General features: G+C 65.7%; 50 protein-coding genes (1 of these 50 cut by a window edge). 27 read left to right on the forward strand and 23 right to left on the reverse strand.

Annotated elements, in window-relative coordinates; all coding sequences use genetic code 11:
- Positions 1 to 5: the final stretch of an NAD(P)-dependent oxidoreductase gene (locus tag QX048_RS16055; protein WP_315715783.1), read on the forward strand. It extends 907 nt beyond the left edge of the window; the window shows 5 of its 912 coding nt (coding positions 908-912); its start codon lies beyond the left edge, outside the window; its stop codon occupies positions 3 to 5.
- Between the two features lie 324 nt (positions 6 to 329).
- Here QX048_RS16055 and QX048_RS16060 read toward each other — a convergent pair whose 3' ends face one another.
- On the reverse strand, positions 330 to 1403 hold the full coding sequence (locus tag QX048_RS16060) for a tartrate dehydrogenase (RefSeq protein WP_315826377.1): 1074 nt from the start codon (positions 1401 to 1403) through the stop codon (positions 330 to 332).
- 157 nt (positions 1404 to 1560) lie between these two features.
- On the opposite strand from QX048_RS16060, the gene QX048_RS16065 reads away from it, so the two are divergent.
- From QX048_RS16065 to QX048_RS16090, 6 genes are all read left to right on the forward strand, one after another.
- Positions 1561 to 2337: an SDR family oxidoreductase gene (locus QX048_RS16065; protein ID WP_315826378.1), complete on the forward strand. Its 777-nt coding sequence runs from the start codon at positions 1561 to 1563 to the stop codon at positions 2335 to 2337.
- A 79-nt stretch (positions 2338 to 2416) separates the two neighbouring features.
- On the forward strand, positions 2417 to 3841 hold the full coding sequence (locus tag QX048_RS16070; RefSeq protein WP_315826379.1) for an amidase: 1425 nt from the start codon (positions 2417 to 2419) through the stop codon (positions 3839 to 3841).
- A 225-nt stretch (positions 3842 to 4066) separates the two neighbouring features.
- Entirely contained in the window at positions 4067 to 5389 is a 1323-nt protein-coding gene (locus tag QX048_RS16075; RefSeq protein ID WP_315826380.1) for an MFS transporter, read from the forward strand.
- A gap of 41 nt (positions 5390 to 5430) precedes the next feature.
- On the forward strand, positions 5431 to 6093 hold the full coding sequence (locus tag QX048_RS16080) for a sulfite oxidase-like oxidoreductase (protein ID WP_315826381.1): 663 nt from the start codon (positions 5431 to 5433) through the stop codon (positions 6091 to 6093).
- Positions 6094 to 6280: 187 nt separating this feature from the next.
- Entirely contained in the window at positions 6281 to 6646 is a 366-nt protein-coding gene (locus tag QX048_RS16085) for a hypothetical protein (protein ID WP_315826382.1), read from the forward strand.
- 235 nt (positions 6647 to 6881) lie between these two features.
- The gene (locus tag QX048_RS16090) at positions 6882 to 8099 is read left to right on the forward strand and encodes a bifunctional alpha/beta hydrolase/OsmC family protein (protein ID WP_315826383.1); all 1218 of its coding nucleotides are present in this window, start codon (positions 6882 to 6884) and stop codon (positions 8097 to 8099) included.
- 191 nt (positions 8100 to 8290) lie between these two features.
- Here QX048_RS16090 and QX048_RS16095 read toward each other — a convergent pair whose 3' ends face one another.
- Complete coding sequence (locus tag QX048_RS16095; RefSeq protein WP_315715828.1) at positions 8291 to 9337, reverse strand: YeeE/YedE family protein; 1047 nt, start codon at positions 9335 to 9337, stop codon at positions 8291 to 8293.
- Positions 9338 to 9551: 214 nt separating this feature from the next.
- Here QX048_RS16095 and paaI point away from each other — a divergent pair, with 214 nt between their 5' ends.
- A complete protein-coding gene (gene paaI / locus QX048_RS16100) occupies positions 9552 to 10019 on the forward strand; it encodes a hydroxyphenylacetyl-CoA thioesterase PaaI (protein WP_409999232.1) in 468 nt (155 codons plus the stop codon).
- A 43-nt stretch (positions 10020 to 10062) separates the two neighbouring features.
- Complete coding sequence (gene paaK, locus QX048_RS16105) at positions 10063 to 11391, forward strand: phenylacetate--CoA ligase PaaK (RefSeq protein WP_315826385.1); 1329 nt, start codon at positions 10063 to 10065, stop codon at positions 11389 to 11391.
- 138 nt (positions 11392 to 11529) lie between these two features.
- Here paaK and paaE read toward each other — a convergent pair whose 3' ends face one another.
- From paaE to QX048_RS16145, 8 genes are all read right to left on the reverse strand, one after another.
- Entirely contained in the window at positions 11530 to 12609 is a 1080-nt protein-coding gene (paaE, locus tag QX048_RS16110; protein WP_315826386.1) for a 1,2-phenylacetyl-CoA epoxidase subunit PaaE, read from the reverse strand.
- 138 nt (positions 12610 to 12747) lie between these two features.
- On the reverse strand, positions 12748 to 13251 hold the full coding sequence (paaD, locus tag QX048_RS16115) for a 1,2-phenylacetyl-CoA epoxidase subunit PaaD (protein ID WP_315754688.1): 504 nt from the start codon (positions 13249 to 13251) through the stop codon (positions 12748 to 12750).
- The gene (gene paaC, locus QX048_RS16120; protein ID WP_315826387.1) at positions 13245 to 14021 is read right to left on the reverse strand and encodes a 1,2-phenylacetyl-CoA epoxidase subunit PaaC; all 777 of its coding nucleotides are present in this window, start codon (positions 14019 to 14021) and stop codon (positions 13245 to 13247) included. The genes paaD and paaC overlap by 7 nt, the downstream gene beginning before the upstream one ends.
- A 129-nt stretch (positions 14022 to 14150) precedes the next feature.
- A complete protein-coding gene (gene paaB / locus QX048_RS16125; RefSeq protein ID WP_009025702.1) occupies positions 14151 to 14438 on the reverse strand; it encodes a 1,2-phenylacetyl-CoA epoxidase subunit PaaB in 288 nt (95 codons plus the stop codon).
- 15 nt (positions 14439 to 14453) lie between these two features.
- The gene (gene paaA / locus QX048_RS16130; RefSeq protein WP_315715768.1) at positions 14454 to 15443 is read right to left on the reverse strand and encodes a 1,2-phenylacetyl-CoA epoxidase subunit PaaA; all 990 of its coding nucleotides are present in this window, start codon (positions 15441 to 15443) and stop codon (positions 14454 to 14456) included.
- Positions 15444 to 15521: 78 nt separating this feature from the next.
- Positions 15522 to 16403 carry a phenylacetic acid degradation operon negative regulatory protein PaaX gene (paaX, locus tag QX048_RS16135; RefSeq protein WP_315826388.1) on the reverse strand — a complete coding sequence of 294 codons (882 nt, stop codon included), beginning with the start codon at positions 16401 to 16403 and terminating at the stop codon, positions 15522 to 15524.
- A gap of 90 nt (positions 16404 to 16493) precedes the next feature.
- The gene (locus QX048_RS16140; RefSeq protein WP_315715766.1) at positions 16494 to 16970 is read right to left on the reverse strand and encodes a phasin; all 477 of its coding nucleotides are present in this window, start codon (positions 16968 to 16970) and stop codon (positions 16494 to 16496) included.
- 187 nt (positions 16971 to 17157) lie between these two features.
- Positions 17158 to 17931, reverse strand: coding sequence for a hypothetical protein (locus QX048_RS16145; protein WP_315826485.1), 774 nt, complete (start codon positions 17929 to 17931; stop codon positions 17158 to 17160).
- 146 nt (positions 17932 to 18077) lie between these two features.
- Here QX048_RS16145 and QX048_RS16150 point away from each other — a divergent pair, with 146 nt between their 5' ends.
- Positions 18078 to 18998 (forward strand): alpha/beta hydrolase, encoded by a 921-nt coding sequence (locus QX048_RS16150; protein WP_315826389.1) that lies wholly within the window; start codon positions 18078 to 18080, stop codon positions 18996 to 18998.
- A gap of 99 nt (positions 18999 to 19097) precedes the next feature.
- On the opposite strand, the gene QX048_RS16155 is transcribed toward QX048_RS16150, so the two are convergent.
- Entirely contained in the window at positions 19098 to 20102 is a 1005-nt protein-coding gene (locus tag QX048_RS16155) for an alpha/beta hydrolase (protein ID WP_315715764.1), read from the reverse strand.
- A 138-nt stretch (positions 20103 to 20240) separates the two neighbouring features.
- Positions 20241 to 20501, reverse strand: coding sequence for a DUF6489 family protein (locus tag QX048_RS16160; RefSeq protein WP_315715763.1), 261 nt, complete (start codon positions 20499 to 20501; stop codon positions 20241 to 20243).
- 525 nt (positions 20502 to 21026) lie between these two features.
- Here QX048_RS16160 and QX048_RS16165 point away from each other — a divergent pair.
- The 11 genes from QX048_RS16165 to QX048_RS16215 all read left to right on the forward strand — a co-directional run bounded on the left by QX048_RS16165 (position 21027) and on the right by QX048_RS16215 (position 33151).
- Positions 21027 to 22622 (forward strand): ABC transporter substrate-binding protein, encoded by a 1596-nt coding sequence (locus QX048_RS16165; protein ID WP_315754699.1) that lies wholly within the window; start codon positions 21027 to 21029, stop codon positions 22620 to 22622.
- 108 nt (positions 22623 to 22730) lie between these two features.
- Positions 22731 to 23711, forward strand: coding sequence for an ABC transporter permease (locus QX048_RS16170; protein ID WP_315715761.1), 981 nt, complete (start codon positions 22731 to 22733; stop codon positions 23709 to 23711).
- Positions 23712 to 23713: 2 nt separating this feature from the next.
- Positions 23714 to 24679, forward strand: coding sequence for an ABC transporter permease (locus QX048_RS16175; RefSeq protein WP_315715760.1), 966 nt, complete (start codon positions 23714 to 23716; stop codon positions 24677 to 24679).
- Positions 24680 to 24713: 34 nt separating this feature from the next.
- Entirely contained in the window at positions 24714 to 25697 is a 984-nt protein-coding gene (locus tag QX048_RS16180; protein WP_315826390.1) for an ABC transporter ATP-binding protein, read from the forward strand.
- Positions 25694 to 26689: an oligopeptide/dipeptide ABC transporter ATP-binding protein gene (locus QX048_RS16185; protein WP_315715758.1), complete on the forward strand. Its 996-nt coding sequence runs from the start codon at positions 25694 to 25696 to the stop codon at positions 26687 to 26689. Before QX048_RS16180 ends, QX048_RS16185 begins: the two co-directional genes overlap by 4 nt.
- Positions 26690 to 26737: 48 nt before the next feature.
- Complete coding sequence (locus QX048_RS16190; protein ID WP_315826391.1) at positions 26738 to 28540, forward strand: gamma-glutamyltransferase family protein; 1803 nt, start codon at positions 26738 to 26740, stop codon at positions 28538 to 28540.
- Positions 28541 to 28555: 15 nt separating this feature from the next.
- The gene (locus QX048_RS16195) at positions 28556 to 29266 is read left to right on the forward strand and encodes a DUF1028 domain-containing protein (protein ID WP_315715756.1); all 711 of its coding nucleotides are present in this window, start codon (positions 28556 to 28558) and stop codon (positions 29264 to 29266) included.
- An 84-nt stretch (positions 29267 to 29350) separates the two neighbouring features.
- Positions 29351 to 30862 carry an ABC transporter substrate-binding protein gene (locus tag QX048_RS16200; RefSeq protein ID WP_315715826.1) on the forward strand — a complete coding sequence of 504 codons (1512 nt, stop codon included), beginning with the start codon at positions 29351 to 29353 and terminating at the stop codon, positions 30860 to 30862.
- 145 nt (positions 30863 to 31007) lie between these two features.
- Positions 31008 to 31949: an ABC transporter permease gene (locus QX048_RS16205; RefSeq protein ID WP_315826392.1), complete on the forward strand. Its 942-nt coding sequence runs from the start codon at positions 31008 to 31010 to the stop codon at positions 31947 to 31949.
- A 64-nt stretch (positions 31950 to 32013) separates the two neighbouring features.
- Positions 32014 to 32844 carry an ABC transporter permease gene (locus QX048_RS16210; RefSeq protein ID WP_315826486.1) on the forward strand — a complete coding sequence of 277 codons (831 nt, stop codon included), beginning with the start codon at positions 32014 to 32016 and terminating at the stop codon, positions 32842 to 32844.
- 25 nt (positions 32845 to 32869) lie between these two features.
- Complete coding sequence (locus QX048_RS16215; RefSeq protein WP_315826393.1) at positions 32870 to 33151, forward strand: hypothetical protein; 282 nt, start codon at positions 32870 to 32872, stop codon at positions 33149 to 33151.
- A gap of 117 nt (positions 33152 to 33268) precedes the next feature.
- On the opposite strand, the gene QX048_RS16220 is transcribed toward QX048_RS16215, so the two are convergent.
- From QX048_RS16220 to QX048_RS16230, 3 genes are all read right to left on the reverse strand, one after another.
- Positions 33269 to 36367 carry a MexW/MexI family multidrug efflux RND transporter permease subunit gene (locus tag QX048_RS16220; protein ID WP_315826394.1) on the reverse strand — a complete coding sequence of 1033 codons (3099 nt, stop codon included), beginning with the start codon at positions 36365 to 36367 and terminating at the stop codon, positions 33269 to 33271.
- An 80-nt stretch (positions 36368 to 36447) separates the two neighbouring features.
- The gene (locus QX048_RS16225; RefSeq protein WP_315715752.1) at positions 36448 to 37638 is read right to left on the reverse strand and encodes an efflux RND transporter periplasmic adaptor subunit; all 1191 of its coding nucleotides are present in this window, start codon (positions 37636 to 37638) and stop codon (positions 36448 to 36450) included.
- Position 37639: 1 nt separating this feature from the next.
- Positions 37640 to 38326, reverse strand: a complete 687-nt coding sequence (locus QX048_RS16230; protein ID WP_315715751.1) for a helix-turn-helix domain-containing protein — start codon at positions 38324 to 38326, stop codon at positions 37640 to 37642.
- Between the two features lie 280 nt (positions 38327 to 38606).
- On the opposite strand from QX048_RS16230, the gene QX048_RS16235 reads away from it, so the two are divergent.
- The gene (locus tag QX048_RS16235) at positions 38607 to 39824 is read left to right on the forward strand and encodes a cytochrome P450 (protein WP_315826395.1); all 1218 of its coding nucleotides are present in this window, start codon (positions 38607 to 38609) and stop codon (positions 39822 to 39824) included.
- Positions 39825 to 40571: 747 nt separating this feature from the next.
- Here the strand turns inward: QX048_RS16235 and QX048_RS16240 are convergent.
- The 3 genes from QX048_RS16240 to QX048_RS16250 form a co-directional block, all read right to left on the reverse strand.
- Positions 40572 to 41570: an NAD(P)H-binding protein gene (locus QX048_RS16240; RefSeq protein ID WP_315826396.1), complete on the reverse strand. Its 999-nt coding sequence runs from the start codon at positions 41568 to 41570 to the stop codon at positions 40572 to 40574.
- Between the two features lie 81 nt (positions 41571 to 41651).
- Positions 41652 to 42500: a VOC family protein gene (locus tag QX048_RS16245; protein ID WP_316200519.1), complete on the reverse strand. Its 849-nt coding sequence runs from the start codon at positions 42498 to 42500 to the stop codon at positions 41652 to 41654.
- Complete coding sequence (locus QX048_RS16250) at positions 42497 to 43756, reverse strand: Glu/Leu/Phe/Val dehydrogenase (protein ID WP_315754716.1); 1260 nt, start codon at positions 43754 to 43756, stop codon at positions 42497 to 42499. Before QX048_RS16250 ends, QX048_RS16245 begins: the two co-directional genes overlap by 4 nt.
- Before the next feature lie 205 nt (positions 43757 to 43961).
- On the opposite strand from QX048_RS16250, the gene QX048_RS16255 reads away from it, so the two are divergent.
- Both QX048_RS16255 and rbsK read left to right on the forward strand, forming a co-directional pair.
- Positions 43962 to 44855: a sugar kinase gene (locus QX048_RS16255; RefSeq protein ID WP_315715822.1), complete on the forward strand. Its 894-nt coding sequence runs from the start codon at positions 43962 to 43964 to the stop codon at positions 44853 to 44855.
- A 20-nt stretch (positions 44856 to 44875) separates the two neighbouring features.
- Positions 44876 to 45784: a ribokinase gene (gene rbsK, locus QX048_RS16260; RefSeq protein WP_316200518.1), complete on the forward strand. Its 909-nt coding sequence runs from the start codon at positions 44876 to 44878 to the stop codon at positions 45782 to 45784.
- On the opposite strand, the gene QX048_RS16265 is transcribed toward rbsK, so the two are convergent.
- The gene (locus QX048_RS16265) at positions 45781 to 47016 is read right to left on the reverse strand and encodes an NAD(P)/FAD-dependent oxidoreductase (RefSeq protein WP_316200517.1); all 1236 of its coding nucleotides are present in this window, start codon (positions 47014 to 47016) and stop codon (positions 45781 to 45783) included. The two genes, rbsK and QX048_RS16265, sit on opposite strands and share 4 nt — an antisense overlap.
- A gap of 114 nt (positions 47017 to 47130) precedes the next feature.
- Between QX048_RS16265 and QX048_RS16270 the strand changes: the two genes are divergently transcribed.
- Positions 47131 to 47916: an enoyl-CoA hydratase/isomerase family protein gene (locus QX048_RS16270; protein ID WP_315826400.1), complete on the forward strand. Its 786-nt coding sequence runs from the start codon at positions 47131 to 47133 to the stop codon at positions 47914 to 47916.
- Positions 47917 to 47924: 8 nt separating this feature from the next.
- Here the strand turns inward: QX048_RS16270 and QX048_RS16275 are convergent, their stop codons facing one another.
- On the reverse strand, positions 47925 to 49631 hold the full coding sequence (locus tag QX048_RS16275) for an IlvD/Edd family dehydratase (protein WP_315826401.1): 1707 nt from the start codon (positions 49629 to 49631) through the stop codon (positions 47925 to 47927).
- Positions 49632 to 49769: 138 nt separating this feature from the next.
- A complete protein-coding gene (locus QX048_RS16280) occupies positions 49770 to 50588 on the reverse strand; it encodes an NAD(P)-dependent oxidoreductase (RefSeq protein ID WP_315826402.1) in 819 nt (272 codons plus the stop codon).
- Between the two features lie 89 nt (positions 50589 to 50677).
- Here QX048_RS16280 and QX048_RS16285 point away from each other — a divergent pair, with 89 nt between their 5' ends.
- A complete protein-coding gene (locus tag QX048_RS16285) occupies positions 50678 to 51646 on the forward strand; it encodes an SMP-30/gluconolactonase/LRE family protein (RefSeq protein WP_315715742.1) in 969 nt (322 codons plus the stop codon).
- Between the two features lie 95 nt (positions 51647 to 51741).
- On the opposite strand, the gene QX048_RS16290 is transcribed toward QX048_RS16285, so the two are convergent.
- Together QX048_RS16290 and QX048_RS16295 are read right to left on the reverse strand one after the other, a co-directional pair.
- Complete coding sequence (locus tag QX048_RS16290) at positions 51742 to 53172, reverse strand: aldehyde dehydrogenase family protein (protein ID WP_315754729.1); 1431 nt, start codon at positions 53170 to 53172, stop codon at positions 51742 to 51744.
- A 490-nt stretch (positions 53173 to 53662) separates the two neighbouring features.
- Positions 53663 to 56032 (reverse strand): transketolase, encoded by a 2370-nt coding sequence (locus QX048_RS16295; RefSeq protein ID WP_315754731.1) that lies wholly within the window; start codon positions 56030 to 56032, stop codon positions 53663 to 53665.
- Between the two features lie 141 nt (positions 56033 to 56173).
- Here QX048_RS16295 and QX048_RS16300 point away from each other — a divergent pair, with 141 nt between their 5' ends.
- Positions 56174 to 56635 (forward strand): Lrp/AsnC family transcriptional regulator, encoded by a 462-nt coding sequence (locus tag QX048_RS16300; RefSeq protein ID WP_315715739.1) that lies wholly within the window; start codon positions 56174 to 56176, stop codon positions 56633 to 56635.
- Positions 56636 to 57010 lie beyond the last annotated feature (375 nt).

Here is a 57010-nt window from a genome sequence, read left to right on the forward strand (position 1 = left end):
AGTAAACGCTCTCTCCTCCGTCATTGCGAGCGCAGCGAAGCAACCCAGAGTCCCGCGGCGCCCCTGGATTGCTTCGTCGCTGCGCTCCTCGCAATGACGTTGTTGGTCGAGCTGTCGCCTAAACTACCACTGTCGTTCCGGCGAATGCCGGGATCATACCGCGTGATTGATCGAGAGCGGACGGTGGCAATCGCGTAGGGCGGATTAGCGGAGCGTAATCCGCCGTCGTCCAGCAACGATGAGTAAGGCAGGTTACGCTCCGCTAATCCGCCTTACGAACCGTGGCTATGCAACCCGGCGTTCGCCGGGGGCGACAACAAACAGCGTTCCTAGTCCACCATCTCCGCGACCGCCTTGCCGCACGCCACCGTGTCGGCATTGCCGCCGAGATCGCGCGTGCGCAAGGTGCGCTCGGCGAGCGTACGCTCGATCGCGCCGACGATCGACTGCGCCGCGGTCTTCTCGCCGAGATGCTCCAGCATCATCGCGCCCGACCACATCATGCCGATCGGATTGGCGATCCCCTGCCCCGCGATATCGGGCGCCGAGCCGTGCACCGGCTCGAACACCGACGGGAAATGGCGCTCCGGGTTGATGTTGCCCGACGGCGCGATGCCGATGGTGCCGGTGCAGGCCGGGCCGAGATCGGACAGGATGTCGCCGAACAGGTTGGAGCCGACGACGACGTCGAACCAGTCCGGGTGCAGCACGAAGTTCGCGGTGAGGATGTCGATGTGGTACTTGTCCCACTTCACGCCCGGATAGTTCTTCGCCATCGCCTCGACGCGCTCGTCCCAATACGGCATCGTGATCGAGATGCCGTTGGACTTGGTCGCCGAGGTCAGATGCTTCTTCGGCCTGGACTGTGCCAGCTCGAAGGCGAACTTCAGGATGCGGTCGACGCCGGTGCGGGTCATCACCGTCTGCTGCGTCACGAACTCGCGGTCGGTGTCCGGAAACATGCGGCCGCCGACCGAGGAATACTCGCCCTCGGTGTTCTCGCGCACCACCCAGAAATCGATATCGCCGGGCTTGCGGCCCGCCAGCGGCGACGGCACGCCGGGCATCAGCCGCACGGGCCTGAGATTCACGTACTGATCGAACTCGCGGCGGAACTTGATCAGCGAGCCCCACAGCGAGACGTGGTCCGCGATCTTGGCCGGCCAGCCGACGGCGCCGAAATAGATCGCGTCATGACCGCCGATCTGCGCCTTCCAATCGTCCGGCATCATCTGGCCGTGCTTCTCGTAGTAGTCGTAGCTCGAGAAGTCGAAATGGTCGAACTGCACGGCGACGCCATGCTTCTTGGCGGCGGCCTCGATCACGCGGATGCCCTCGGGCATGACCTCCTTGCCGATGCCGTCGCCGGGAATGACTGCGATGCGATAGGGCTTCTTGCTCATCGAGCGGATCCTTGAGTGTTGGCGCCGGTTGTCCAGGCTGATTTGTCGATCGCCTGAATGGACCAAACGGCCGGGAAGCGCAACGCTGCGGTGCAAGATTGACCGCATGGCTGACGCGCCCGACAATCCGGTCTCCCTCCCCTCAGCGAGAGCCTCCATGGACCTTCATCTGCGCGGCAAGCGCGTTCTCATCACCGGCGCGTCCAAGGGAATCGGCGCCGCGGCGGCCGAAGCCTTTGCCGAGGAAGGCTGCCACGTCCGGCTCGCTGCGCGCAGCGGCGATCGCCTTTCCGCCCTGGTCGAGCAGCTCCGATCGAAGCACCAGATCGATGCAGCCGCGCATGTGGTGGACCTGCGGAAATCCGAAGACGTCGCGCGGCTGGCGCAGGAGGCGTCCGACATCGACATTCTCGTCAACAATGCCGGCGATATTCCGGGCGGCGCGATCGACAAGATCGACGAGGCGGCCTGGCGGCATGCCTGGGACCTCAAGGTGTTCAGCTTCATCAACCTGACCCGGCTGGTCTATGCCCAGATGAAGGCGCGCGGCGGCGGCGTGATCATCAACGACATCGGCGCGGCCGGCGAGAACTTCGACGCCAACTACATCTGCGGCAGCGCCGGCAATGCAGCGTTGATGGCCTTCACCCGCGCGCTCGGCTCCAAGAGCCTCGCCGACAACATCCGCGTCGTCGGCATCAATCCCGGGCCGGTCGGTACCGATCGCCACGTCAGCCTGCTCAAGACCCGCGCCCGCGATCTGTTCGGTGACGAGAGCCGCTACACGGAGTTCCAGAAAAGCCTGCCGCTCGGCCGTCCCGCGCATGTCAGCGAGATCGCCGACCTGATGGCGTTCCTGGCCTCGGACCGTGCCGGCTACACCTCCGGCGTGATCTATACCGTCGATGGCGGCATCAGCGCAGGGTGGGGTTGATCGCCGCGACCTTTCCACCTCAGCCGAAACGTGATCTACAGCGAAGCGCCGGGACGCTTGCCATCAGGAGAACTAAGCTTTGGCCGACCAGGGATTGATCCGCGAGAGCGCCTGCGCCGTCGTCGACAAGTTGAAGTCCGGCGAGGTCACGCCGCTGGATTGCCTCGACGCGCTGGAAGCGCGCATCGCAGCCGTCGACGGCAAGGTCAATGCGCTGCCGACGCTGTGCTTCGATCGCGCGCGCGATCACGCCAAGGCGCTGATGCAGAAGCCGGCTGCCGAGCGCGGCGTGCTGGCCGGGCTGCCCCTGCCGATCAAGGATCTCACCGACGTCGCCGGCGTGCTCACCACCCAGGGCTCGCCGATCTTCAAGGACCGAATTCCGGAACGCTCCGATCTCATGGTCGAGCATCTCGAAGCCAATGGCGGCGTGATCTACGCCAAGTCGAACACGCCGGAGTTCGGCGCCGGCGCCAACACCTTCAACGAGGTGTTCGGCGCGACGCGCAATCCCTGGGACACGTCCCGCTCGGCGGCCGGCTCCTCCGGCGGCGCCGCGGTGGCGCTCGCCACCGGCATGGCCTGGTTGGCACACGGCTCGGACATGGGCGGCTCGCTGCGCAACCCCGCGAGCTTCTGCGGCATCGTCGGCCTGCGCCCGAGCTTCGGCCGCGTCGCGCATACGCCGGCGGTGGCCATCGACCGCAATCTCGCCATCCAGGGCCCGATGGCCCGCAACGTCGCGGACCTCGCGCTGCTCTTGGACGCGATGAGCGGCGAGCACGCCGCGGATCCGATCTCGCTGCCCTCGCCTGCGACGTCGTTCCTGGCCGCCGCGCGCTCCGGCCAGAAGCCGGTCCGCGTCGCCTACTCGCCCGATCTCGGCATCACGCCCGTCGATCCCGAAGTCGCTGCCGTCACCCGCAAGGCGGCGCAGCGCTTCGCCGAGCTCGGCGTGATCGTCGAGGAGGCGCATCCCGATTTCAGCGAGGCGCATGAATGCTTCCACGTGCTGCGCGCGCTCGACTTCGCGATGAGCAAGGCGGAGCTGCTGCGCACCAAGCGCGACCTGCTCAAGCCCGAGGTGATCTGGAACATCGAGGAAGGGCTGAAGCTCACGGTCGCGCAGATCGCGCGCGCCGAGGCGCAGCGCGTCGCGATCACCGCGCGCGCGGTGAAGCTCTTCGAGACGTATGATCTGCTGCTGGCGCCGGCGACCATCGTGCCCCCCTTCCCGATCGAGAACCGCTACGTCGCCGAATGCGCCGGGCAGAAGTTCGACAACTACGTGCAATGGCTCGGCATCGTCTATGCGATCACGCTGGCCTGCTGCCCAGCCCTGTCGCTGCCCTGCGGCTTCACGGAAACGGGCCTGCCGATCGGCCTGCAAATGATCGCGGCGCCGCGCGCCGACGCCAAGCTGCTCGCCGGCGCCAAGTTGCTGGAAGATGTTCTTGGCGTGGCCAGCTCGACCCCGATCGATCCGCGCGCGCCGAAGGGCTAGTTTGGTCGGCGGCCTCATGGTTCGAGAGGCGCCTTGCGGCGCTCCTCGCCATGAGGATCGGGACTTGCTTTCGTGGCGCGATGGCCGACGAACGGGGCTTTTCTTCAAGGCCGCCATCCGCCGAGTTCCATGCTCTGAACATGGGACCCATGTCCGTTATCGGCTGTTGGCAATCCGGGCGGCTGCCGTAGAAGGCCCGCAAATCATGCTTGCCGGAGACCGCATATGACAGACGAGGCGCTGCTGCCTGCCGCGGACACTACCACATTCACCGACGTCGAGCGGCGCATCAAGGCGATCCTGATCGGCTCGGCCGGCAACCTGGTCGAGTGGTACGATTTCTATGCCTATACGGCGTTCGCGCTGTACTTCGCGCCGGCCTTCTTTCCGTCGAAGGACCCGGTGGTCGAGCAGCTCAACGCCGCTGTCGTGTTCGCCGCGACGTTCCTGATGCGCCCGCTCGGCGGCTGGCTGTTCGGCTATCTCGCCGATCACCATGGCCGGCGGCTGTCGCTGACCGTCTCGGTGCTCTGCATGTGCTTCGGCTCGCTGATCATCGCGGTGACACCGACCTATGCCACCATCGGCATCGCCGCGCCGATCATCCTGGCGCTCGCCCGCGTGATCGAAGGCCTCAGCCTCGGCGGCGAATATGGCGCCAGCGCCACCTATCTCTCCGAGGTCGCCGACGCCAAGCATCGCGGCTTCTATTCGAGCTTCCAATATGTCACCCTGATCGGCGGGCAGCTCACCGCGATCATCGTGCTTTTGCTGTTGCAGAAGGTGTTCCTGACCCCGGAAGAATTGAGAGCCTGGGGCTGGCGCATTCCGTTCGCGATCGGTGCCGGCCTCGCAATCTTCGTCGCGGTGATGCGGCGGAACCTGCACGAGACCGAAGCCTTCGTGGAGGCCAAGAAGACCGTAGGCCCTTCCGGCTCGATCACCGCCCTGTTCAAATATCCGCGGGAGCTGCTGCTGGTGGTCGGCCTGACCGCGGGCGGCACCGCCGCGTTCTACACCTTCACCACCTACATGCAGACCTTCGTGAAGCTCTCGGTCGGCCTCACCGAGGACCAGACCACGATGGTGATCTTCGGCTCGCTGCTGTTCGCCTGCGTGCTGCAGCCGCTGTATGGCGCGATCTCCGACCGCATCGGTCGCAAGCCGCTGCTGATCTTCTTCGGCGTCGCCGGCACCTTGTCGACGATCCCGATCCTGACGGTACTGAAGGGCACCAAGGAGCCGTTCACAGCTTTCCTGCTGATCTGCGGCGCCTGGATCTTCACGGCGGGCTACACCTCGATCAATGCGGTGGTGAAGGCCGAGCTGTTTCCGACCAATGTCCGCGCGCTCGGTGTCGGCCTGCCCTATGCAATCACCGTATCGCTGTTCGGCGGCACCGCGCCGGCGATCGCCCTCTACTTCAAGAGTATAGGGCACGAGACGTGGTTCTATTATTATCTCACCGGCGTGATCTTCCTGTCGCTGCTGATCTATGCGACCATGCGCGACACCAAGCATGCGTCTGCGATGCACCGGCACGAATGAGCCCGCACGAAAAAGCCCGCACGAATTGACGAGGTGTCGAGATGGCCGACGAGTCCAGCCTGCCGCCCGAGAGCAAGCTGACCCGCAGCAAGGAACGCTGGGCGCGCGAGGGCAAATTCCTGACCGGCCGCATCATCAGGCCGGAGGACCAGCGCCTGCCGCCGGGGCAGCATCTGACCCGCGACTGGCCGGTGCTCGACCTCGGCCTGACACCGTCGGTCACATCAGAGCGCTGGCGACTCGATGTCTATGGCGCCGTCGAGAACCCGCTGTTCTGGGACATGCGCGCCTTCCTCGCCCAGGAGCAGCGCCAGTTCGTCTCCGACATCCACTGCGTCACGACCTGGTCGCGCTACGACAATCAATGGGAAGGGCTCGCCACACGTGACCTGCTCGCCGCCTGCCGGCCGCGTGACAGCGCTGAATTCGTCGTGCTGCATTCCTATGACGGCTACACGACGAACCTGACGCTCGAAGACTTCGCGACCGAGGATGCGTTGCTCGCGCATAGCTGGTCCGGCGCGCCGTTGACTGGAGAGCATGGCGGCCCCGTGCGCGTCGTCGTGCCGCATCTGTATTTCTGGAAGAGCGCGAAATGGCTGAAGGCGATCGAGTTTCTCGACTCCGACAAGCCCGGCTATTGGGAGGTGCGCGGCTATCACAACCGCGGCGATCCCTGGGCCGAGCAGCGCTATTCGGACTGACGGGCCGACAGGACCGTAGGGCGGGCAAAGACGTGCAGCGTCGTGCCAACCCTCGCCTGTTCTGAATAAAGCTGAATGGGAAAAGAATGGTGGGCACGCTTCGCTTTGCCCACCCTATGGACTGCATGCTATCGCTTCCGACCCGAAGCGCGGTCACCGCGATATCCGAACATGCCAGAGATGCAGCATGGAGTTCACTTCAGAAACCGGCAAGATCCCCAAAGGCTATGGGTACCTTCTCAAGCCGAGCGTCATCCTCGCCGCACTGACCGCAAGAGATCTCGGCGGCATTCGCATCCACCTCGTTCGCAGCCACGGCAGGCGCCTGTTCGATGCGCGATATCGGCCGCCGGACGGCGACATTCCTTATGAGCGTCTCAACATCAAGGTCGGCACCGCGCACGAACGCGACCTGCCCCCGCTTCGCCGGCGCGCGAAGGAGGAAGGCCTTCCCACGCTGATCCAATGGATTTCCAATCTCGTCGCCCAGGACCTGCCGACAGCGATCCGCCGCGGCGAGCAGGAGATCGAGCTGCTGCCTCCGCGGGAGTGATGATTGCTACGTCGCGGCGCGCGAGGGAGGCCTCCCCCGCCCCGCAAGGCTATCGCATTTGACGGTCGCAGTTCGTTCGATCGTCTCTCTCCACGTCGTCATGGCCGGACCTGTCCCGGCCATCCACGTCGTTCGGCATGCTGGGAACGACGTGGATGCCCGGGACAAGGCTGGGCATGGCGGAGTAAACCCATGAGCAGCCGCCGCAAGCGGGCAAAACGAGGGGGACCACATCATGCCGACCGAACGTTTCCAGTTTGAAGGCGCAGGCGACGACAAGCTCTCCGCGGCGCTCGATCTGCCTGATGGCGCGCCGCGGGCCTATGCGCTGTTCGCGCATTGCTTCTCCTGCGGCAAGGACACGCATGCGGCGCGGCGCATCGCCATGGCGCTGACGGCGCATGGCATCGCCGTGCTGCGGTTCGACTTCACCGGCCTGGGCTCCAGCGAAGGCGACTTCGCCAATACGACGTTCTCCTCCAACGTCGCCGACCTCGTCCGCGCCGCCAATCATCTGCGCGAGACCCGACAGGCGCCGGCGATCCTGATCGGCCACAGCCTCGGCGGAGCTGCCGTGCTGGCCGCCGCCGGCGACATTCCCGATGCGAAAGCCGTGGTGACGATCGCGGCGCCCTCGGACCCGGGCCACGTCACCGCGCTATTCAAGGACAGCCTCGAGGCGATCCGCCGCGACGGCTCGGCCGAGGTCTCGCTCGCGGGCCGTCCGTTCCGGATCAGCAGCACCTTCCTCGACGACGTCGTCGAGCAGCGCCTGCTCGACAGGGTCAAACATCTGCACAAGGCGCTGCTGGTGATGCACTCGCCTGTCGACGACACCGTCGGCATCGACAACGCGACGAAGATCTTCGTCGCCGCCAGGCATCCGAAGAGCTTCATCTCGCTCGATCACGCTGATCATCTCATCAGCAGGAAGGAGGACGCAGCCTACATCGCCGAGGTGATCGCGAGCTGGGCCGGCCGTTACGTCGCGCCGGCGGCCGCCGAGCCGGCGCCCGCGGATGGTCCGCGCGACGTGGTCGTGCGCGAGACCCGGTCGAGCAAGCTGCAGCAGGCCATCGCGCTCGGCCCGCATCATCTCACCGCCGACGAGCCGCTCTCGGTCGGCGGCCAGGACACCGGCCCGGGCCCCTACGACCTCCTGCTCGCGGCGCTCGGCGCCTGCACCTCGATGACGATGCGGCTCTATGCCGACCGCAAATTCCTGCCGCTCGACCGCATCACGGTCACCTTGCGCCACAGCAAGATCCATGCGGAGGACTGCGCGGAGTGCGAGACCAAGGTCGGGCTGATCGATCAGCTCGACCGCGAGATCCACCTGGACGGCGCGCTCGATCAGGAGCAGCGCAGGAAGCTGATGGAGATCGCCGACAAATGCCCGGTGCACCGGACGCTGACGTCGGAGATCCGTATCGTCACGCGCGCGACGGAGTGAGCTCATTCGACTGAGTCACAACCACCGCATTCCGGGGCAAGGCCGTGAGGCCTTGAACTCGGAATCCCGAGATTGTCTTGCGTCCATTTCCGGCAATGTCGAGATTCCGGGTTCAATCGCCGACGCGCAGCCGCTTCGCGACTTCGCATCGACGATTGCCCCGGAACGACGGTGGTCGTGACACAATGAGACTAACGCGCGGCCTGCGGCTCGCTCTTCAGCGGCCTGACGCGCAAAGCTCCGCGCAGGCCGGCCGCCGTGCCGATGAAGATTCCCGCGACGGCGACGAAGGACGGCAGCGCCAGGGTCGACAGCCCTGTCAGGCCCTGCCCGACCGAGCAGCCCAGCGCCATCACGCCGCCGATGCCCATCAGCGCGGCGCCGCCAACCGAGCGCAGCATGTGATGCGGAGAGTGGAAGCCTTCGAGCTTGAAGCGCCGCGTCGCCACCGCGGTGACGAGGCTGCCGGCGAGCACCCCGGCCACGGTGGCGATGCCGAAATTGGCGGTCGAGCCGGTCGACAGCATGATGTATTGCAGGGCATCGGCGATCGGCGCGACGAAGGTCAGGGACGCGACCGGCACGGGGTTGAAATCGTCCGCGCCGAGAGTGCCGGTCGCGAACCAGCCGGCCGCGATCAGCAGGCCGACGACGAGGCCGGCGAGCATCTGGCCGGGCGCGCGCCGGAATGGCGCATGCGCAAGGGCGAAGACGATCAGCGCGCCGCCGAGCCCGAGGGCCGGCAGCAGCCGCGCCGCTGCACCATGCAGGCCACCGACCGACAGCACAGCCGGCAGCGACGTCGCGGTCGCCGTGGTCTGCGAGCCCTGCATCAGCGCGATGCGCAGCGGCGCGATCAGGCCCTTCAACGTCATCTCCGCCGCGATCGCGAGCACGGTCACGACGACGAAGGAGCGCAGATTGCCGCGGCCGAGCAGCACCAGCGCGCGCGAACCGCAACCGTTGGCGAGCACCATGCCGTAGCCGAACAGAACACCGCCCAAGAGCATCAGTGGCACCGAGAACGTCGGCTGCAGATAGATCGACTTGCCGAGATCGACGGCGCCGTTGGCCGCGAGCAGCTGTGTGGCGATGATGGCGATGCCCATCGCCAGGGCGTAAGTTCGCACCAGCCGGCGGTCGCCGTCGGCCCACCAGCCGCGCAGGCTGCTCATCATGCAGAAGCCGCTGAGCAGCCCCACCACGCCATAGACCAGGCCGATCACGAGACCGGCCATCATGGCCAGATTGGCGGCTTCGGGCACGTTCGGGAATCCTTCCGGTTGCAGACAACACGCGCGTTGCGCAGGCAGCGCTTTCGCTTGACGCGCGCAGAATATTTGCCACGATGTCGCACCTAACTAGATGAGAATGCTTGTTCCAACAAGCATCGACGGGAGAGAACGCCGTGATTTCAGAAGCGCATCCTCAGGGGTGGCCGACGCATTGCGCATGCATGGAGGCCGCACGGTGAGCGGCGTGGCGACACTTTCCCCCGACGCTCTCGCCCGCGCCTGCGCCGACGCGATGTGGCAGGATGATCGCGCCAGCCAGGGGCTCGGCATGCAGATCGTCGAGATCGGCCCCGGACGCGCCACGCTGCAGATGACGGTGCAGCCGCACATGGTCAACGGCCATGGCATCGCCCATGGCGGCTTCATCTTCACGCTGGCCGATTCCGCCTTCGCATTCGCCTGCAACTCGCACAACGACCGCACCGTGGCCGCACAGGGCAGCATCAGCTTCATCCGCCCCGGCAAGCTCGGCGACGTTCTGCTTGCTCGCGCGCACGAGGTATCCCGCAGCGGGCGCTCAGGCATCTATGATGTCCGCGTTACGGCAGGCGACACGGTGATCGCCGAATTCCGCGGCCATTCCCGCAGCATCGGCGGCACGCTGGTCCCGGCCGCCGCGAGCTGATCCGCTTCCCTATCGCCCCGCGCCCCTGCCGGAGGACCTGACCATGACATCGACCAAGCTTCAATCGACCGGCAGCTACGTTCCCGAGATGGACGCAGCCGAGCGAGCCTCGCGCGACGAGATCATGGCGCTGCAGACGAGCCGGCTCGCCTGGTCGCTGAAGCACGCCTATGACAACGTCGCCCATTACCGCCGCGCCTTCGACAAGGCGGGGGTGCATCCCTCCGACTTCCGCGAGCTCGCCGACCTCGCCAAGTTTCCGTTCACGGTGAAGACCGACCTGCGCGACAATTACCCGTTCAACATGTTCGCCGTGCCGCGCGAGCAACTGGTAAGGGTGCACGCCTCCTCGGGCACGACCGGCAAGCCGATCGTGGTCGGCTATACCAGGAACGACATCGCGACCTGGTCGGCCGTGATGGCCCGCTCGATCCGCGCCGCCGGCGGCCGGAGCGGCATGATCATCCACAACGCGTATGGCTATGGCCTGTTCACCGGCGGCCTCGGCGTCCATTACGGCGCCGAGCAGCTCGGCTGCACGGTGGTGCCCATCTCCGGCGGCATGACCGAGCGGCAGGTGCAGCTGATCAATGATTTCCGCCCTGACATCATCACCGTGACGCCAAGCTACATGCTGGCAATCCTCGACGAGTTCAAGCGTCAGGGCCTCGATCCGCGGCAGAGCTCGCTCAGGATCGGCATCTTCGGCGCCGAGCCGTGGACCAATGCGATGCGCGCCGAGATCGAGGATGCGTTCGCGATGGACGCCACCGACATCTACGGCCTGTCCGAGGTGATCGGCCCTGGTGTGGCGCAGGAATGCCTGGAGACCAAGGACGGGCTGCACATCTGGGAGGATCATTTCTATCCGGAGATCGTCGATCCCGACACCGGCAAGGTGCTGCCCGACGGCGAGATGGGCGAACTGGTGTTCACCTCGTTGACCAAGGAGGCCTTTCCCGTCATCCGCTATCGCACCCGCGATCTGACGCGGCTGCTGCCGGGCACCGCGCGGCCGGGAATGCGACGGATGGAGAAGGTCACGGGTCGCTCCGATGACATGATCATCCTGCGCGGCGTCAACCTGTTCCCGTCACAGATCGAGGAGATCCTGCTGTCGACCGAATGGTGCGGCGGCCATTTCATGCTGGAGCTGACGCGCGAGGGCCGCATGGACGAGCTGACCATCTACGCGGAGTCGCGCCCCGAGCATTGGGACGAGACCGGCCTCGGCGCGCACGCCGAGCGCATCTCCATCCACATCAAGAACACCATCGGCCTCACGGCAAAGGTGAAAGTCGTCCCGCCCGACACGCTGGAGCGCTCGGCCGGCAAGGCGAAACGGATCAAGGACAAGCGGCCGATAGGATAATTGTTGGTGTCGCGAGTGTGAGGTTCGGCAAATGGTCGCAGCTCGTCCTTGCGAGCGAAGCGAAGCAATCCAGGGCAGCGCGAAGATTCTGGATTGCTTGGTCGCTTCGCTCCTCGCAATGACGGCGAGCGTAGTTCCTCACATATGATCGTAGTCCACCACCACCCGCTCCGTCACCGGCCTGGCCTGGCACGTCAGCACGAACCCCGCTTTCAGCTCCCAAGGCTCGAGCGAGTAGTTCAGCTCCATCTCGGCCTTGCCCTCGACCAGCTTGGCGCGGCAGGTGGAGCACATGCCGCCCTTGCAGGCGAAGGGCAAGTCGACACCGGCACGCAGCGCGGCGTCGAGGATGGCTTCGCCGTCGGCGACCGGAACCTCGCGGCGCTTGCCGTCGATGATCAGGGCGGCGATGGCCTTCGGCGGCGCCGAGTCCGGAACGACCATCTTGGGCCGCGGCTTGCCGCCGGCGCCGGAGACGAAGCGCTCGACATGGACGCGGTCGTCGGAGATCCCGAGCGCGCGGCAGGCGGCCTCGATATCCTCGCTCATCCCGGTGGGACCGCAGATGAAGACGTGATCGACGCTCTCGGCCGGCACCAGCGAGCGCAGCAGCACGCGCACCTTCTCGCCGTCGAGCCGGCCGTGCAGGATCGGCAGATCCTGCTCCTCGCCGGAGATGACGTGGAACAGCGAGAAGCGGTCGAGGAAGCGATCCTTCAGCTCCTCGAGGTGTTCGCGGAACAGCATGCCTGCGGTGGTGCGGCTGCCGTAGAACAGGAAGAAGCGGCTGTGCGGCTCCCGCGCCAGCACGGCTTTCACGATCGAGAGGATCGGCGTGATTCCGGAGCCCGCCGCGAAGCCGACGTGGGTGCGCGCGGCCTCCGGCTGCAATGCCACGCCAAAACGTCCAGTTGGCGTCATCACGTCGATCTCGTCGCCGCGCTTCAGTTCGTCAGTGACGAAGCTGGAGAACGCGCCTCCATCGACGCGCTTCACCGCGATGCGGATCTCGTGATCATCGGGGCCGGAGCAGATCGAATAGGAGCGCCGCACCTCCTCGCCGCCGAGCGTGGTCTTCAACGTGAGATATTGCCCCGGCGCGAACTGATAGTCCGCCGCCAGCTCGTTCGGAATGGCAAAGGTCAGCGACACGGCATCGGGCGCCTCGCGGCGCAGGTCACGGATAGCGAGACGGTGGAAGCGTGGCGTGGTCGACATCGGGTTCATCCTCCCGTCATTGCGAGGAGCGAAGCGACGAAGCAATCCAGGACCGCGCGCGGGACTCTGGATCGCTTCCGCCTACGCCCTTCGGGCTTCGGCGGACAAGTCGCTGCGCTCGCGATGACGGCTGCTGCATCAGTGACACTTGAAATAATCGAACGGCTCGCGGCACGATCTGCAGCGCCACAGCGCCTTGCACGAGGTCGAGCCGAACTCGGCGAGTTGCTCGGTGTCGACGGATCCGCATTGCGGACACGCGACCTCGGCCACGCCGAACAGAGCGCGGCGCCCGCTCGACGGCTGCGGCGGCGCGATGCCGTACTCCCGCAGCTTGCGCCGCCCCGCCTCGCTCATCCAGTCCGTGGTCCAGGCCGGCGACAGCACTGTGCGAACGTGGGTCTCACGGAAGCCGGCGCGCTCGAGCGCCAGCTCGATCTCCAGCGCGATCATGTTCATCGCCGGACAGCCCGAATAGGTCGGCGTGATCGCGACGTCGACGCGGTCACCGACCACCTCGACCTCGCGCAGCACGCCGAGATCGTCGATCGTCAGCACCGGGATTTCCGGATCGGCCACCGATGCCGCGGCGTCCCAGGCGCGCTGGCGCAGCTCGGCGGGGCTGAAATCCGGAACTACCATGTCGCACCGGGGAAGCTGCGCTGCATGTATTGCAGCTCGCAGAGGAGATGGCCGAGATGCTCGCTGTGGCGGCCGTCGCGGCCGCCCTGCTGCATCCACTCGTTCTCCGGCAGCACCAGGGTCGCCTCGCGCGCGACATGCGAGACGATCGACAGCCATTCCGGCAGCAGTTGCGTCGGATCGATCGCGATACCCGCGTCGATCAGACCGCGCTCACTCTCGTCGACGCTGAACATCTCGCCGGTATAGGCCCAGAGGTCATCGATCGCGGCTTGCGCGCGGGCGTGGCTTTCGTCGGTGCCGTCACCGAGCCGGATCACCCATTCGCTGGCGTGGCGCAAATGATAGGCGCATTCCTTCTCCGACTTGGCCGCGATCGCCGCCAGCGTCGCATCGGTCGAGTCCATCATGCCGCGCCAATACAGATCGGCGAAGGCCGCGTAGAACAGCTGCCGCACCATCGTGTACGCGAAGTCGCCATTGGGACGCTCGACCAGCAGCAGGTTGCGGTACTGCCTGACATCACGAAGATAGGCGAGCTTGTCCTCGTCATTGTCGTGACCCTCCACCTTGGCGGCGTAGCCATAGAGCTCGCGCGCCTGGCCAATCAGGTCGAGCGCCATGTTGGAGAGCGCCATGTCCTCTTCGAGAACAGGCGCATGGCCGCACCATTCGGAGAGGCGATGGCCGAGGATCAGCGCATCATCGGCGCGGCGCAAGGTGTAGAGCACCAGCGGCGTTTCGCAGACGGTGATCGAGGGAGCGGTCATGGTTGTGATCCGATCAGGCCCGCCACGAACTCAGCCATTGCGAGCACAGCAATCCAGGAATTCATCCGAGCCGGCAGTCTGGATTGCTTCGCTGCGCTCGCAATAACGACGGCTGACGGCCGTCCGCACTTACATATGCCCGACTTCCTCGGGCACCTCGTAGAACGTCGGATGCCGATAGATCTTCGACTCCGCCGGCTCGAACATCATGCCCTTGTCGGCAGGATCGGACGCGGTGATCGCGCTCGACGGCACCACCCAGATCGACAGGCCCTCGCCGCGGCGGGTGTAGAGATCGCGCGCCGCCTGCAATGCCATGGTCGCATCCGGCGCGTGCAGCGAGCCGCAATGCTTGTGCGCAAGCCCGTTGCGGCTGCGGATGAAGACTTCCCACAACGGCGTGTTCGGCGTCGCCATTTCGATCTCCCTGTCCTATTCGGCAGCCTGTGCCATCCGGCGCCGCGCGCGCTTCTCGGCGTAGGCGGTCGCGGCCTCGCGCACCCAGGCGCCCTCGGCATGCGCCTTGCGGCGCGCGGCCATGCGATCGCGGTTGCACGGGCCGTTGCCGGCCAGCACCTGCTTGAACTCGTTCCAGTCGATCGGGCCGTGCACCCAATGGCCCTGCTCGTCCTGCGTCATCTCGGGATCGGGAATGGTGAGCCCGAGATACTGCGCCTGCGGCACGGTGGCATCGATGAACTTCTGGCGTAGCTCGTCGTTCGAGAAGCGCTTGATCTTCCACTTGGTCGAGGTGTCGCTGTGCTGGCTGGCCTGGTCGGGCGGGCCGAACATCATCAGCACCGGCCACCACCAGCGGTTCAGCGCGTCCTGCGCCATCGCCTTCTGCTCGGGCGTGCCGCGGCAGAGCGTGAGCATGATCTCGTAGCCCTGCCGCTGATGGAACGATTCCTCCTTGCAGACGCGGATCATCGCACGCGCATAGGGACCATAGGAACAGCGGCACAACGGAATCTGGTTCATGATCGCGGCGCCGTCGACCAGCCAGCCGATCACACCGATGTCTGCCCAGGTCAGGGTCGGGTAGTTGAAGATCGAGGAGTACTTGGCCTTGCCGGCGAGCATCGCATCGACCAGCTCCTCGCGCGAGGCGCCGAGCGTCTCGGCGGCGGCGTAGAGATACAGCCCGTGGCCGCACTCGTCCTGGACCTTGGCGAGCAACGCCGCCTTGCGGCGCAGGCTCGGCGCGCGCGTGATCCAGTTGCCCTCGGGCAGCATGCCGACGATTTCGGAATGGGCGTGTTGCGAGATCTGCCGGACCAGCGTCTTGCGATAGGCCGCCGGCATCCAATCGTTCGGCTCGATGCGCTCTTCGGCATCGATGCGCGCCTGAAAGCGCGAGGCGCGTCCAGCGTCCTCGGCGAAGCTGCCCTCCTCGGGCGAATTGAGCGCCTGCGTGTACATGCGGCGGCGTCCTCCCAGGACTTGGTTGACGCCAATATATAACGAGATTTCATCCGTGCAATCGAATTCTGTAATATATCAACGGCCCTCATTCTCAACGGCGAAACGCCGCAGCAGCGCCGCTCCGGCCGCCGGCAGAGGCCCCTCCTCATTTGTCGCATGCGCGTCGAGCCAGCGCTCGGAACCCGGCAGCAGCAACCGATAAATCTCGCCGCACAGCGCCCGGGCCTGCCGTCCAGGCCAATTCCCCGGCAGCAGCTCGGCCGGCAGCAGCGGATCGCGCAGCACGATGCGCCGATAGTGGTGGATCAGCAGGATCCGGGCGGTGAAGGCCTGCCCGTCGGACAACACCTCGCCGCGCGCGATGCTGTCCTTGAGCGGCGCAAAGGAGGCGCTGAACTTGCGGTACGCCTCCGCCGTCCGCTCCAGCGCCCAGCTCTCGGCGACCAGCCGTCGCGCCATGTCGGAGCCGGCGGACGCCTGCAGGCGGATGGCCCCCTCCACTGCGTCAGGGACGGCGATGCTCGAGGGGGCCACGAACACACCGGGCAGCGGGCTGCCGAAGCCCGCATCGCGCAGCGCAGTCCGCGCCTGCTCGCGATCCTCGGCGCTGCCGATGAGCAGCAGTTCGAAGCTGCCGTTCCATTCCGCCGGCGGCGAATCGTAGATGTGGCGGGTGGCGCCGGCGAAGGTCTGCTCGCCGCGCCGGGTCAGGCGATAGAAACTGTTGCGGCCCATTCTGCTGCGCTCGAACCAGCCTTCCGCCGTCAGCCGCGACATCGCCGTGCGCACCACGCTGCCGTCGATGGCGAGCCCTTCGAAGAAGGCGAGCAAGCTGCCGAGCCAGACGCTGCCGCCCCGCGGCACAATGGCGTCGCCGAACACGGTGATGATCAGCGAGCCCGTGCGCGACGGCTCGCTCTTCAGTTGATTGACGATGCGGGACAGAGGCTGCGCCATGTCTCCGCTTTATCCGGTTTCGCCTGGTCACAAAAGAAAAGGCCCGCACGATGCGGGCCTTGCAGGTCGATCGGCTGATGCGCGAGGCGATCAGGCGGTCTTGTTGTAGGCCTTGGCCATGTTCTCCTGGGCGAGCTTTGCACCCTCGGTGACGAGCTTGCCGACATACTCGCTGGTCGACTTGGCGCGGGCGACGAGCGCCTCGCCACGGGCACGGGCCAGCTCACCCTGGATCTGAACGGCTTCGCTGATCGACTTGGCGGACGCCAGCCGGTCGATGCCGTCGAAGAAGGCCTCGGTGTCCTGATACAGCGCCTGCTGAATGTTCCGGCTGATCTTGCCGGCCTCGGTCACGCCGTCGAACACGGCGGTCTCGATCGCCGACGTCACCTTCTCGGAGCCAGCGAGGGCCTCCGCAGCGCGCTCCTTGGCGGTCGACGCGGTCTTCTTGACGAACTCCCGCGCGGACTCCGGCACTTCCATCGTCTGCAGATTCTTGAACGCGTCGGTCACCGGTGCAAAGGCGTCCTTGACGGTGTCGAACACGGTATTGGTCTCGGTGGTCATGGCTGTCTCCATCCTCAATGCTTCTGAGCTATGGCTCGCTCCGTCCCTTATGAAACCGGAGTGACTCAGCTATATCATTCTGGATGGTGCGACGCAACATAAATGTTGCAACGCACCATCCTGGATGGGAGGAAAGGACTGGCAACCGCTGAGCGACCCGCCGCACGTCGGAACGTTCGGGTGAGCCTCAGTGCTCGGCAGGGGCGCCGCCGTGCTTTTTGTTGCGGTTCTTCCCCGGCCGGGCCGGCTCGGCCGGCTTTGGAGCCGCCTCATCAGCCTTGGGCGCGGCGTCGACGGGCTGAGACGGCTTCATCAACGTGTCGAGCATGGCCCGGATCTCGCGCAGCTCTGCCTCGATCGCGACTGTCGGTGACGGATCGGGTGCTTTGGCGGCGTTCAGCGTCCGGTCGAGCAATGCTTTGATCTCGCTCAACTGGGGCGTGACGTCGACGGCGGGTTTTGCCGCCGGTTGCGGAGCCTTGGTCGCGGCAAGAAGCTCGTTGAGCAAGTCCTTGATCGCCTTCAAGTCCGGCGTGACGTCGCGCGGCGGCGCCACGACTGGCGCCGGCGCCTTGGACGCGGAGAGAAGCGAATCCAGCACGCTCTTGATCTCATTCAACTGCGGAGCGAGATCGGCGGGCGTCGTCGCGGGCACCTGCGCGGAAGCCAGCAGCTCCTTCAACAACACCCGTGTCTCCGCCAGTTCGCCCTCGATGGAGGCGAGCCGCTCATTCAAGGCGGTGAGCTGACCACGGCTCGGCACGTTCATGCCGGCGAAGTAGTTTTCCATCAGATCAACCATGGGCTTCTGTCCGTTTCCTGAACCAGTTGCGGGACCATCGGAGGATGGACGGGGCGTCGCACCCATCGGGCGCAGCCGCGTGAAGGCGCTGAAGCTCTTCTGCATCTCTCCGACCATCTGCTGCCAGAATGCGATCGGGTCGCCAGCTTTGTTCGCCATCGGCACGCTCCTTCAGACCAATACAAGACTCAAACACAACTTATCATAGCACGCCTTCGCTGCGGTGCGGGAGAACTTGTAGCTTGCTTCTCTCGACCAACAGAACCATGCCATAGAGGGTTCCAAGGCCTTGAACGAGGGATCAAGTGACTGCAACTGCTCATCAGCCGCCGCAGACTGTGCGCGCCAACGGTATCGACATCTGCTACGAGATCTTCGGCGACCCGGCGGCCCCTCCCCTCGTGCTGATCATGGGCCTCGGCGGCCAGATGATCATCTGGTACGACGAGTTCTGCGAACAGCTCGCAAGCCGCGGCTTCCGCGTGATCCGCTTCGACAACCGCGACATCGGCCAATCGAGCAAGCTGCATGGCGGCCGCCGGCTGACCCCGTTCGAGCTGATCAAGCTGCGCTTCTTCAACATTCCCGTCTCCGCGCCCTACAAGCTGCTCGACATGGCCAAGGACACGGTCGGCCTGATGGACGCGCTCGACATCAAGTCGGCGCATCTGGTCGGCGCGTCGATGGGCGGCATGATCGCGCAGGAGATCGCGATCTCCTTTCCGCATCGCGTGCGCTCGCTGACGTCGATCATGTCGACGACCGGCAATCCGCGCATCCCGCCGCCGACGCGCGAGGTCGCGATGCTGCTGATGGCGCCGCCGCCGAAGACCAAGGACGACTACATCAAGCGCTTCCAGAAGACCTGGAAGGCGCTGCGCGTCGGCTCATTTCCCGAGGACGAGGTAAATGACGTGGCACTCGCCGAACGCTGCTTCGCGCGCGGCATCAATCCCGCCGGCGTCGGACGTCAGTTGCGCGCGATCCTGGCCTCCGGCAGCCGCAAGCCGCGGCTGCATCTGGTGACGGCGCCGACACTCGTGATCCACGGCAAGGTCGACCCGCTGGTCCATCCCACCGCCGGCAAGGACACGGCGGAGTCGATTCCGAATGCCAAGCTCCTGATGATCGACGGCATGGGTCACGCTACTCCGCGGCCGATGTGGCCGCAGATCATCGACGCAATCGCCGAGCACGCGCACGGCGCGAATCCGCAGGCGGCTTAGGAGAGCCGACGCGCTGCGTCGGCAGGCTTGACGACATCTGTTGTTGTTTGGCTCGGCCGCAGCCTCTCACTCGGACGTGCAATCTGCCTCGGCCGTTCTTCAACCGAACCGTCGCCGCCGCCATTCGATCAGCTTGGCGCTGACCTCCGCGGGCTGCTCCTGCTGCGTCCAATGGCCGCTGTCGCGGACGAGATGTTTCTCCAGGTCCGGCACCAGCTTCTCCATGCCGTCGGCGGCCGAGGGCGGCAGCACGGCGTCGTTCTCCGCCATGATCATCAGCGACGGCACGCGCACCGTTTGATCTAGCCCTTCGGCGCGCTGCCAGTTGCGCGTCATGTTGCGATACCAATTGATGCCGCCGGTGAAGCCGGTGCGCGTGAAGGTGTCGACGAACACCTGCTTCTCCGCCTCCGACAGGATCGGCTGCCGCGTGTCCTTGGCGGCGTCATAGGCTGCGATCATCTGCGGGAACGCCAGGTTGAGCGATGGCGAGGCTGCGATCCCGCCGTCCGGCGGCTCCGTCGGCGGCGTATCGCTGCGCGGCAGCGGCTTGCGCATGAAGGCATCGAAGGTCTCCCCGACACGGCTGCCGAAGATGCGGTCCGGCTCGCGTGCGGGATCCTGGAACTGCACGATGTACATCATGTCGCCGAACCGCTTGCGCATGATGGCGATGGGATCGGCCGGCGCGCGCGGCAGATGCGGCGTGTTGATGCCGACCACGCCCGCGACTCGGTCGGGGTATCGCAGCGGCATCTGCCAGACGACGAAGCCGCCCCAATCGTGACCGACGAAGATCGCCTTGTCGATCTTCAGATGATCGAGCAGGCCGACGAGGTCGGCGGTGAGATGCTCGAGGTCATAGGCCTCGACCGGCTCCGGCCGGTCGGTCGCGCCATAGCCGCGCTGATCGGGTGCGATGACGCGGATGCCGGCCTCGGCCAGCGCCTTGATCTGATGCCGCCAGGAGAAGGCCAGCTCCGGCCAGCCGTGGCAGAGGATCATCGGCGGCCGGTCGCTGACGGGGCCCGCCTCGTAATAGCCCATGCGGATGCCGTTGGTCGTCGCGAACTGCAGCGCCGGCATCCAAGACGGATCGGTCATGCGTCCTCCCCTGAAGTGTTCAGCCGGTCTTTTTCGACCGGTCTTCGGCTCCGGCATGGAGCCTGCTCCATGCCGTGACGTCACGCCACGTCCCTTCGGAGTTCCGCGCAAGCGTAATCCGTGCGGCCGTCGGCCGCGTCAGGCCGACTTCTTGTCGTTCGAGCGGCTGCCGCCCAGGCCTGTCATGGTCAGCATCAGGTCCTGAAACCGTTCGGCCAAGCGGGGATCGAACGTGAACCAGCTCTGCATGATGGCTTCGGGCGTGAGCTTGTCGATGTTGCTCGTCATCTGGTTCTGCAGCCGGTCCATGACCGCAGCCTGCATCGGACCGACATCGGGAAGTCCGAAAAACTGCCGCGCTTCGAGCGGTGTGCAATCGATCTCGATATTGACTTTCATGTCCGCTCCGCTGTTCGAACCATCCCGACGCGAGCCCCGGGCCGGGCTCCCTTCACCAGGAAGACCATCCCGGACTCGCGGCAGGGGGTGTCCAGTATCACCGCGCCGGCCCCCCTCTAGCAAGCGGCGCGTTGCTGCAGGTGCGCAATTCCCGGGACATGGTCAATCCGGCGAGCCCTCAGCCCCATCCCGGAAGCCGCCGCTCGCGTGCGCCGCACAGCGGCGGCGGGGGGATAACCATATCGTTTAGGCTTAAACAAACTGCACTTGTGTGCCGCCGCTGAACTCTGGCAACATATTCGGATCGATCTGCCGCGGGTCGCACGACGCACCGCCAGGCCAGAGCCAACGGGATCAGTTCATTCCGGCGCGGCATCAGACTTGCAAGCATATCGCCCGGCGTCTTGTTGCTTCTTGAAGTTCGTGCAAGAGGCGCTGCAGACAACACGAACTTCGAAGCAAAACAGGCCGGACACAATCGCGCCTGCCGAAAAACCAAGCGTCAAACGCGGAGAATTTGGACATATGTCGGGACGCAAATCCCTGCTCATCGCGGCAGCGGTCGCATTCGGCCTCGCCGTCATGCCAGCTTCGGCCCAGACCCTGCGCTATGCCAACCAGGGCACCCTGAAATCGCTCGATCCCTACACCTTCAAGGAATCGACCACGATTGCGCACCATGCTCACGTCTATGAGGGGCTGACCGCGCGCGACAAGGATCTGAAGATCATCCCCGCGCTGGCCGAGAGCTGGGAAACGCCCGAGCCGACCCGCTGGCGCTTCCATCTGCGCAAGGGCGTCAAGTTCCACAATGGCGAACCCTTCACGGCCGACGACGTGATCTTCTCCGCCGATCGCGTCCGCGCCACCGGTTCCAACTTCCTCTCCAACGTTCCGCCGGACGCAAAATTCATCAAGGTCGACGACTACACAGTCGACGTGAAGCTCGATGCCCCCAATCCCATCCTGATCTCGCAATGGGATACGTGGTACATCATGAGCAAGAAGTGGTGCGAGGACAACAACTCGGTCGCGCCGACGCCGGTGTCGGCAACCACGCCGAGCTACGCCGCGCTGCATGAGAACGGCACCGGCCCCTTCATCATCGAGAGCCATCAGCCCGGTGTGAAGACCGTGTTCAAGGTCAATCCGAACTGGTGGGGCAAGCCCGAGCACAATCTGAAGGAGATCGTGTTCACCACCATCGCCTCCGACGCCACGCGCGTCGCCGCGCTGCTGTCCGGCGAGGTCGACGTCATCGAGCCGGTCCCGGTGCAGGATATCGGCCGCGTCGATTCCAGCCCGAATGCCCAGGTCCTGAAGGGACCGGAGCTGCGCACGATCTTCCTTGGCATGGACGAGACGCGCGACGAGCTCTTGTACTCCAACGTCAAGGGCAAGAACCCGTTCAAGGATATCCGCGTCCGCGAGGCCTTCTACAAGGCGATCGACGTCGAGCTGATCAAGACCCGCGTCATGCGCGGCCTGTCGACCCCGTCGGCGCTGATGATCGCTCCGCAGCTCTATGCGCTGTCGAAGGACTTCACCCGGCCGAAATATGATCCGGACGCCGCCAAGAAGCTGCTGACCGAGGCCGGCTATCCCGACGGCTTCGAGGTCGGCATGGATTGCCCGAACGACCGCTACGTCAACGACGCCGCGATCTGCCAGGCCGTGGTCGGCATGCTCGCCCGCATCGGGGTCAAGGTGAACCTGAACGCCCAGCCCAAGGCGCAGTATTTCGCCAAGGTGCTGAAGCCCGGCGGCTACAACACCTCGTTCTTCCTGCTCGGCTGGACGCCCTCCTCGATGGACGCGCACAACGTGATGCACGACATCATGGGCTGCCGTGACGATGCCAAGGACCCGACCCGGGGCGAGGCCAATCTCGGCAATTACTGCAACAAGGAGTTCGACGCCCTGACCGACAAGGTCCTGGTCGAGACCGATACCGCCAAGCGCAATCAACTGATCAAGCAGGCCTTCGAGATCGGCATCAAGGATTACGGCTACATCCCGCTGCATCAGCAGGCGGTGGCCTGGGGCGTCTCGAAGAAGGTGAAGATTCCGCTGCGCGCCGACAACGCCGTGCTGCTGTTCCTCGCCACCAAGACCGAGTAGTCCAGACGCAACGACAAGTCCCGGAAAGCAGAACTGCTTTTCGGGACTTTTCATTTCCTGCGGCAGATGCTACGCGCCGCCGCATCTCGAAGGACCTGAAAGGATCAGATGCTCGCCTTCGCGCTTCGCCGAGCAATTCAGGCCATCGGCGTCATGATCGCCGTCGGAATCATCGCGTTCGCCATGTTCCGCTTCGCCGGAGACCCGGTGAGCCAGATCGTGCCGATCGACGCGTCGGCCGCGGAACGGGCCAGCATCCGCCAGTCGCTCGGGCTCGACGATCCCTTCATCGTGCAGTTCGGTCGCTATCTGTTCGACGCGGCGCAGTTCAAGTTCGGCGTCTCCTATCAGTTCCGGCAGCCGGTCTCCGATCTGCTCAAGGAGCGCATGCCCGCCACCCTGGAGCTCGCGGTCTGCGCGACGATCCTGGCGCTGTTCTGCGGTATCCTGATGGGCGTGTTCTCGGCGCTGCACCGCGACTCCCTGCTCGCCAAGCTGTTCCAGATGCTGTCGCTGATCGGCATCTCCCTGCCGACCTTCCTGATCGGCATCCTCCTGATCTACCTGTTCTCGGTCACGCTGGGCTGGCTGCCGTCGTTCGGCCGCGGCGACACCGTCAGGTTCGGCTGGTGGACATCGGGCCTGTTCACCGTCTCCGGCTGGAAGGCGCTGATCATGCCCTCCATCACGCTCGGCCTGTTCCAGATGACCTTGATCATGCGGCTGGTTCGCGCCGAGATGCTCGAGGTGCTGCGCACCGACTACATCCGCTTCGCTCGTGCCCGTGGGCTGACCACGCGCGCGATTCATTTCGGCCATGCCCTGCGCAACACGCTGGTGCCGGTGATCACCGTGGTCGGCCTGCAGTTCGGCTCGGTGATCGCGTTCTCGATCATCACCGAGCAGGTGTTCCAATGGCCGGGCATGGGCCTGTTGTTCGTGCAGGCGGTGCAGAATGTCGACATCCCGATCATGGCGGCCTACCTGATGATGGTGTCGCTGATCTTCGTCACCATCAATCTCGTGGTTGATATCCTCTACACCGTGGTCGATCCGCGCCTGCGCGCGACCATCAGCCGTCCGGCCTGATTATGAGCGACGCAGCCCTTCCCCACCCCACGCCCGTCGAGACGCCGCGCGCCGCCGACGGATGGCTGAAGCGTGCGCTTGCGAGCGACCTGTTCTACTCGTTCCGCCGCTCCAAGCTGACGGTCGCCGCGGCCGTGATCACGCTGTTGTTCTTCCTGCTGGCGATCTTCGCGCCGCTGCTGTCGCCGCAGAACCCGTTCGACCCGGCCCAGTTGCAGCTGTTGAACTCGCGGATTTCGCCGCTATGGACCGCCGACGGGCAGAGCCCGTTCTTGCTCGGCACCGACGAGCAGGGCCGCGACGTGCTCTCGGCCATCCTCTACGGCCTGCGCATCTCGCTCCTGGTCGGCATTCTCGGCGTCGCCTTTTCCGGCGCGCTCGGCATCGGCCTCGGGCTGATCGCGGGCTATTTCGGCGGCCGGGTCGACACCGTGATCATGCGCATCGCCGACGTCCAGCTCACCTTTCCGCCGATCCTGATTGCGCTGCTGGTCAACGGCATCGCCAAGTCGGTGTCCGGCAACCGGCTGGACTGGCTCAGCATGCTGGTCGTGCTCGTGCTGGCGATCGGCCTCTCCTTCTGGGTGCAATATGCGCGCACGGTGCGGAGCTCAGTGCTGGTCGAGAAGAACAAGGACTACGTCGCCGCGGCACAGCTGATCGGCCTGCCCGCGCCCGTCATCATGCTGCGCCACGTGCTGCCCAACACCACCGGTCCCGTGCTGGTGATCGCCACCATCAACCTCGCGCTGGCGATCATCACCGAGGCGACCTTGTCGTTCCTCGGCTCCGGCATGCCCGAAACGATGCCGTCGCTCGGGACCCTGATCCGGATCGGCAACAACTATCTGTTCGCCGGCGAATGGTGGATCGTTGCCTTCCCCGGCATCGCTTTGGCCGGACTGATCCTCGCCATCAACCTGCTCGGCGACTGGCTGCGCGACGCCCTCAACCCGAAACTGCGATGACCCGCGTGAATGCGTCCTTCCGAGGCTTGAGCTCATGACCGCCCCCGTTCTGTCCGTGCGCAACCTGCAGGTCGAGTTCGCGACCCGGCGCGGCACCCTGCGCGCGATCGACGGCGTCTCCTACGACATCGCCAAGGGCGAGGTGCTCGGCGTCGTCGGCGAATCCGGTGCCGGCAAATCCGTCACCGGCCTCGCCGTGATCGGCCTGATCGATCCTCCGGGCCGCATCTCCGGCGGCGAGATCCAGCTCTCCGGCCTGCGGATCGACAACCTGCCGCCGGAGGAGATGCGCAAGGTGCGCGGCAGGCGCATCGGCATGATCTTCCAGGATCCGCTGACCTCGCTCAATCCGCTGTATCGCGTCGGCGACCAGATCATCGAGACCATCAGGACCCACACCAACCTCACCGAGCAGCAGGCGCGCAAGCGAGCCATCGACCTGCTCGCCGAGGTCGGCATATCGGCGCCCGAGAAGCGCATCGACGGCTATCCGCACGAATTCTCCGGCGGCATGCGCCAGCGTGTCGTGATCGCGCTGGCGCTGTGCGCCGAGCCGGAGCTGATCATCGCAGACGAGCCGACCACCGCGCTGGACGTCTCCGTGCAGGCGCAAATCATCTCGCTGATCAAGCGGCTCGGCCGCGACCACGGCACCGCCGTGATGCTGGTGACCCACGACATGGGCGTGATCGCCGAGACCTGCGACCGCGTCGCCGTGATGTATGCCGGCCGCGTCGCCGAGATCGGCCCGGTGCAGGAGGTGATCAATAACCCGCTGCACCCCTACGCCAAGGGGCTGATGGGCGCGATCCCGACGCTCGCGGGCGAGGAGAAGCGGCTGGTGCAGATCCCAGGCTCGATGCCGCGACTGTCCGCGATCCCGCCCGGCTGCTCGTTCAATCCGCGCTGCAGCTTCGCCTTCGACCGCTGCCGCGTCGACCGGCCGGAGCCGCTGCGCCAGGGCACGCAGGCCGTCGCCTGTCATCTGTACGATCGCGCGACGGAGACCGCGGCATGACTGATTTCGTCGAGGTCAAGAACCTGCGCCGGGTCTTCGACGTCTCGAAACCCTGGCTCAACCGCGTGATCGAGCGTCAGCCGCAGGAGTTCCTGAAGGCGGTCGACGGCGTCAGCTTCGGCATCAGGAAGGGCGAGACCTTCGCGCTGGTCGGCGAATCCGGTTCTGGCAAGACCACGGTCGCGCGCATGGTGGTCGGGCTGCTGGCGCCGACGTCGGGCGAGGTCATCATCGACGGCGTGTCGATGAGCGAAGCGCGCCAGGCCCAGGTGCGGCGCAAGCTGCGCCGCCGCATCCAGATGGTGTTCCAGGATCCTTACGCGAGCCTCAATCCGCGCTTCCGCGTCGATAGCATCATCGCCGAGCCGATCCGCGCCTTTGACATCATCGAGGGTGAGCGCCAGATCAAGGACCGCGTCGGCGAGTTGCTGACGCTGGTCGGCCTGCATCCCGACGACGGCCAGAAATTCCCGCACGAATTCTCTGGCGGGCAGCGTCAGCGCATCGCCATCGCGCGCGCGCTCGCCTCCGAGGCCGAGTTCATCGTCTGCGACGAGCCGACCTCGGCGCTCGACGTCTCCGTGCAGGCGCAGATCCTCAATCTGATGCGCGATTTGCAGGACAAGTTCGGCCTGACCTATCTGTTCATCAGCCACAATCTCGCAGTCGTCCGCCACATGGCGAGCCGCATCGGCGTGATGTATCTCGGCCGCATCGTCGAGATCGCCGATGGCCGCACGCTGTTCAGCGACCCGCGCATGCCCTACACCAAGATGCTGCTCGGCGCAGTGCCGGACCTGTCGATGTCCGGCCGCCAGCGCATTCCGGTCAAAGGCGAGATCCCGAACCCGATCAATCCGCCCTCGGGCTGCACCTTCAACCCACGCTGTCCCCTTGCATTCGATCTCTGTCGGCAGCAGTCGCCCGAACTCATCGGCGGCGTGGCCTGCCATGCGGTGAACCAGCCGGCGAGCGCGGCCGTTCCTGCATGAGGCAACGAGTCGTGGTGCGGACGGACCGATCATCAGAATGAAAGTCACATGAGCTTCATCAACCCCGATCCCTTCACGACCCGCCCCGAGATCGACGGTACCTTCGGCGTCGTCACCTCCACGCACTGGCTCGCCACCGCGGTGGGCATGGCGATGCTGGAGCGCGGCGGCAACGCCTTCGACGCCGGCGTCGCGGCGGCCTTCACCCTGCAGGTGGTGGAGCCGCATTTGAACGGTCCTGGCGGCGACGTGCCGATCATCCTGCACGACGTCAGGCGCGGGCGCACCGAGGTGATCTGCGGCCAGGGCCCGGCGCCATCAGGCGCCACCATCGCGCACTACAAGAACGAAGGCCTCGACATGGTGCCCGGCACCGGCCTGCTCGCGGCCTGCGTGCCCGGCACGTTCGAGTCCTGGATGCTGCTGCTGCGCGACTACGGCACGATGCGGCTGCGCGACGTGCTGGAGCCGGCGATTTCCTACGCGCGCGACGGCTATCCGCTTGTCGAGCGCATCTCGGCGACGATCCAGACCGTGGAGCAGCTGTTCAAGACGCATTGGTCGACCTCGGCCGCGCTCTATCTGCCCAATGGCGAGGTGCCGAGGCCGGGCACGCTGTTCACCAATCCACAGCTCGCGGAAACCTACGCACGCCTCCTGAGTGAAGGCGAAAGCGCGGGTGCTGATCGCGACGCGCAGATCGAGCGCGCGCGCAAGGCCTGGTCGCAGGGCTTCGTCGCCGAGGCTATCGACCGTTTTTGCCGGACGCAGGAAGTGATGGACGTCTCGGGTTCGCGCCACAAGGGCGTGCTGACAGCCGACGACATGGCGCGCTGGCAGCCGACCATCGAGGCACCGCTGACCTATCAGTACGGCCGCTACACCGTGTGCAAGGCCGGCGTCTGGAGCCAAGGCCCGGTGCTGCTCCAGCAGCTCGCGCTGCTCAAGGGCTTTGTGCTCGACGGCCTCGATCCGACCGGCCCCGATTTCATTCATTGGCAGATCGAAGCCGCGAAGCTCGCCTTCGCCGATCGCGAGGCCTTCTACGGCGATCCTGCTTTCGCCGACATCCCGATCGAGACGCTGCTGTCGGATGCCTACAACGACGAGCGCCGCAAGCTGATCACCGAAAAGGCCTCGCTCGAGCTGCGTCCCGGCACGCTCGACGGCTACGGCGCCAAGGTAAAGCTGCGCGAGGCCCAAGGCCGCCGCGAGGCCGTCGGCGCAATGGGCTCGGGCGAGCCGACCGTCGGCCGCTTCGGCGAGGTGCGCGGCGACACCGTGCATTTCGACATCATCGATTCCCGAGGCAACATGATCTCGGCGACGCCCTCCGGCGGCTGGCTGCAATCATCGCCGGTCATCCCCGAGCTCGGCTTCTGCCTGGGGACGCGCGCGCAGATGTTCTGGCTCGAGGAGGATCATCCGGCCGCGCTGGTGCCGGGCAAGCGGCCGCGCACGACGCTATCGCCGACCATGGCGCTGCGCGACGGCGAGCCTTATGTGGCCTGGGGTTCGCCCGGCGGCGACCAGCAGGACCAGTGGAACACGCAGTTCTTCCTGCGCCACGTCCATGCCGGCATGAACCTGCAAGAGTCGATCGACGCGCCGGCGTGGCACTCCGAGCATTTCCCGATCTCGTTCTGGCCGCGCACCGCGCGCCCCGGCGTGCTCGTGGTCGAGGGCCGCGTGCCCAAGGCGACCGTCGAGGAGCTGCGCCGCCGCGGCCATGTGGTCGAAGTCGGCCCCGACTGGTCGGAGGGCCGCCTCACCGCGGCCTCCCGCGTGGGCCGCCGCCGCCGCGCCGCGGCCAATCCACGGGGCATGCAGGGTTACGCCGCCGGACGATAAGAGAGCAACGCGACGATGACCTGGTCGATCATTGCCAAGGACGATCTCACCGGCCGGATCGGCATCGCCGTCGCCACCCGCTTCTTCGCCGTCGGCGCGCGCGTGCCCTTCATCGTCGCCGGCCACGGCGGCATCGCCACACAGGCGCTGGTCAATCCCTATTACGGCATCGACGGCGTCACGCTGCTGCGCGACGGCCGGCATCCGCGCGAGATCGTGCAACTGCTGACATCTGCCGATCCCGGCCGCGAGAGCCGCCAGCTCCACATCCTCGATCACAACGGCCAGATTGCCGCCCACACCGGCCGCGACTGCATCGACTGGTGCGGCCATCTCGAAGGCCGTGGCTTTTCGATTGCCGGCAACATGCTGGCCGGCCCGCAGGTGCTGAACGAAACCGCGAACGCGTTTATCGCCAGCCACGCCCTGCCCTTCGCGGAGCGTCTGATCGCAGCCATGAAGGCCGGCGAGGCCGCCGGCGGTGACAAGCGCGGCAAACAGTCGGCCGCTCTTCTGGTCCACGGCAAGGAGGAATGGTCCGAGCTCGATCTGCGTGTCGATGATCACCCCGATCCGCTGGCAGAGCTCGAACGACTGGAGGGCGTTAGCCGCAAGCATTGGGCCGTGTTCCGGCAGTTCATGCCGACGCGCGACAATCCGGCAGGGATTACGGATCGCGCCACGATTGATGCCGGCATCGCCGCCGCGCTCGCGAACCAGACATGACCGAGCCGGAAGGACGGCGCGTGATCGGGGTTGGTATTGATAGTGCAACAACGCAGGCTGCATTCGCGTGAGGGACATCGGATGATGAGGAACTGGTGCTTGGCCGCGGTCGCGGCCGTTGTCGTGGCCTCTTGGGGGCCGGTCGCGCAGGCGCAGACCACCTTGCGCATCGGCCTTGCCGAGGACCCCGACGTTCTCGATCCGACCATGGCCCGCACCTATGTCGGCCGCATCGTCTTCGCCGCGACCTGCGACAAGCTGTTCGACATCGACGACAAGCTCAACATCGTGCCGCAGCTCGCGCTGTCGCAGCAGACCTCGGCCGACGGCAAGGAGGTCACCATCAAGCTCCGGCCCGGCGTCAAGTTTCATGACGGCGAGCCGTTCGACGCTGAGGCCGCCAAGTTCTCGCTCGACCGCCATCTCACCCTCCCCGGCTCGTTCCGCAAGCCGGAGCTGGCCTCGCTCGATCATGTCGACGTCGTCGATCCCTTGACGATCAAGCTGGTGTTGAAAGCGCCGTTCTCGCCGCTGATCGCCCAGCTCACCGACCGCGCCGGCATGATGGTGTCGCCGAAGGCGGCCAAGGAGGCCGGCGACAAGTTCGGCCTGCATCCGGTCTGCGCCGGTCCGTACAAGTTCGTCGAGCGCGTCCAGCAGGACCGCATCGTGTTCGAGAAGTTCGCCGACTACTGGAACAAGGACAACGTCTTCATCGACAGGATCGTCTACCAGCCGATCGTCGACGCCACGGTGCGGCTGGCGAACCTGAAGTCCGGAGCCCTCGACCTGATCGAGCGCGTGCTCGCCACCGACATCAAGGACGTGCGCGCCGATTCCAAGCTTGCGCTGTCGACCGCGATCGAGCTCGGCTATCAGGGCATCACGCTCAACATCGGCAAGGACAAGGCCAAGGGCCCACTCAGCCAGTCCGCGAAGGTGCGCCAGGCGCTCGATCTCGCGATCGACCGCGAGGCGCTCAACCAGGTGGTCTTCAACGGCGAATTCATGCCGGGCAACCAGTGGGTCAATCCCTCGCATCCCTATTATCAGAAGGCCTTCCCGGTGCGTGCCCGCGATGTCGAGAAGGCAAAGGCGCTGCTGAAAGAGGCCGGCGTGACGACGCCTGTCGCGGTCGACTTCATGGTACCGAAGGGCGCCGAGACCGAGGCGGCCGCCCAGGTCGTACAGTCGATGGCCGCCGAGGCCGGCTTCGACATGAAGATCCGAGTGACGGAGTTTGCGACCTCGTTGAAGCAGGCCGAGGCCGGCGACTATCAGGCGTTCATGTTGTCATGGAGCGGCCGGATCGATCCCGACGGCAACAGCTACGTGTTCCTGCACAGCAACGCGCCGCAGAACTACAGCGTCTGGGCCAACGCCGAGGCCGACAAGGCGCTCAGCGACGCACGGCTGGTGACCGACATGGCCCAGCGCAAGGCGCTTTACGAGAAGCTGACCAAGCTCGAGATCGAGGACGAGCCGATTCTCTACCTCTACCACCGACGCATCCTGATCGCGCACACCAAGAAGCTCGAGGGCTACAAGCAGATGCCGGACGGCCTGGTGCGCGTGATCGGCCTGAAGCTGAAGTGAGCAGTCACTTGGCCCCCCTTCGTTGGGACGCGACCGCGACGCCTCGCGCGCGCTGCGCTCCCTCGCCCCTTGTGGGGGAGGGAACGCTGGGAGCACGACCGGTTTCCGATGACGCGCCGGGTGACTGCCGCGAGGGACGCAGATCATGCTGACGTTCCTCGCCCGCCGCATCGCCCAGATCATCCCGACGCTGATCTTTGTCTCCATCCTCATCTTCTCGCTGCAACAGCTCCTGCCCGGCGACCCCGCGCTGGTGATGGCCGGCGAGGAGCGCGATCCGGCGGTGATCGAGCAGATCCGCAAACAGTATCGGCTCGACCAGCCGCTTCCGGTTCAATACGGCTACTGGATCAAGGGCGTGCTCTCGGGCGATTTCGGCGAGTCGCTGCGCATCAAGATGCCGGTGCGCGACCTCATCCTGCAGAAGCTGCCCGTAACCCTGCAGCTCGCCTCGATGGCGATCGTGATCGCGTTCCTGATCGGCATTCCCGCCGGCATCGTTTCCGCCGTGAAGCGCGGGACGGCCTGGGACTATGCCGCCAACCTGTTTGCGCTGTGGGGCATCTCGACGCCGAACTTCTGGCTCGGCATCATGCTGATCTTCCTGTTCTCGATCCAGCTCGGCTGGCTCCCCGCCTCCGGTTACATCTCGCCCGCCGAGGACTGGCGGGCCAGCCTCGCCGCCACCATCATGCCGGCCTTCGTGCTCGGCAACGCCATCGCCGCGATCCTGATGCGCCACACCCGCAGCGCGATGCTGCAGGTGCTGGGCAGCGACTACATCCGCACCGCGCGCGCCAAGGGCATCTCCGAACGCCAGGTCATCCTGCGCCACGCGCTGCGCAATGCCCTGACGCCGGTGATCACGCTGGGCGCGCTCGAGCTCGGGACGCTGTTGTCCGGCGCCGTGCTGACCGAGCAGATCTTCTCGATCCCCGGCTTCGGCAAGCTGATCGTCGATGCCGTGTTCAATCGCGACTATGCCGTCGTGCAGGGCGTCGTGCTGGTCACCGCCACCGTCTACATCATGCTGAACCTGATCGCCGATCTCGCCTATGTCCTCGTCAATCCGCGGCTGAGGAGCTGAGATGGCCGAGACGACGCTGTCAGCTCCGCACGGAGCACGCGCCCTCGCTCCGCTCGAGCGGCCGATGCAGCGCACCTTGCGCCGACTGGTGAAGCGCAAAGGCGCCATGGTCGGACTCTGCCTGATCACGGCCTTCATCCTGCTCGCCGTATCAGCGCCGGTGGTGGCGCCCTACGATCCCATCAAGACGAGCTGGGCGCTGGTGCGCAAGGCGCCGTCGGCGGCGCATTGGTTCGGCACCGACGATCTCGGCCGCGACGTGCTGGCCCGCGTGATCTACGGCGCGCGGGCCTCGCTGCTGGCCGGAGCGATCTCGGTCGCCATCGCGCTGGCGATCGGCGTCCCCATCGGCATGCTCGCAGGCTATCGCGGCGGCTTCCTCGATGCCCTGATCAGCCGCATCACCGACGCGATGCTGGCCTGCCCGTTCCTGATCCTGGCGATCGCGCTGGCGGCGTTCCTGGGGCCGAGCCTCGGCAATGCCATGATCGCGATCGGCATCTCGGCGACGCCGATCTTCGTCCGGCTGACCCGCGGCGAGGTGATGAGCGTCAAGGTCGAGGAATATGTCGAGGCCGCCCGCAGCGTCGGCGATACCGACCTGCAGATCGCGGTCAGGCACCTCCTGCCGAACATCATGCCGGCGCTATTGGTGCAGGCGACGTTGTCGGTCGCCGCCGCCATCATCGCCGAGGCCGCGCTGTCATTCCTAGGCCTGGGCCAGCAGCCGCCCGCCCCGTCCTGGGGCAGCATGCTCAACGCCGCCCAGCGCTTCCTCACCAACGCGCCGTGGATGGCGATCTGGCCCGGTCTTGCGATCTTCCTCGTCGTGCTGTCGCTCAACCTCCTGGGCGACGGCCTGCGCGACGCGCTCGATCCGCAGCAGGAGGAGTGAGCGAGGTCTCTCCATGCTAGCTCGAATGGCTGAGGATCTCCTGCGATTGTTGACGATCGTCGACATGGGGGCTGGCGTCGTGATCTGGGCGCTGGCGTTTCGCGAGCGGGTCTTGATGGCGAGCCATGCACCGGAATGGCGCGGCTGGTTCACGCTCCGCCGTGTCACTGCCGACGAATATTCCCGCGCCTATCGCGCGCACTTCCATCGGTCATTGCACTACGCCTTCGCGTTTTTCATCATCATCGGCATCGCCGCTCTGCTGATCCTGCTCGACCATCTGTTCTTTAAGAGGCCGCCGTGCTGAGCGCCGCGGCGGGCGCCGCCGGCCGTGACGCCAGTAAAGGGAGTAAGAGACGGCCCGACAAAAACGGCGACTGTCAGGAGCAGCCGCCGTTGATCTTCAGCAACCCAAAGAAACCGCTCACGTCGCCTTCAGCGCGTGGTCGGTCTCGGCGTCGAACTGGGCGATCTGCCGGGCGCGCAGCGACTTGGCGGCGGCCTGGTGGTTGGTGGCGATGACGGTGTAGACGGCCGGCAGTACGAACAGTGTGAACAAGGTGCCGATCGACATGCCGGCGACGACGACGAGGCCGATCGAGAAGCGGCTGGCGGCGCCGGCGCCGGTCGCGGTCAAGAGCGGGATCAGGCCGGTGACCATCGCCGCCGTGGTCATCAGGATCGGCCGCAGGCGGATGCGCGCGGACGTCTCGATGGCGGTGCGGCGGTCCATCCCCTCGTTGAGCTGCAGCTCGTTGGCGAACTCCACCATCAGGATGCCGTGCTTGGTGATCAGGCCGACCAGCGTCAGCAGGCCGACCTGGGTGTAGATGTTCATGGTCGCCAGCCCGAAGAACAGCGGGATCAGCGCGCCGACGATCGCCATGGGCACGCTGATCATGATCACCAGCGGATCGCGCAGGCTCTCGAACTGCGCCGCCAGCACCAGGAAGATGATGACCAACGCGAAGCCGAAGGTGATGGCGAGCTGATTGCCCTCCTGGACGTATTGACGGGCGTCGGCGAGATAGTCGTGGCTGAAGCCGGACGGCAGGTTCTTGGCCTGCTTCTCCAGGAAGTCGACCGCCTGCCCGACAGTGACGCCCGGCATCGGCACGGCGGAGAAGGTCGCCGAGTTGAGCTGGTTGAAATGCGTCAGCGAGTTCGGGTCGGTCGCGGTCTCGATGTTGACGACGGTCGACAGCGGCACCTGCTGGCCGGCCGAGGTCGCGACATAGTAGCCGGACAGAGATTCCGGCGAGATCCGCTTGTCGCGCGGCACCTGCGGAATCACCTGATAGGAGCGGCCCTCGAGGTTGAAGCGGTTGATGTAGTTGCCGCCGAGCAGTACGGCCAGCGTGTTGCCGATCGACTGCATGGTGATGCCGAGATCGCTCGCCTTGCTGCGATTGATCCAGACCTTGACCACCGGCTGATTGAACTCGAGGTCGCTGTCGGAGACGATGAACATGCCGCTCTTGCGGGCGGCGTCCTTCAGCTTGGCCATCTGCTCATAGACCGCCTGGAAGCCGCTGGTCGAGCTGATCACCATCTGCACCGGCAGGCCGCCGGGGCCGCCCGGCAGCGCCGGCAGGTTGAAGGCGAAGGCGTTGATGCCCTCGATCTTGGACAGCTCCGCCTGCACCAGCGGCTTCAGCTTGATCGAGGAGCGCGTGCGCTCGTCCCAGGGCTTGAGCAGCATGCCGGCAAAGCCGCCCTGCGGGCCGAGGATGCCGTTCAGAACGAAGCGAAGGTCGGTCTCGGGGAACTTCTGGAACGCCTTGTCGACCTTGTCGGTGTAGAAGTTGATGTAGTCGATGTTGGCGTATTTCGGTGCCTTGGTGATCGAGAACACGATGCCCTGATCCTCCTCCGGCGCCAGCTCCTTCGAGGTGTGCATGTAGAGGAAGCCGACGAGGCCGAGGATCGTCAGCGCGAACAGCGCCGTCACCGGCCGGTAGTCGAGCGAGCGGTCGAGCTGGCGGCCGTACCAGCGCGTCATCGCGCCGAACACCCGGTTGACGAGCCGCGCGAAGCGGCCCTCCTCGGCGCTGCGCAGCAGCACCGAGCACATCATCGGCGACAGGGTCAGCGCGATGACGCCGGAGACGATGACCGAGCCGGCGAGCGTGAACGCGAATTCGCGGAACAGCGAGCCGGTGAGACCGCCGAGGAAGCCGATCGGGGCATACACCGCAGCCAGCGTGATCGTCATCGAGACGACGGGACCGACGATCTCGCGGGCGCCCTGCAATGCGGCCTGCACGGGCGCTTTGCCCTCCTCCAGATGGCGATGGATGTTCTCCACCACCACGATGGCGTCGTCGACGACAAGGCCGATCGCCAGCACCATGGCGAGCAGGGTCAGCAGGTTGATGGAAAAGCCGAGCGCCAGCATCATCGTGCAGACGCCGATCAGCGACAGCGGGATGGTCACGACGGGAATGATGACCGAGCGCAGCGACGCCAGGAACAGGAAGATGACCACGATGACGATCAGCACGGCCTCGCCGAGCGTGTGCTCGACCTCGTCGATCGACGACTGGATGAACTTGGTGGAATCGTAGGCCACCTTCATCTTCATCGACGGCGGCAAATTGCGCTCGAGGTCCGGGAACAGCGCGCGCACGCCCTTGACGATGTTGAGCGGATTGCCCTGCGGCGTCGCGTCGACGCCGATGAAGATGGCGCGCTCGCCGTTGAAGGCGACGCTGGCGTCGGTGCTCTGCGCGGCGAGCTCGACGGTGGCGATGTCCTCCATGCGGACGAAGCCGCCGTCCTTGGCCTTGACGATCATCCGCTTGAACTGGTTGACGTCGGTGAGGCCGGTGTTGGTCGTGACGTTGGAGACGATGAAATAGCCCTTCGCCTGTCCGGCCGCGGACTGGAAGTTGTTGGCGGCGATGGCCGCCGCGACGTCCGTCGGCGACACGTTGCGGCCGGCCATCTTCTCCGGATTGAGCCAGATCCGCATCGCAAAGGTCTGCCCGCCCAGGATGTTCGCCGCGGCGACACCATCGACGGTCGACAGCACCGGCTGCACCACGCGCGTCAGATAGTCTGATATCGCCGAGCCCGACAGCTCCTCGCTGGAGAAGCCGAGATACATCACCGAGGTCGTCTGTCCCGTCGTCTTGGTGACGATGGGATCGTTGGATTCCTTCGGAATGAGGTAGCGGACCGAGTTCACCTTGGCGAGCACCTCGGTGAGCGCCTGGTTCGGATCGAAATTGAGCTTGATGAACACCTGGATCGTGCTGGTGCCCTGCACCGAGGACGAGGTGATGTAGTCGACGCCCTCGGCGGATGCGACCGCCTGCTCCAAGGGCGTGGTGATGAAGCCCTGCATCAGGTCGGCGGAGGCGCCGGGATAGACGGTCGTCACGTTGACGACGGTGTTGGACAGCTTCGGATATTGCCGGATCGGCAGCACGAAGGCGGCGCGCAGGCCGAGCAGCAGAATGAGCAGGCTGACCACGACCGACAGCACCGGGCGCTTGATGAAGATATCGGTGAAACGCATCGCGGCAATCCCGTCAGCAGAAGTCAGATGAGGTCCGGGCGGGCCGCCTCAGGGCGGCCCGGCATTGGATCAGAGGTCGCTCAGTAGCGCGGCGGCTTCGCCGGGACCGGCGGCAGCGGATCGGTGGAGATCGCGACCGCGGCGCCGGACTGGATCTTGAGCTGGCCGACGGCGACGACGCGATCGCCTTCCTTGAGGCCCTTGAGGATCACCGCGCGGCCGTTGATGCGGTCGCCGGTCTGCACATAGATGCGGTCGGCCGTCAGCGCGGTCTTGCCGTCGTCGGTCTTCTTCTCGTTGATGACGAACACCGAGTCGCCATAGAGCGTGTAGTCGACCGCGGTCTCCGGCACCGTCAGCACCGGCGGCTTCTCCGGCAGCACCACGGTGGCGGTGGCGAACATGCCCGGCTTCAGGATGCGCTCCGGATTGGCGATCGTCGCCTGCACGCGGATGTTGCGCGTGTCGGTCGCGATCTGCGGCTCAATCGTGGTGATTTTGCCTTCGAAGGTCCGGCCCGGATAGGCATCGACGCCGATGCGGACGGTCTGGCCGACCTTGAGCTGGCCGCTGTCCTTCTCCGTCACGGTGAAGTTCACCCACAGCTCCGACAGATCGGTCAGCGACACGATCTGCGTGCCGGCGCTGAGATACTGGCCAACCTCGACCTTGCGGACGCCGAGATCGCCGTCGAACGGCGCGCGCACCAGCTTCTGCGCGATCAGCGCCTCGGTCTTGGCGATGCCGGCCTGGGCCTGGTCGTAGGCGGCCTGGGCCTGGTCGACGGTCGCCTGCGGCCCGAACTGGCGCGACGCCAGCTGCTTGGCGCGATCAAGCGACAATTGCGCCACAGTCACCTGGGCCTTGTAGTTGGCGAGATCGCCCTGATCCGGCGCGTCATAGAGCTGCACCAGCGGCGCGCCCTGCTTCACCGTGGAGCCCGGCGTGAACATGATGTCGGTGATGCGGCCGCTGACGTCCGAGGTCACGTTGACCTGATGCACGGCGGCGAGATCGCCGACTGCGGTCAACAGGTTCGGCACCGTCTCCGAACTCGCCGTCGCGACGCTGACGTTGAGCGGCGGCGGCTTCATGTTGGCGAAGAACTGCGCGATCATCTTGTCGCGGAACATGTTGAACCATACGAGACCGCCGACCAGCGCCACGAGCAGGCCGCCAACCACGATGAACCACAGCACCGGGCGGGTGCGCTTGCGCGGCTTGCCGTGGACCGGCTTTCCTGAGAGCTTGGGTTCCGTCGCAATGTTCATGTCATGCACTTTCTGCCGTCGCCGGCCGGGCCGGAGGTTGCGACAATTCGTGATCGAGGTAGCACGCAATGGCGGCGTCGGTCAGTCCGATGCCGCGCAGGATGAATTCGCTGAGCTGGCGCTCCAGGCTCGCCGCAGTTCCATACGGCACACAGGGAATGGATGGAAGCCGCGTCAATGCCGCCATCAAGACCGTGTGATGCGCGAACCAGAACAGATCGCGCGGCGCGGCCGCCAATCGCACGGCGTCACCGGAGGCAACGGCGCTGTCCAGAGAGTTAACGAACTTGGCGCCGATCAGATCATCGATCTTCGTATACAGCAGCCTTGCGAACTCGCCATCGTCGAGATGGCTCGACGCCATCAGCCGCAGCCGCTGCTCTTCTTCCTCATTGGGGCCGTCGGCAATGCCGAGGAAATGCCGGACCATCCCGGCCATCAGCATGACCAGCGTCGCGGTCGAAGGTTCCTGGCTGAGCAGCACCTCGAAATCCGGATCGGTCTCACACTCCTCGGTGAGGATCTCCGCATAGAGCGCCGCCTTGGAGGGGAAATGTTTGAACAGCAGCGCTTCCGAGATCGCCGCCGCGGCGGCCACGCTCTTGGTCGTGGTGCCAGCATAGCCATGACGCGCGAAGCAGCGCTTGGCTGCACCGAGGATCAGCTGCCTGCGGAGATCGCTTGTCATGCGCAAAGTGGACATCGGCCGTGAGTAAATACTCACTTGATCTGTGTCAAGAAAGATGCCGCGGCGCAGCAGGGTCGGCGGCCAAGTCCCTGAAATTGCAGGCGGGATTTCACCGGCGCCAAAGGCAATTTTATACCTCTCAAAGCGGCGGATCTGGGGCACCGCTCCATCGGTGGACGCAAGGCCGCGCGGAGACCACCGCGGCGGGCACATTTTCTTCCGCCGCTCGCCGTGCGACGGTCGCCGGGACAAAAACAAGAATCGGCCGGGAGGACCAGACATGACCGACGACGCAGCGCTCGCCAGCCAGTTCGATCTCGAGAGCCTGACGCCGGAGTTCTACGCCGATCCCTACCCGACCTATCGCGCGCTGCGCCGGCACGCCCCGGTCAAGCGCATGCGCAACGGCTCCTATTTCCTCACCCGCTACGACGATCTGATCACCGCCTACAAGGCAACCAGGACGTTTTCGTCGGACAAGAAGCGCGAGTTCGCGCCCAAATACGGCAACTCGCTGCTGTACGAGCATCACACGACCAGCCTCGTCTTCAACGATCCTCCGGCGCACACCCGGGTGCGCCGCCTGATCATGGGCGCGCTGTCGCCGCGCGCGATCGCCGAGATGGAGCCGGCGCTGATCGCGCTGGTCGACGGACTGCTGGACCGGATCGCCGCCAAGGACCGCTTCGAGCTGATCGAGGATTTCGCCGCGGCGATCCCGATCGAGGTGATCGGCAACCTGCTCGGCGTGCCGCACGAGGAGCGCGCCCCCTTGCGCGACTGGTCGCTCGCCATCCTCGGCGCGCTCGAGCCGGTGCTGTCGGCCGAGCAATTCGCCCGTGGCAACCAGGCGGTCGGCGACATGCTGACCTATCTCAAAGACCTGGTCGCGCGGCGGCGCGCGGCCCCCGGCAATCCCGAGCGCGACGTGCTGACCCGGCTGATCCGGGGCGAGGCCGACGGCGAGCGGCTGAGCGAGACGGAACTCTTGCACAACTGCATCTTCCTGCTCAATGCCGGCCACGAGACCACCACCAATCTGATCGGCAACGGCCTCGTCCTGCTGGGCCAGCATCCGGCCGAGCGCGAGAGGCTGATCGAGGCCCCCAACCTGATCCGCACCGCGGTCGAAGAGATCCTGCGTTACGAGAGCTCCAACCAGCTCGGCAATCGGATGACGACGGAAGCCGTCGAGCTTGGCGGCATCGCGTTGGCGCCCGGAACATCGGTCACGCTGTGCATCGGCGCTGCCAACCGCGATCCCGCCCAGTTCGACGATCCCGAACGCTTCGACATCACCCGCCTCGCCAACCGCCACCTCGCCTTCGGCACCGGCGCCCATCAATGCGCAGGGATGGCGCTGGCAAGGCTGGAGGGCGCCGTGGCAATTGGGCGGTTCTTGGCGCGGTTTCCGAACTATCAGCTCGAGGGCGAGCCAGTGCGCGGCGGCCGGGTGCGGTTTCGCGGGTTTGCGAGTGTGCCGTGTGTGGTCGGCTGAGGCGAGGATCACGCTGCGCGGCGTGACCGGAGCAATTCAGTCCGCAATCCGCTCTACGCGCGGCTGTCGGAAGGTCCGACCAGCGACATAAAGAGGGCGATACCCGCCCGCTTCCGCCGACACTCACCCGTCGAAAGAATTCTATTTCTTTTTTTCAGAATTGGTGTATACGTTCTCCTGTCCCGCCTCACACGAGGGGCGCTTCGCGGTCGTCACGAACGTCGGGTGCGGGACGCGGTGGGCGTGTCGGTGCTGCGCGCGAGTGAACCTCGCGCGGACGAACGGCAGCGATGCGCACGGTCAAGTCGCGTGGTCCTGACACCCCGACGCTGGTGTCACGCCCGTGCCGGCGCTCACGCGCCGCGCGGGCAACGGTGGCCAGAAAGCCCGGAGCACCGGGGAGAACGCGAAGCAGCCGTCAAACCATCGCGCGGGGAATGCCGGGTGTTCTCGGCTGAACCTGTGGTTCCTGCCGCCTGCATTTTTTTCCGCAGGCGGGCCATGGGTGCGGCCAGCGCCCGGCATTCCCCGTGCCCTCTTCTCGAAGAGGGCAGGACGAACGCTAAAGCTCGGACGCGAAACGCGCCGCGAGAAGAAGACCGCATGTCTCATCTCTCCGTCATTGCGAGCGAAGCGACCTGTCCGCCAAAGCCCGAAGGGCGACGGCGGAAGCAATCCAGGGCCGCGCCCGCGACTCTGGATTGCTTCGTCGCTTGCGCTCCTCGCAATGACGCGGAGAGATCGAGGTTAAAACACAGCGTGATCGCCGCGCTCGGCGGTCGCCTCACCGCGGATCAGCCTGGCGTAGTAGTCGAACAGCGTCTCCGATCCGGTCGACGGCGTGGCGTCGGCGTCGTAGCGGCCGGTGGCGGGATCGAGCACCAGCATGGATTCGGTCGCGTAGTAGCGGCCGATGCGGGCGAGCTCCGCCTTGTCGGCCAGCGACGGCACGATCCGCTTGGCGACATCGAGCCCGCCGATGATGACATCGAGCAGCGCCACCGGGACGTGCCGGAAGTGCGGCTTGCGTCCGAGCAGCGCGAACAGATGCTCGCCCTGTTCGATCGGCGTGATGGCGGGGCCTGGGCCGCCGATCGGCAGCACCCGGTTCCAGCGGCGCTCGTCATCGAGACATCCGGCCAGATAGTCGCCGAGGTCCCCGTCGCTGATCGGCTTGCACGCCGTCAACCGGCCGTCGCCGAACACCATATAGGGCCGGCCCTGCTTCACCCGCGCGACCTGTCCCGACAGCGACTTGAAGAACGCGGTCGGGCGGACGATCGAGTAGGTCAGCCCCTGCTCCATCAGATGCGCTTCGAACGCCAGCTTGGCCCTCTGAAACGCCAGCAGCGGCTTCTGCACGCAGATGGCGGACAGCAGGACGAAGTGACTCACACCGGCACTCCGCGCGGCATCCAGCACGTTCACATGGGCTTGGTAGTCGATCGCCTGGGCATCCCTGGGCACGCCGGTCCGCGAGGCCATGCAGGACACCACGGCGTCGAACCGCTCACCGCCAAAGCCGTCACGTGCGAGGGAGGCGGGATCGGTGACATCCCCCGTCCTGACGGTGGCGCCCGCGATCTTCACGGCGTCATGGCGCGGATGCACCAAGCAGACCACCTCGTGCCCGCGCGCGACGAGCGCGCGTACCGTGGCACGGCCGATCGTTCCCGTCGCGCCAAGCGTGAAGACGCGGCGTGGACGGGACACAGTGGCGGGAGCCGGTTCGGAAGGAGAGATCATCGGCGTGGCAAAGACTCCGAATGCCGTTCCGACCTATATCACGGGCGGCTGGCCCATGACGCCGTCGGCTCCGCTTCGACCTCACCGCGCCGCGCGCGGCGTCTTCTCCAGGATCAGCGTATGGATGCCGCAGGTGCCGCTGTACAGGCTCATCACCCGTGTGCCCGGCTTGCGGCCGGCGCGCGGCTCGGAGACCTGCAGGCCGGCGGCGAGCAGCCGCGCGCGCGTCGCCTCGATGTCGGCGACGCGCCAGCTCAGGCCCCACAGCTTGTCATGGGCCTTGTCGTTGCCGGCGACCGGCCGCTTCACCACTTCGACGATCAGGTCGCCGCAGCGGAAGAACATCAACTGGCCCCATTCCTGATGGCTGCGGTCGAGCGCCATGTCGAGGCCGAGCCGCGCGCCGTAGAGCGCGGCGGCGCGTTCGGGATCCTCGGTCGAGATCACGATATGGTCGAGGCCGAGCACGGCCGTATCGGCGGTCTTGGCGGACGGCGGGCGCGGCTCGGCGAGCTCGAGGAAGAACATGCGCACGCCACGCGTGAGATCGGTCATGGCGCGGGTGCGCTTCCAATGCAGCGTCTGGCCCGAGATGCGGTCGGTGCTGTCGACCTCGGCAATCGGATCCGGCTTCAGCGCGACCCGCTCGAGCCGCCGATGCATCTTGCCGATATCGCCGGTGGCGAAGCAGATACTGGCGAGCCCCTCGCCCCAGATCTTGATCACGTTGCGGATGCGGTCGGCGGCCACGCCCTGGCCCGCCGGCGCCATCAGCTCCAGGCTCATATTGTCGAGCGTGAACAGGACGCGATCGGCGCCCTCGCCCGAATTCTGCCAGGACGGCTTGCGCGCCAGCAGCGTCTCGAACGCGGCGCTGCCGGCCTGGATGTCCTGCAGCAGGACGACGACGTGGTCGAGGCCGGTGATCACGGAAACAGCCCTCGCGAGTTCTTGGCGGCGCGCACCTTCTCCACGCCGATCGCCATCGCCGCGGTCCGGTGGGAGATGCCGTCGGTCTTGCCGCGCGTCAGCATGCGCTCGAAGGCACGGTCAAGGATCTGGTACTCCCTGCGCATCACCTCCTCTTCCTCCCAGAACAGCTGCTGCAGGTCCTGCACCCATTCGAAATAGCTGACGATGACGCCACCGGAATTGCAGAGAATGTCGGGAATGAGGAAGATCTCGTTGCGGCGCTGGTCGAGCACCAGATCGGCATCCGGCGTGGTCGGGCCGTTGGCGGCTTCCGCAATGACGCGGCATTTCAGGTTCGCCGCCACCTTGGCGTCGATCACCCGCTCGACCGCGGCCGGCACGAGGATGTCGCAGGCCAGGGTCAGGATCTCCCGCGGATCGAAGGCGAGCTCGGTGGAGAAGCCGGCAATGCTGCCGTGCCTGGCGGCGTGCGCCATCAAGGCCGGGATGTCGAGGCCGCGCGGATCATGGAGGGCGCCGGTGTGATCGCTGACCGCAATCACCTTCATGCCCATCTGGTGGAAGCCGAGCGCGGCATACGAGCCGACATTGCCAAAGCCCTGCACGACCGCGGTGGACTTGGTCGGGTCGATGCCCAGCTCATCCATCACCCGCCTCGACACATGGGCGACGCCGCGGCCGGTCGCCTCGCGGCGCCCCAACGTGCCGCCGGAGAACACCGGCTTGCCGGTCACGATCTCCATCACCGTCTGCCCCTGGTACATGGAATACGTGTCCATGAACCACGCCATCACCTGCTCGTTGGTGCCCATGTCGGGCGCCATCACGTCGGTATGCGGGCCGACGAACGGGATCATCTCCTGCATATAGCGGCGCGACAGCGATTCGAGCTCGCGCTTCGACAGTTTGGAGAGATCGACGTTGATGCCGCCCTTGGCGCCGCCATAGGGCAACCCGACCAACGCGCATTTCCAGCTCATCCAGATCGCGAGCGCGGCGACCTCGCCAATGTCGACCGTCGGAGCGAACCGCGTGCCGCCCTTGGTCGGCCCCATCGTCAGCAGATGCTGGACCCGGTAGCCTTCATAGACCGCGATCGTGCCGTCATCCTTGTGGATCGGACACGAGACGGTGATCGCCCGCTTCGGCAAGAGCAGCCGGTCCCGCTCGTCGGCTGGGATGCCAAGGTGGTCGGCGATCACGTTGAACTGATTGGTGGCCATCTCGAAGACCGGACCCGCATAGACAGTCATATTCCACTCCCGAATCTGCGCTTCTGCAGGCCGGCAACCATAGCGCGACCCGAGCGCCGGCGGCAGGGGGCCACCGGTAGCAGACGGCCGATCTCAACCACCAAGGTGACGATTTGGCGAAGAATTTCAGCGTTGATCCGCTTTGACCGCTTGCTAATCTGCGGCGCCGGGGCCGCGATCACCCCTTAGTGAGACAGAAATGGCAATGCAGGCCCTCTTCATCGGACAGACCTACATCGACGTGACGTTCATCACCGACCACATGCCGACGGGGGACGAGAAGCACGTGGCATCCGACTATGCCGTCTCGTTCGGCGGCAATGCGGTGACTGCGGCATTTTGCTGCGCCAAGCTCGGCATCGTGCCCGACCTGATCGCCACCGTCGCGAATGACTGGCTCGGGCGGATGTTCCAGGACATGACCGCGAAATACGGCATCTCCGTCCATCCCCGGAAGGTCAATGCCTCCTCGCTGTCCTTCATCATGCCGAAGGACGGCAAGCGCGCCATCGTGCGCTGCCGCGACGATGCGCATATCCACCCGTTCCCGCTGCTCAATCTCGGCAATTGCAAGGCGCTGCATGTCGACGGCCACCAGCCCGACGCGGCGTTGCATTATGCCAAGCTGTGCCGCGAGGCCGGCATCCTGACCTCGCTGGACGGCGGCGGCCTGCGCACTAACACCCATGAGCTCCTGGAATATATCGACGTCGCGATCGTGGCCGAGCGGCTGTGCGAGCAGATGGACCTCACGCCGGAGAAGATGCTCGACTACCTGAAGAGCCGCGGCTGCCGCATCGGCGGCGTCACCCAGGGCGAAAAGGGCCTGCTCTGGTATGACGAGGTCGGCGCCGTGCATACGCTGCCCGCCTATCCGATCCCGCGCGAGCGCGTGATCGACACCAACGGCGCCGGCGACGTCTTCCATGGCGCCTATGTGTATTCGTACCTCGCCAATCCTGCGAAGGGCTGGAAGGAGCATTTCGAGTTCGCCCGCGCGGCCTCGACGTTCAAGATCCAGAAGCTCGGCAACGAGGCCGGCCTGCCGACGCTCGCCGATATCGAGCTGGTCCGGCAGGAATTCGAGGCTCGCGTCTAGCGGTTGTGGGGAGCAGGCGGATGGGGCGGGTCGTCGTCGCCGGCAGCATCAACATGGATGTGGTGGCGGCGGCCGAGCGCCATCCGCGCATCGGCGAGACCGTCGCCGGCCGGTCGGTGATGTACTTTCCGGGCGGCAAGGGAGCGAACCAGGCCGTCGCCGCGGCCAAGCTCGGCGTGCCGACGGCGCTGATCGGCCGGCTCGGTCGCGACGCCTTCGGGGAGCAGTTGCGCGCATTTCTCACGGCTCAGGGCATCGATCTCACCGCCGTGAAGGACAGCGCCAGCGCGTCGACCGGCACCGCGATCATCACGCTGGCCAAGGCCGACAACACGATCGTGGTGATATCAGGCGCCAACGCCGAGGTCAGCGCCGACGATGTGGCGCGGGTGTCTCTTGGCTCGGGAGACGTGGCCGTCAGCCAGTTCGAGATCCCGCAAGCGACGATTGTCGCGTTCTTCCAGCGTGCCAAAGCGGCCGGCGCCACCACGATCCTCAACCCCGCCCCCGCGAGCGCCTTCGACAGCCCGCTGTTTGCGCTGGTTGATGTCCTCGTGCTCAACGAAACCGAGCTCGGTTTCCTGGCCGGCATCGAGCTCGGCGACGCGCCGACGCCGCAGCAGGTGAATGAGGCGGTTCGCGCGCTCAAGCCTCGCGACGACCAGACGGTCTGCGTCACGCTCGGCGCGCGTGGCGCGGTCGCGGTTTCTGGTGCCGAGGCCCGGCTGGTCGAAGGCCGCGCGGTGAAGACTGTCGACACCACCGGCGCCGGCGACTGCTTCGTCGGTGCGCTCGCCGCGCGGCTGTCGCAGGGCGCTGATATCGCGGATGCGATCGGCTATGCCAACATCGCCGCGTCGATCTCGGTGCAGCGCATGGGCGCCGGCCCGTCGATGCCGACCGAGGAGGAGGTTCGCGCGTGGCTCTAGGCCAGAGCGCTCTTCAGGTCGAAGCTGGGATCAGCGGCCTTGGCTGCATCCAAGGTGCCGCCCGCAGCAAGCAACTTGCGGCCGAACATATGGTCGCCGGCGCGGTTGACCGACTCGATGCCGACCAGTCGGCCCTCCTTGTAACAAAACGCGGAGAACGCCTTTTGCGCCGGGTCACCGCGCAGAACGACCTGGTCATAGCCGGTGGTGAGCCCCGCGATCTGGAGCTTGTCATTGCCCTGGTCGCTCCAGAACCACGGCTGTCCGTCATAGGGCTTGACGTCGCCCGTCAGCCGCGCCGCGACGCAGCGGGCGTGATCGGTGGCGTTCTGCACCGACTCCAGCCGCAGCGTCCCGCCGAAGCGCTGGCTGACGAACAGGGCGCAGTCGCCGATGGCCGAGATGTGCGGATCGCTGGTGAGCAGATATTCGTCGACGACGATGCCGGAGGCGACCTGCAATCCAGCCTCGGCGGCGAGCTCGACATTCGGCAGCACGCCGACGCCGACCACGACGAGGTCAGCGGGGATGTGCCGACCATCGCTGAGGCTGACGCCGGTGACATTGTTGCCGTCGGCCTTGATGCTGGTGGCCTGCACGCCGAGATGGATGCGCACGCCGGCTTCCGCATGCTGCTTCTGGAAGTAGTCCGAGATCTCGGCGGTCACTGCCCGCGCCATCACCCGGGCGCCGAGTTCGAGCACGTCGACCTCGAGGCCCTTGATCCGCGCAGTCGCTGCGAATTCAAGACCGATGAAGCCGGCGCCAATGACGACGGCCCGCTTGGCATCGGCGAGCAAGCCTCGCAGCGCTTCGCTGTCGTCGAGAATGCGCAGATAGCGCACCGCCGGGAGATTGGCGTTGGGAATGTCGAGCAGCCGGTTGCGCGCACCGGTCGCGAACACGAGGTGCCCATAGTCGAGCGTCCTACCGGAGGCGAGCAGCACCCGGCGCTGATCGCGCTGAACAGCGACGGCACGATCGTAGACGAGATCGATGGTCTGGTCGGCGTAGAACTTCTGCGGTCGGAACATCAGGGTCTCGGGACCGCCGGTGCCCTTCAGATACGCCTTCGACAGCGGCGGGCGCTGATACGGCAGATGCGACTCGTCGTTGATCAGATGAATCGGATCGGCAAAGCCTGCCTGACGCAGCGAGGTCGCGAGCTGGAATCCCGCATGCCCCGCACCCACGATCACCACCGGTCCCTTCGTCACTGCACCCTGCCCCATTCTGTCATTGTCCACGCCGACGGAACCGGGTTTTGGCAGACTTGTCCGGCATTGTCACCGGTCCCGCCGTACGGTTTAAATGCGGCAACAAAAGCCACGCCCCGGGAGGTATGAATGTCGGACGCCGTAGCGGAACCTGCCCGCCTGAGCATCGAAGGTCCGATCGCGACCATCACGCTCGACCGCCCGGCAGCGTTCAACGCCATCAACCTTGCGATTGCGAAGCGCTTGGAGCTGCTTGCGGCCCAGGTCGAGGCCGACGACACCATCCGCGTGCTGATCCTGAAAGGCGAAGGCCGCGCCTTCAGCGCCGGCGGCGACCTGCAGACGATCGGCGCTGCCGCCGAGGCCGACGCCATCACGCCTGTCGTCAGCGAACTGCTGCATCACTACCATGCCTTCATCGCGAGCCTGCGGCGCATGCCCAAGATCGTGCTGGCGAGCGTGCACGGCTCCGCCGCCGGCGCGGGGATGTCGCTCGCCTTCGCCGCCGACCTCTGCATTGCCGCCGAGGACGCGCGCTTCACGCCGGCCTATGCCAAGCTCGGCGTGTCGCCCGACGGCGGCGGTACAGTTGGCGTGGTCGCCACTGTGGGCATCAGGCGGGCGCTGCAGATCTTCCTGGCGGAGGACAGCTTCACGGCCGCGCAGGCCCGTGAATGGGGCTTGGTCGCGAAAGTCGTCCCCGCCCCCGAGCTCGCGGCAGCCACCGACGCGCTGGCGCAGCGGTTGGCGCAGAATGTGCCGGCGGGGATCGCGGCGACCAAGGCGCTGATCCATCGCGCGCCAACCAGCTCGGTCGAAGACCAGCTCGCCGCCGAGCGCGATGCCATCATCAACTGCATGCACACGGATGAATTCCGCGCCGCCGTGAAGCGGTTCACCAGCAAGGGAAAGTAGGACTGCGCTCACCCCTTCCCTTTCCGGCGCATGAAATCGAAATCGCAGCCGTCGTCGGCCTGCAGGATCGTTTCATGGAAGAGATGCGCATAGCCGCGCTCCGCCCATTCGGGCGTTGCGGCTTGCTTCAGCGCAGCGCGACGCCGGTCCAACTCGGCGTCGTCGACCAGCAGGTCGATGCTGCGCTTGGGAACATCGAGCCGGATCATGTCGCCGCTCCGCACCAGCGCCAGCGGGCCTCCAACCGCGGACTCCGGGGTGATATGCAGCACGATGGTGCCGAAGGCGGTGCCGCTCATGCGCGCATCGGAGATGCGCACCATGTCCTTCGTGCCGCCGCGCGCGAGCTTCTTCGGGATCGGCAGGTACCCCGCCTCCGGCATGCCGGGTGCGCCTTTCGGCCCGGCGTTGCGCAGCACCAGGACGTCGTCGGCCGAGACGTCGAGATCGGGAGCATCGACCCGCAAGGTCATGTCCTCGATCGACTCGAACACGACGGCGCGCCCGGTGTGCTGCAGCAGCTTGGGGCTTGCCGCCGAATGCTTGATGACCGCGCCGCGCGGCGCCAGATTGCCGCGCAGCACGGCAAGGCCGCCTTCCGGCTTGATCGCGTCGTCGCGCGCGCGGATCACGTCCTGCCCCGGCACGTCCTCGGCGGCGGCCACGATGTCGCGCAGCGATTGGCCGGTGATCGAGCGGCAATCGAGATCGATGAGATCGCCGAGCTGCTTCATCAGCTTTGGCACGCCACCGGCGTGATGGAAATGCTCCATGTAGTGATCGCCGGACGGCTTGAGATCGACCAGCACCGGCACCTCGCGACCGATGCTGTCGAATGCATCGAGGTCGATTTTATGCGGCGTCCGGCCGGCGATGGCGGTGAGATGCACGAGCCCGTTGGTCGAGCCGCCGATCGCCTGCAGCACCACCTGCGCATTCCGGAACGCCGCAGGGGTCAGCAGTTCGCTCGGCTTCGGTCCCTTCACCTTGGCCATCTCGGCCGCGACCCGGCCGCTGGCCTCGGCCGAGCGGAAGCGCTCGGCATGCGGCGCCGGGATGGTCGCGCTCATCGGCAAGGACAGTCCGAGCGCCTCGGTGATGCAGGCCATTGTCGAGGCCGTGCCCATCACCATGCAGGTGCCGACCGAAGGAGCGAGCCGGCCGTTGACTGCGTCGATCTCGCTGCCGTCCATCTCACCGGCGCGATACTTCGCCCAGAGACGTCGGCAGTCGGTGCAGGCGCCGAGCACCTCGCCCTTGTGATGCCCGACCACCATCGGCCCGACCGGAATGACCACCGTCGGCAGATCGGCCGACACCGCAGCCATGATCTGCGCGGGCAGGGTCTTGTCGCAGCCGCCGATAACCACCACCGCATCCATCGGCTGCGCGCGGATCATCTCCTCGGTTTCCATCGCCATCAGATTGCGCAGATACATCGAGGTCGGATGCGCAAAACTCTCGGCGATCGAGATGGTCGGAAACACGAACGGCATCGCGCCCGACAGCATGACGCCGCGCTTCACCGCCTCCAGGATCTGCGGCACGTTGCCGTGGCACGGATTGTAGTCGCTGTAGGTGTTGGTGATGCCGACGATCGGGCGATCGAGCGCGTCGTCCGAATAGCCGGCCGCCTTGATGAAGGCCTTGCGCAGGAACAGCGAGAAGCCGGCATCGCCGTAAGCGGTCAGTCCCTTGCGCAATCCATCGGTCATGGTCTTCTCTTCTTTCATTCTCAACGTCATTCCGGGGCGCGCGAAGCGCGAACCCGGAATCCAGACATTGTCTTGCGCTCTCACATCGAGATTCCGGGTTCGCGTCCTGCGGACGCGCCCCGGAATGACGAGGTCGGATCAACCCCAGTCGATGATCCGGCTGGTGTCGCCGTCGAACTCAGTGGTGCAGAACGCGCCGCCCTGGAAATAGTCGCCGATCGGATCGGCGGGCAGCTTGGCCTGCTCGGCCAAGGCGTGCTCGCGGAAATCCTCCGCGCGGCCGGTCGGGCGATAGCCGAGGTCATAGGCACGCTGGTTGTCCCACCAGGCGCGCTCGTTCAGCGATGCGCCATAGAGCACTTCAAAATGGATGTCGGGATGCTCGAGGCCGATGCGGCAAAGTTGCACCAGATCTTCCGGCTTGAGCCAGATCGACAGCCGGCGCTTGTCGAGCGGCTTGTCGCCGAAATTGCCGATGCGGATGCAGGTCACCTTCAGCCCATGCTTGTCGGCATAGAGCGAGCCGACCGCCTCACCGAACACCTTGCTGACGCCGTAGCGGCCGTCGGGGCGCGGCTGCACCTCATTGTCGATCTTGCGGTGCCGCGGGTAGAAGCCGACCGCATGGTTCGACGACGCGAACACCACGCGCTTGACGCCCTTGCGGCGGGCCGCCTCGAACAGGTTGTAGCCGCCGATGATGTTGGCCTGCAGGATGTCGTTCCACGGTCCCTCGACCGAATAGCCGCCGAAATGGATGATGCCGTCGACGCCTTCGCACAGCGCCTCGACCTGGGCGAGGTCGGCAAGATTGGCCGCCTTGAAGGTCTCCTGGCTGGAAAGATCGGCAGGCGGTTTCAGGTCGCTGAGCAGAAGGTCCGGATAGATCGGCGGCAGCAGCTTCCGCAAGGAAGTGCCGATTCCACCGCTCGCACCGGTCATCAAGATACGTGGCATTTCATCCCTCGTGTTGGGTCCGCAGGTTTGCGGTTGTGGCGGGCCAATGATAGCAGAGATCGCAACCGCGCAATAACAGGACCGGCCAAATGTCCGACGGAAACGCTCACGCGCAGGGCTGGCGCCCTGCCACCTTCTATCCCGATCCGGCGATCCAGGCGCTGGATCCGCGCTTCGAGAAATACTGGCTCAAGCTCTCGGCCGTGGAGCGGCTGGCGACGGGCCTGCGCTGGGCGGAGGGGCCAGTGTGGTTCGGCGACGGGCGCTATCTGTTGTGCAGCGATATCCCCAACCAGCGCATCCTCAAATGGGAGGAGGAAAGCGGCGCGGTCTCGGTGTTTCGCAAGCCCTCCAATTTCGCCAATGGCAACACCCGGGATCGCCAGGGCCGTCTCGTCACCTGCGAGCACGGTGGCCGCCGCGTCACGCGGACCGAGTATGACGGCTCCATCACCGTGCTGATCGACTCCTTCGACGGCAAGCGGCTGAACTCGCCAAACGACGTCGTCGTCAAATCGGACGACTCGATCTGGTTCACAGATCCGACCTTCGGCCTGCTCGGCAATTACGAGGGCTACAAGGCCGAGTCCGAGATCGACGCCAACGTGTACCGGATCGACGCGGCCACGGGCCGGGCGACCATCGTCGCCGAGGGCGTGCTGGGACCGAACGGGCTGTGCTTCTCGCCCGATGAATCCATCCTCTACATCGTCGAATCCCGCGGCGTACCGAACCGCAAGATCCTCGCCTATGACGTCTCCGCCGATGGCAGCAAGCTCGCCAACAAGCGCGTCCACATCGATGCCGGTCCGGGCACGCCGGACGGCATGCGCTGTGACGTCGACGGCAATCTCTGGTGCGGCTGGGGGATGGGCTCGCCCGAGCTCGATGGCGTCATGGTGTTCGCACCCGACGGCGCCCCGATCGGCCGCATCGCCTTGCCCGAGCGCTGCGCCAACCTCTGCTTTGGCGGCCTCAAGCGCAACCGCCTGTTCATGGCCGCCAGCCAGTCGATCTACGCGCTCTACGTCAACACGCAGGGCGCGCTGGGGGGATAATTGGCCGTCATTGCGAGGAGCGAAGCGACGAAGCAATCCAGACTTCCTTCCCGGCCCCTGGATTGCTTCGCTGCGCTCGCAATGACGGAGACCAATCAAGCCGCGTTGTAGCCCGCGATGGCCTTGACCTCGAGATACTCCTCGAGACCGAACCGGCCCCATTCGCGGCCGTTGCCGGACTGCTTGTAGCCACCGAACGGCGCGGTGCGGTCGTTCGGGACACCCTGCAGGTTGACGTTGCCGGCGCGGATCTTGCGGCCGACCTCGCGGGCCTTCTCGATCGTCGGGGCCGTGACATAGCCGGCAAGACCATAGGGCGTGTCGTTGGCGATACGCACCGCCTCGTTCTCGTCCTTGGCGCCGATGATCACGAGCACTGGTCCAAAGATTTCCTCGCGCGAGATCGTCATCTCAGGCTTGACGTCGGCGAAGATGGTCGGCCGCACATAGAAGCCCTTGTTGACGCCCTCCGGCAGGCCCGGGCCGCCGGCGACGAGGGTCGCGCCCTCCTCGATACCCTTATTGATGAGGGCCTGGATCTTGTCCCACTGGCCGCGATTGACGACCGGGCCGATCGTGGTGCCCTCGCCGCGCGGGTCACCCGCCTTGGTCTTGTCGGCGACGCCCTTCGCGATGGCAGCGACTTCCTTCATGCGCGCGGCCGGCACGATCATGCGCGACGGCGCGTTGCAGGACTGGCCGGAGTTGTTGAACATATGCATGACGCCGCCGGTCACTGCCTTCACCAGGTCGGAGCCCTCCAGGATCACGTTCGGCGACTTGCCGCCGAGTTCCTGGCTGACGCGCTTCACGGTCGGCGCCGCGCGCTTGGCGACGTCGATGCCGGCGCGGGTCGATCCGGTGAACGAGATCATGTCGATGTCCGGATGCTCGCTCATCGCAGCGCCGACCTCCGGCCCGAGGCCGTTGATCAGGTTGAACACGCCCTTCGGCACGCCGGCTTCATGCAGGATCTCGGCGAAGATCAGCGCCGAGGTCGGAGTGAATTCCGACGGCTTCAGGATCATGGTGCAGCCCGCGGCCAGCGCCGGCGCGACCTTGCAGGCGATCTGGTTCAGCGGCCAGTTCCAGGGCGTGATCATGCCGACCACGCCGACCGGCTCGCGCACCACCACGGACGCAGGCAGCGTCTCCTCGAACTCATACTTCTTCAGCACGTCGAGCGTTGACATCAGATGGCCGAGGCCGGCGCCGGCCTGCAGCTTCTCCGCCATCGGCAGCGGCGCGCCCATCTCGTCGGAGACGGCGGCGCCGATCTCCTTCATGCGGCCCTTGTAGATCGTGATGATCTTCTCGAGCAGCGCGACGCGCTCCTCGCGCGAGGTCTGTGAGAAGGTCTCGAAGGCGCGCTTGGCGGCGGCGACGGCCTTGTCGACATCGGCCTTGGAGCCCAGCGCAACCTCGTACATCGCCTCCTCGGTCGCCGGATTGATGACCTGGGTGGACTTCTTGACGACCGGATCGACCCAGGCGCCGTCGATGTAGAATTGCAGGCGATTGACCATCGGAAAACCTCTTCACGTGGAAGCATCTGGAGGGGGCGGCAGCACGCGGCCGGCATCCTGGCACGCGCGATCCGCGGGATGAACCCGCCACATGCGGGGACCGGGGTTGCGTCCCGCGGATATAGGAGCAAGGCCGCGACCGGCGCAAGCCGACCGGCCTGCGTTTCGTCGCCGCTCCATTTTGCATCGCAGCAACCGCGTGTCCCCTTCGCCCCCTCCAGATCGCCATCATTCCGGATGGCAGAATTCCCGCCGTCGAAGATTCATTTCCAAGATGTGAACTGCTTCACATCGCCGTTCGATCGCTCTGGCTAATCTCCTCTTCATAGACATCCCGGCATCTCGAAAGGACGCCGGATAAGATTTCAGAACCGATATTTTCGCCAGTTCTTATTGCGCAGCCTTTCAGTACGTAGACATTTGATCCAAGTTGCGACGCCGTCTCCTTCATCCAGGTGAGGGAGACGGCGTCCCCGTTCTTGGCCCGCCCTCACACTGCCATCTTGCGATGCCGGACCGGCGCGCCAGTGAGGCTCTCGGCCGCATCGATGATCGCGTTGGCGTCCATCCCATTGTGGCGATAGAGGTCGTCGATCGTCCCGGTCTGGCCGAATTTCTCAACCCCCAGCGCCTCGACGCGATGGCCGCGCACCGAGCCGAGCCAGCCGAGCGTCGCCGGATGGCCGTCGATCACGGTGACGATGCCGCAATCGCGCGGCAGCGGCGCCAGCAGTTGTTCGATGTGGCTGAGATGTTGCACACCGCGCCGATGCCGCCGCAGGCTGCGCGCCGCCGTCCATCCGGCATGCAGCCGGTCCGCCGAGGTGATCGCGAGCAGGCCGACGTCGCGGCGGGACTCGCCGATCAGGCCGGTGGCCTCGATCGCCTCCGGCGCGACCGCGCCGGTATAGGCGACGATCACCTCGGCATTCGGTCCCGGCTTGCGCAGCCAATAGGCGCCGGCGGCGATGTCGGATTCCAGCTCCGGCGTCATGATCCGCTGCGGCTGATCGATGGTGCGCGTCGACAGCCGCAGATAGAGCGAGCCGCCCTCGCCTGCCTCGCGCTGCATGTGGGCAAAGCCCCATTTCATGATCGCGGCGAGCTCGTCGACGAAGGCCGGCTCGAACGACGACAGCCCGTCCTGCGCCATGCCGATCAACGGTGTCGCGATCGACTGATGCGCGCCGCCCTCCGGCGCCAAGGTCACGCCCGACGGCGTGGCCGCCACCATGAAACGCGCATCCTGATAGCAGGCGTAGTTCAGCGCATCGAGGCCGCGCTCGATGAAGGGATCGTACAAGGTGACCACCGGCAGCAGCCGCGCGCCGTTGATGGCGTGCGACAGGCCAAGCGCCGAGGCCATGATGAACAGGTTCATCTCGGCGATCCCCAGCTCGATATGCTGGCCCTTCGGCGAGGCCGCCCAATTGAAGGTCGACGGGATCTTCTCGCTGCGGAACAAATCCGCCTTCTCCGCGCGGGCGAACAGGCCACGGCGGTTGACCCAGGCGCCAAGATTGGTCGAGACGGTGACGTCGGGCGACGAGGTCACGATGCGCGAGGCCAGCGCGGTGTCGCTGCGGGCGAGATCGTTGAGGATCAGGCCAAAGCCCTGCTGCGTCGACATCTGCGCCGCCGCGGTGAAGGTCAGCCGCTCCGGCACGTCGAACACCGCATCATCGAGCCGGCGGCCATCGCGATTGAACGGCACCGACGCGAGGAACGACTCCAGCGTCGAAGCATCCTGCGTCAGTCCCTCGAACTTGTCCCACTCATGGCCCGGGCGAATGTTCTGCTGCGCGCGCCACTTCTCCATCTGGGCGACGGTCATCAGGCCGGCGTGATTGTCCTTGTGGCCCTGGAACGGCAGGCCGACGCCCTTGATGGTATAGGCGATGAAGCACACCGGGCGGTCGTGGTCGATGGACTCGAAGGCATCAAGCATGCTGGCCATGTCGTGGCCGCCGAGATTGCTCATCAGCGCCAGCAACTCGTCGTCGGTGCGCTTGTCGAGCAGCCGGGTCACGTCGCCCTGATCGCCGATCTCGTCCTGGATGTGCTTGCGGAAGGCAGCCCCACCCTGGAAGCACAGCGCCGCATAAAGCGCGTTCGGGCAGTTATCGATCCAGCGCCGCAGCGCCTCGCCGCCGGGTTCGGCAAACGCCTCGCGCATCAGCCGGCCGTATTTCACGATCACCACGTCCCAACCGAAATTGCGGAACATGGTTTCGAACTTCTCCCACAGGCCCTCGCGCACGACGGCGTCCAGGCTCTGGCGGTTGTAGTCAACGATCCACCAGGTGTTGCGCAGGCCGTGCTTCCAGCCTTCGGCCAGGGCCTCGAAGATATTGCCCTCGTCCATCTCGGCGTCGCCGACCAGCGCGATCATGCGGCCCTCGCGGCGGTCCTTCATCCAGCCATGCGCGTGCACGTAGTCCTGCACCAGCGAGGAGAACAAAGTCTGCGCGACGCCGAGGCCGACCGAGCCGGTCGAGAAGTCGACATCGTCGACATCCTTGGTGCGCGACGGATAGGATTGCGCGCCCTTGAAGCCGCGGAAATTCTCCAGCTTCTCGCGGGTCTGCCGGCCGAACAGATACTGGATGGCGTGGAACACGGGACTCGCATGCGGCTTCACCGCGACGCGGTCCTCGGGGCGCAGAACCGAGAAGTACAGCGCCGACATGATGGTCGCGAGCGAGGCCGACGACGCCTGGTGGCCGCCAACCTTTAGGCCGTCGGTGTTCGGCCGGATGTGGTTGGCGTGATGGATGGTCCAGGACGACAGCCACAGCGCCTTGCGGGTCAGCGCGTTCAGGATGTCGAGACGGTCTGACGATGCGGATGGCGTGGCCATGGCGCGCTGCTCCCCGGGGCCTTGTTGGATTCGCCGATTTTAATCCTGTCGCACCGGCCATAATTCTCAATTTTTCGCGTGCAGTTGCCGATTGTTGAGATATTTTCCCATTCAGGATCCACTTTGAGCGATTTTATCCCAATGCCCGAGCTCGACGCCATCGACCGCAAGATCCTCGGCCATCTCCAGGCCGACGGCCGCATCACCATGCAGGAGCTCGCCGACAAGGTCGGGCTGTCGGTCTCGCCCTGCCACCGCCGCGTCAAGCTCCTGGAGGAGCGCGGCGTCATCACCCGCTATCTCGCGACCGTCGACCAAAAGGCGCTCGGGCTGCACGTTTCGGTCTTCATCTCCATCAAGCTGGCGCGGCAGAAGGAGGAGGATTTGAAGCGGTTCGAAAAGGCGATCTCGGCCTGGCCCGAGGTGCTGGAGTGCTATCTGATGACGGGAAATCGCGACTATCTCCTGCGCGTGGTCGCGGCCGATCTCTCCTCTTATGAAGCGTTCCTGAAGAGCAAGCTGACCCGCCTCGACGGCATCGCCTCGATCGAATCGAGCTTTGCGCTGAGCCAGGTGAAGTACTCCATCGCGCTGCCGGTGTGAGGCAGGCCATCGCCACGACCTCAGCTGTCGTCCCTGCGAACGCAGGGACCCATACTCCGCGGCAGACGTTGCGAAGAACGACTGGTCCAACATCGTGCGCAACAACATCTCCCTGGGGTTATGGGTCCCGGATCTGCGCGTGCTGCGCACGCTTGTCCGGTACGACAGCGGAGAGCCAAGCGAGACTTTCGGCCAGCTCTGGCGCTCGGCCATGAGAGACCTCGCATGAGCCCCTCTCCCTGCGCCGTCATTCCGGGGCGCCCGCAGGGCGAGCCCGGAATCCATAACCACGATCGTGCGTATGGATTCCGGGCCCGCGCCGCTGCGCGACGCGTCCCGGAATAACGACCTTTGTTGTGTCATCGGATTTGCCAC

This window comes from Bradyrhizobium sp. SZCCHNS30572, from assembly GCF_032484415.1.
GTDB lineage: Bacteria > Pseudomonadota > Alphaproteobacteria > Rhizobiales > Xanthobacteraceae > Bradyrhizobium.

What these genes read in the sequence shown, in the direction of transcription:
- QX048_RS16060 (WP_315826377.1), bottom strand. Translation starts at nt 1,403, where the DNA reads ATGAGCAAGAAGCCCTATCGCATCGCAGTCATTCCCGGCGACGGCATC.
- QX048_RS16065 (WP_315826378.1), top strand. Translation starts at nt 1,561, where the DNA reads ATGGACCTTCATCTGCGCGGCAAGCGCGTTCTCATCACCGGCGCGTCC.
- QX048_RS16075 (WP_315826380.1), top strand. Translation starts at nt 4,067, where the DNA reads ATGACAGACGAGGCGCTGCTGCCTGCCGCGGACACTACCACATTCACC.
- QX048_RS16080 (WP_315826381.1), top strand. Translation starts at nt 5,431, where the DNA reads ATGGCCGACGAGTCCAGCCTGCCGCCCGAGAGCAAGCTGACCCGCAGC.
- QX048_RS16085 (WP_315826382.1), top strand. Translation starts at nt 6,281, where the DNA reads ATGGAGTTCACTTCAGAAACCGGCAAGATCCCCAAAGGCTATGGGTAC.
- QX048_RS16090 (WP_315826383.1), top strand. Translation starts at nt 6,882, where the DNA reads ATGCCGACCGAACGTTTCCAGTTTGAAGGCGCAGGCGACGACAAGCTC.
- QX048_RS16095 (WP_315715828.1), bottom strand. Translation starts at nt 9,337, where the DNA reads ATGGCCGGTCTCGTGATCGGCCTGGTCTATGGCGTGGTGGGGCTGCTC.
- paaI (WP_409999232.1), top strand. Translation starts at nt 9,552, where the DNA reads ATGCATGGAGGCCGCACGGTGAGCGGCGTGGCGACACTTTCCCCCGAC.
- paaK (WP_315826385.1), top strand. Translation starts at nt 10,063, where the DNA reads ATGACATCGACCAAGCTTCAATCGACCGGCAGCTACGTTCCCGAGATG.
- paaE (WP_315826386.1), bottom strand. Translation starts at nt 12,609, where the DNA reads ATGTCGACCACGCCACGCTTCCACCGTCTCGCTATCCGTGACCTGCGC.
- paaD (WP_315754688.1), bottom strand. Translation starts at nt 13,251, where the DNA reads ATGGTAGTTCCGGATTTCAGCCCCGCCGAGCTGCGCCAGCGCGCCTGG.
- paaC (WP_315826387.1), bottom strand. Translation starts at nt 14,021, where the DNA reads ATGACCGCTCCCTCGATCACCGTCTGCGAAACGCCGCTGGTGCTCTAC.
- paaB (WP_009025702.1), bottom strand. Translation starts at nt 14,438, where the DNA reads ATGGCGACGCCGAACACGCCGTTGTGGGAAGTCTTCATCCGCAGCCGC.
- paaA (WP_315715768.1), bottom strand. Translation starts at nt 15,443, where the DNA reads ATGTACACGCAGGCGCTCAATTCGCCCGAGGAGGGCAGCTTCGCCGAG.
- paaX (WP_315826388.1), bottom strand. Translation starts at nt 16,403, where the DNA reads ATGGCGCAGCCTCTGTCCCGCATCGTCAATCAACTGAAGAGCGAGCCG.
- QX048_RS16140 (WP_315715766.1), bottom strand. Translation starts at nt 16,970, where the DNA reads ATGACCACCGAGACCAATACCGTGTTCGACACCGTCAAGGACGCCTTT.
- QX048_RS16145 (WP_315826485.1), bottom strand. Translation starts at nt 17,931, where the DNA reads ATGGCGAACAAAGCTGGCGACCCGATCGCATTCTGGCAGCAGATGGTC.
- QX048_RS16155 (WP_315715764.1), bottom strand. Translation starts at nt 20,102, where the DNA reads ATGACCGATCCGTCTTGGATGCCGGCGCTGCAGTTCGCGACGACCAAC.
- QX048_RS16160 (WP_315715763.1), bottom strand. Translation starts at nt 20,501, where the DNA reads ATGAAAGTCAATATCGAGATCGATTGCACACCGCTCGAAGCGCGGCAG.
- QX048_RS16165 (WP_315754699.1), top strand. Translation starts at nt 21,027, where the DNA reads ATGTCGGGACGCAAATCCCTGCTCATCGCGGCAGCGGTCGCATTCGGC.
- QX048_RS16170 (WP_315715761.1), top strand. Translation starts at nt 22,731, where the DNA reads ATGCTCGCCTTCGCGCTTCGCCGAGCAATTCAGGCCATCGGCGTCATG.
- QX048_RS16175 (WP_315715760.1), top strand. Translation starts at nt 23,714, where the DNA reads ATGAGCGACGCAGCCCTTCCCCACCCCACGCCCGTCGAGACGCCGCGC.
- QX048_RS16180 (WP_315826390.1), top strand. Translation starts at nt 24,714, where the DNA reads ATGACCGCCCCCGTTCTGTCCGTGCGCAACCTGCAGGTCGAGTTCGCG.
- QX048_RS16185 (WP_315715758.1), top strand. Translation starts at nt 25,694, where the DNA reads ATGACTGATTTCGTCGAGGTCAAGAACCTGCGCCGGGTCTTCGACGTC.
- QX048_RS16190 (WP_315826391.1), top strand. Translation starts at nt 26,738, where the DNA reads ATGAGCTTCATCAACCCCGATCCCTTCACGACCCGCCCCGAGATCGAC.
- QX048_RS16195 (WP_315715756.1), top strand. Translation starts at nt 28,556, where the DNA reads ATGACCTGGTCGATCATTGCCAAGGACGATCTCACCGGCCGGATCGGC.
- QX048_RS16200 (WP_315715826.1), top strand. Translation starts at nt 29,351, where the DNA reads ATGAGGAACTGGTGCTTGGCCGCGGTCGCGGCCGTTGTCGTGGCCTCT.
- QX048_RS16205 (WP_315826392.1), top strand. Translation starts at nt 31,008, where the DNA reads ATGCTGACGTTCCTCGCCCGCCGCATCGCCCAGATCATCCCGACGCTG.
- QX048_RS16210 (WP_315826486.1), top strand. Translation starts at nt 32,014, where the DNA reads ATGCAGCGCACCTTGCGCCGACTGGTGAAGCGCAAAGGCGCCATGGTC.
- QX048_RS16215 (WP_315826393.1), top strand. Translation starts at nt 32,870, where the DNA reads ATGGCTGAGGATCTCCTGCGATTGTTGACGATCGTCGACATGGGGGCT.
- QX048_RS16220 (WP_315826394.1), bottom strand. Translation starts at nt 36,367, where the DNA reads ATGCGTTTCACCGATATCTTCATCAAGCGCCCGGTGCTGTCGGTCGTG.
- QX048_RS16225 (WP_315715752.1), bottom strand. Translation starts at nt 37,638, where the DNA reads ATGAACATTGCGACGGAACCCAAGCTCTCAGGAAAGCCGGTCCACGGC.
- QX048_RS16230 (WP_315715751.1), bottom strand. Translation starts at nt 38,326, where the DNA reads ATGACAAGCGATCTCCGCAGGCAGCTGATCCTCGGTGCAGCCAAGCGC.
- QX048_RS16235 (WP_315826395.1), top strand. Translation starts at nt 38,607, where the DNA reads ATGACCGACGACGCAGCGCTCGCCAGCCAGTTCGATCTCGAGAGCCTG.
- QX048_RS16240 (WP_315826396.1), bottom strand. Translation starts at nt 41,570, where the DNA reads ATGATCTCTCCTTCCGAACCGGCTCCCGCCACTGTGTCCCGTCCACGC.
- QX048_RS16250 (WP_315754716.1), bottom strand. Translation starts at nt 43,756, where the DNA reads ATGACTGTCTATGCGGGTCCGGTCTTCGAGATGGCCACCAATCAGTTC.
- QX048_RS16255 (WP_315715822.1), top strand. Translation starts at nt 43,962, where the DNA reads ATGCAGGCCCTCTTCATCGGACAGACCTACATCGACGTGACGTTCATC.
- rbsK (WP_316200518.1), top strand. Translation starts at nt 44,876, where the DNA reads ATGGGGCGGGTCGTCGTCGCCGGCAGCATCAACATGGATGTGGTGGCG.
- QX048_RS16265 (WP_316200517.1), bottom strand. Translation starts at nt 47,016, where the DNA reads ATGGGGCAGGGTGCAGTGACGAAGGGACCGGTGGTGATCGTGGGTGCG.
- QX048_RS16270 (WP_315826400.1), top strand. Translation starts at nt 47,131, where the DNA reads ATGTCGGACGCCGTAGCGGAACCTGCCCGCCTGAGCATCGAAGGTCCG.
- QX048_RS16275 (WP_315826401.1), bottom strand. Translation starts at nt 49,631, where the DNA reads ATGACCGATGGATTGCGCAAGGGACTGACCGCTTACGGCGATGCCGGC.
- QX048_RS16280 (WP_315826402.1), bottom strand. Translation starts at nt 50,588, where the DNA reads ATGCCACGTATCTTGATGACCGGTGCGAGCGGTGGAATCGGCACTTCC.
- QX048_RS16285 (WP_315715742.1), top strand. Translation starts at nt 50,678, where the DNA reads ATGTCCGACGGAAACGCTCACGCGCAGGGCTGGCGCCCTGCCACCTTC.
- QX048_RS16290 (WP_315754729.1), bottom strand. Translation starts at nt 53,172, where the DNA reads ATGGTCAATCGCCTGCAATTCTACATCGACGGCGCCTGGGTCGATCCG.
- QX048_RS16295 (WP_315754731.1), bottom strand. Translation starts at nt 56,032, where the DNA reads ATGGCCACGCCATCCGCATCGTCAGACCGTCTCGACATCCTGAACGCG.
- QX048_RS16300 (WP_315715739.1), top strand. Translation starts at nt 56,174, where the DNA reads ATGCCCGAGCTCGACGCCATCGACCGCAAGATCCTCGGCCATCTCCAG.